The 51,724-nt window shown below is 63.3% G+C and carries 53 protein-coding genes and 2 tRNA genes; 24 read left to right on the top strand and 31 right to left on the bottom strand.

All coding sequences use genetic code 11. The features are described from left to right. Window positions 1-394: 394 nt before the first annotated feature. Together LB547_RS31230 and LB547_RS31225 are read right to left on the bottom strand one after the other, a co-directional pair. On the bottom strand, window positions 395-1,528 hold the full coding sequence (locus LB547_RS31230) for a metallophosphoesterase (protein ID WP_140561880.1): 1,134 nt from the start codon (window positions 1,526-1,528) through the stop codon (window positions 395-397). 110 nt (window positions 1,529-1,638) lie between these two features. After that, window positions 1,639-2,304 (bottom strand): TetR/AcrR family transcriptional regulator, encoded by a 666-nt coding sequence (locus LB547_RS31225; RefSeq protein ID WP_140521621.1) that lies wholly within the window; start codon window positions 2,302-2,304, stop codon window positions 1,639-1,641. 119 nt (window positions 2,305-2,423) lie between these two features. Here LB547_RS31225 and LB547_RS31220 point away from each other — a divergent pair, with 119 nt between their 5' ends. The 4 genes from LB547_RS31220 (at window position 2,424) to LB547_RS31205 (ending at window position 6,158) form a co-directional block, all read left to right on the top strand. After that, window positions 2,424-3,206 (top strand): NIPSNAP family protein, encoded by a 783-nt coding sequence (locus tag LB547_RS31220; protein WP_140764127.1) that lies wholly within the window; start codon window positions 2,424-2,426, stop codon window positions 3,204-3,206. A 377-nt stretch (window positions 3,207-3,583) separates the two neighbouring features. After that, complete coding sequence (fumC, locus tag LB547_RS31215; RefSeq protein WP_140764122.1) at window positions 3,584-4,981, top strand: class II fumarate hydratase; 1,398 nt, start codon at window positions 3,584-3,586, stop codon at window positions 4,979-4,981. Between the two features lie 179 nt (window positions 4,982-5,160). After that, on the top strand, window positions 5,161-5,583 hold the full coding sequence (locus tag LB547_RS31210; RefSeq protein ID WP_140561877.1) for a DoxX family protein: 423 nt from the start codon (window positions 5,161-5,163) through the stop codon (window positions 5,581-5,583). A 170-nt stretch (window positions 5,584-5,753) separates the two neighbouring features. Further along, window positions 5,754-6,158 carry a DoxX family protein gene (locus LB547_RS31205; protein WP_140494304.1) on the top strand — a complete coding sequence of 135 codons (405 nt, stop codon included), beginning with the start codon at window positions 5,754-5,756 and terminating at the stop codon, window positions 6,156-6,158. A 295-nt stretch (window positions 6,159-6,453) separates the two neighbouring features. Here LB547_RS31205 and ppx read toward each other — a convergent pair whose 3' ends face one another. Next, complete coding sequence (gene ppx / locus LB547_RS31200; RefSeq protein ID WP_140764117.1) at window positions 6,454-7,989, bottom strand: exopolyphosphatase; 1,536 nt, start codon at window positions 7,987-7,989, stop codon at window positions 6,454-6,456. Further along, a complete protein-coding gene (locus LB547_RS31195) occupies window positions 7,989-10,181 on the bottom strand; it encodes an RNA degradosome polyphosphate kinase (RefSeq protein WP_140494308.1) in 2,193 nt (730 codons plus the stop codon). The genes ppx and LB547_RS31195 overlap by 1 nt, the downstream gene beginning before the upstream one ends. A 200-nt stretch (window positions 10,182-10,381) precedes the next feature. Here LB547_RS31195 and LB547_RS31190 point away from each other — a divergent pair, with 200 nt between their 5' ends. Beyond that, window positions 10,382-10,627: a zinc-finger domain-containing protein gene (locus LB547_RS31190; protein ID WP_140494310.1), complete on the top strand. Its 246-nt coding sequence runs from the start codon at window positions 10,382-10,384 to the stop codon at window positions 10,625-10,627. An 18-nt stretch (window positions 10,628-10,645) separates the two neighbouring features. After that, complete coding sequence (locus tag LB547_RS31185; RefSeq protein ID WP_140764113.1) at window positions 10,646-11,869, top strand: FAD-dependent monooxygenase; 1,224 nt, start codon at window positions 10,646-10,648, stop codon at window positions 11,867-11,869. Between the two features lie 30 nt (window positions 11,870-11,899). Here the strand turns inward: LB547_RS31185 and LB547_RS31180 are convergent, their stop codons facing one another. From LB547_RS31180 to LB547_RS31160, 5 genes are all read right to left on the bottom strand, one after another. Further along, on the bottom strand, window positions 11,900-12,565 hold the full coding sequence (locus LB547_RS31180; protein ID WP_140584477.1) for a TIGR02117 family protein: 666 nt from the start codon (window positions 12,563-12,565) through the stop codon (window positions 11,900-11,902). Between the two features lie 115 nt (window positions 12,566-12,680). Next, the gene (locus LB547_RS31175; protein WP_181165173.1) at window positions 12,681-13,430 is read right to left on the bottom strand and encodes an amino acid ABC transporter ATP-binding protein; all 750 of its coding nucleotides are present in this window, start codon (window positions 13,428-13,430) and stop codon (window positions 12,681-12,683) included. Between the two features lie 69 nt (window positions 13,431-13,499). Then, on the bottom strand, window positions 13,500-14,657 hold the full coding sequence (locus LB547_RS31170) for an amino acid ABC transporter permease (protein ID WP_140565096.1): 1,158 nt from the start codon (window positions 14,655-14,657) through the stop codon (window positions 13,500-13,502). 4 nt (window positions 14,658-14,661) lie between these two features. Continuing rightward, window positions 14,662-15,849, bottom strand: coding sequence for an amino acid ABC transporter permease (locus LB547_RS31165; protein WP_140494318.1), 1,188 nt, complete (start codon window positions 15,847-15,849; stop codon window positions 14,662-14,664). 65 nt (window positions 15,850-15,914) lie between these two features. Beyond that, window positions 15,915-16,943, bottom strand: coding sequence for an amino acid ABC transporter substrate-binding protein (locus tag LB547_RS31160; RefSeq protein WP_140494320.1), 1,029 nt, complete (start codon window positions 16,941-16,943; stop codon window positions 15,915-15,917). 592 nt (window positions 16,944-17,535) lie between these two features. Here LB547_RS31160 and LB547_RS31155 point away from each other — a divergent pair. The 5 genes from LB547_RS31155 to LB547_RS31135 all read left to right on the top strand — a co-directional run bounded on the left by LB547_RS31155 (window position 17,536) and on the right by LB547_RS31135 (window position 21,737). Then, window positions 17,536-18,720, top strand: a complete 1,185-nt coding sequence (locus tag LB547_RS31155) for a cystathionine beta-lyase (RefSeq protein ID WP_140764110.1) — start codon at window positions 17,536-17,538, stop codon at window positions 18,718-18,720. A 212-nt stretch (window positions 18,721-18,932) separates the two neighbouring features. Further along, entirely contained in the window at window positions 18,933-20,021 is a 1,089-nt protein-coding gene (locus LB547_RS31150; RefSeq protein ID WP_140494324.1) for an HPP family protein, read from the top strand. A 90-nt stretch (window positions 20,022-20,111) separates the two neighbouring features. After that, entirely contained in the window at window positions 20,112-20,780 is a 669-nt protein-coding gene (locus tag LB547_RS31145; protein WP_140764105.1) for an RNA polymerase sigma factor, read from the top strand. A 115-nt stretch (window positions 20,781-20,895) separates the two neighbouring features. Further along, window positions 20,896-21,420 (top strand): DUF4142 domain-containing protein, encoded by a 525-nt coding sequence (locus LB547_RS31140; protein ID WP_140521607.1) that lies wholly within the window; start codon window positions 20,896-20,898, stop codon window positions 21,418-21,420. Further along, window positions 21,417-21,737 (top strand): cupredoxin family copper-binding protein, encoded by a 321-nt coding sequence (locus tag LB547_RS31135; RefSeq protein WP_140764102.1) that lies wholly within the window; start codon window positions 21,417-21,419, stop codon window positions 21,735-21,737. Before LB547_RS31140 ends, LB547_RS31135 begins: the two co-directional genes overlap by 4 nt. 103 nt (window positions 21,738-21,840) lie before the next feature. Here LB547_RS31135 and LB547_RS31130 read toward each other — a convergent pair whose 3' ends face one another. From LB547_RS31130 to LB547_RS31110, 5 genes are all read right to left on the bottom strand, one after another. Then, complete coding sequence (locus LB547_RS31130) at window positions 21,841-23,061, bottom strand: anion transporter (protein ID WP_140561862.1); 1,221 nt, start codon at window positions 23,059-23,061, stop codon at window positions 21,841-21,843. 153 nt (window positions 23,062-23,214) lie between these two features. Next, on the bottom strand, window positions 23,215-24,003 hold the full coding sequence (locus LB547_RS31125) for a GGDEF domain-containing protein (protein WP_140494334.1): 789 nt from the start codon (window positions 24,001-24,003) through the stop codon (window positions 23,215-23,217). Between the two features lie 185 nt (window positions 24,004-24,188). Then, a complete protein-coding gene (locus LB547_RS31120) occupies window positions 24,189-24,413 on the bottom strand; it encodes a hypothetical protein (RefSeq protein ID WP_140494336.1) in 225 nt (74 codons plus the stop codon). 289 nt (window positions 24,414-24,702) lie between these two features. Then, a tRNA-Arg gene (locus LB547_RS31115) sits at window positions 24,703-24,779 on the bottom strand. Window positions 24,780-24,837: 58 nt separating this feature from the next. Continuing rightward, window positions 24,838-25,143 carry an ETC complex I subunit gene (locus tag LB547_RS31110; protein ID WP_140494338.1) on the bottom strand — a complete coding sequence of 102 codons (306 nt, stop codon included), beginning with the start codon at window positions 25,141-25,143 and terminating at the stop codon, window positions 24,838-24,840. A 141-nt stretch (window positions 25,144-25,284) separates the two neighbouring features. On the opposite strand from LB547_RS31110, the gene LB547_RS31105 reads away from it, so the two are divergent. The 4 genes from LB547_RS31105 to LB547_RS31090 all read left to right on the top strand — a co-directional run bounded on the left by LB547_RS31105 (window position 25,285) and on the right by LB547_RS31090 (window position 28,360). After that, a tRNA-Pro gene (locus LB547_RS31105) sits at window positions 25,285-25,361 on the top strand. A 306-nt stretch (window positions 25,362-25,667) separates the two neighbouring features. After that, window positions 25,668-26,537 carry an ABC transporter ATP-binding protein gene (locus tag LB547_RS31100; RefSeq protein WP_140764100.1) on the top strand — a complete coding sequence of 290 codons (870 nt, stop codon included), beginning with the start codon at window positions 25,668-25,670 and terminating at the stop codon, window positions 26,535-26,537. Next, window positions 26,534-27,322, top strand: coding sequence for an ABC transporter permease (locus LB547_RS31095; protein ID WP_140494342.1), 789 nt, complete (start codon window positions 26,534-26,536; stop codon window positions 27,320-27,322). The genes LB547_RS31100 and LB547_RS31095 overlap by 4 nt, the downstream gene beginning before the upstream one ends. A gap of 27 nt (window positions 27,323-27,349) precedes the next feature. After that, window positions 27,350-28,360, top strand: a complete 1,011-nt coding sequence (locus tag LB547_RS31090) for an ABC transporter substrate-binding protein (RefSeq protein WP_140494344.1) — start codon at window positions 27,350-27,352, stop codon at window positions 28,358-28,360. A gap of 395 nt (window positions 28,361-28,755) precedes the next feature. Here the strand turns inward: LB547_RS31090 and hdaA are convergent, their stop codons facing one another. The 3 genes from hdaA to LB547_RS31075 are packed head-to-tail and all read right to left on the bottom strand — an operon-like array spanning window position 28,756 to window position 31,211. Further along, window positions 28,756-29,460, bottom strand: a complete 705-nt coding sequence (hdaA, locus tag LB547_RS31085) for a DnaA regulatory inactivator HdaA (protein ID WP_140515482.1) — start codon at window positions 29,458-29,460, stop codon at window positions 28,756-28,758. Window positions 29,461-29,494: 34 nt separating this feature from the next. After that, window positions 29,495-30,682 carry an AI-2E family transporter gene (locus LB547_RS31080; protein ID WP_140494346.1) on the bottom strand — a complete coding sequence of 396 codons (1,188 nt, stop codon included), beginning with the start codon at window positions 30,680-30,682 and terminating at the stop codon, window positions 29,495-29,497. Further along, window positions 30,654-31,211, bottom strand: a complete 558-nt coding sequence (locus LB547_RS31075; RefSeq protein ID WP_140495033.1) for a CDP-alcohol phosphatidyltransferase family protein — start codon at window positions 31,209-31,211, stop codon at window positions 30,654-30,656. The genes LB547_RS31080 and LB547_RS31075 overlap by 29 nt, the downstream gene beginning before the upstream one ends. Before the next feature lie 172 nt (window positions 31,212-31,383). On the opposite strand from LB547_RS31075, the gene purM reads away from it, so the two are divergent. From purM to LB547_RS31050, 5 genes are read left to right on the top strand one after another with little or no spacing between them, the layout of a single operon-like run. Continuing rightward, on the top strand, window positions 31,384-32,460 hold the full coding sequence (gene purM, locus LB547_RS31070) for a phosphoribosylformylglycinamidine cyclo-ligase (RefSeq protein WP_140494348.1): 1,077 nt from the start codon (window positions 31,384-31,386) through the stop codon (window positions 32,458-32,460). Then, the gene (gene purN, locus LB547_RS31065; RefSeq protein WP_140520619.1) at window positions 32,457-33,170 is read left to right on the top strand and encodes a phosphoribosylglycinamide formyltransferase; all 714 of its coding nucleotides are present in this window, start codon (window positions 32,457-32,459) and stop codon (window positions 33,168-33,170) included. The genes purM and purN overlap by 4 nt, the downstream gene beginning before the upstream one ends. A gap of 60 nt (window positions 33,171-33,230) precedes the next feature. Then, window positions 33,231-33,485, top strand: a complete 255-nt coding sequence (locus tag LB547_RS31060) for a type II toxin-antitoxin system HicA family toxin (RefSeq protein WP_140656256.1) — start codon at window positions 33,231-33,233, stop codon at window positions 33,483-33,485. Beyond that, window positions 33,482-33,823: a type II toxin-antitoxin system HicB family antitoxin gene (locus LB547_RS31055; protein ID WP_140624578.1), complete on the top strand. Its 342-nt coding sequence runs from the start codon at window positions 33,482-33,484 to the stop codon at window positions 33,821-33,823. Before LB547_RS31060 ends, LB547_RS31055 begins: the two co-directional genes overlap by 4 nt. A gap of 51 nt (window positions 33,824-33,874) precedes the next feature. Further along, window positions 33,875-34,384 carry a SixA phosphatase family protein gene (locus LB547_RS31050; RefSeq protein WP_140494356.1) on the top strand — a complete coding sequence of 170 codons (510 nt, stop codon included), beginning with the start codon at window positions 33,875-33,877 and terminating at the stop codon, window positions 34,382-34,384. Between the two features lie 47 nt (window positions 34,385-34,431). Here the strand turns inward: LB547_RS31050 and LB547_RS31045 are convergent, their stop codons facing one another. From LB547_RS31045 to LB547_RS31020, 6 genes are all read right to left on the bottom strand, one after another. Beyond that, a complete protein-coding gene (locus LB547_RS31045) occupies window positions 34,432-34,671 on the bottom strand; it encodes a DUF680 domain-containing protein (RefSeq protein WP_140670121.1) in 240 nt (79 codons plus the stop codon). Between the two features lie 190 nt (window positions 34,672-34,861). Next, a complete protein-coding gene (locus tag LB547_RS31040; RefSeq protein ID WP_140670123.1) occupies window positions 34,862-35,089 on the bottom strand; it encodes a DUF680 domain-containing protein in 228 nt (75 codons plus the stop codon). A gap of 44 nt (window positions 35,090-35,133) precedes the next feature. Next, window positions 35,134-35,337 carry a DUF680 domain-containing protein gene (locus LB547_RS31035; protein ID WP_140515477.1) on the bottom strand — a complete coding sequence of 68 codons (204 nt, stop codon included), beginning with the start codon at window positions 35,335-35,337 and terminating at the stop codon, window positions 35,134-35,136. Between the two features lie 505 nt (window positions 35,338-35,842). Further along, window positions 35,843-36,616 carry a 4-hydroxy-tetrahydrodipicolinate reductase gene (dapB, locus tag LB547_RS31030; protein WP_140764098.1) on the bottom strand — a complete coding sequence of 258 codons (774 nt, stop codon included), beginning with the start codon at window positions 36,614-36,616 and terminating at the stop codon, window positions 35,843-35,845. An 8-nt stretch (window positions 36,617-36,624) separates the two neighbouring features. Next, the gene (locus tag LB547_RS31025) at window positions 36,625-38,718 is read right to left on the bottom strand and encodes an ATP-dependent helicase (RefSeq protein ID WP_140558878.1); all 2,094 of its coding nucleotides are present in this window, start codon (window positions 38,716-38,718) and stop codon (window positions 36,625-36,627) included. Between the two features lie 69 nt (window positions 38,719-38,787). Continuing rightward, entirely contained in the window at window positions 38,788-38,961 is a 174-nt protein-coding gene (locus tag LB547_RS31020) for a hypothetical protein (RefSeq protein WP_181169231.1), read from the bottom strand. A 110-nt stretch (window positions 38,962-39,071) separates the two neighbouring features. Between LB547_RS31020 and LB547_RS31015 the strand changes: the two genes are divergently transcribed. Then, on the top strand, window positions 39,072-39,212 hold the full coding sequence (locus tag LB547_RS31015) for a hypothetical protein (protein ID WP_181170994.1): 141 nt from the start codon (window positions 39,072-39,074) through the stop codon (window positions 39,210-39,212). 213 nt (window positions 39,213-39,425) lie between these two features. Here LB547_RS31015 and LB547_RS31010 read toward each other — a convergent pair whose 3' ends face one another. The 3 genes from LB547_RS31010 to LB547_RS31000 are packed head-to-tail and all read right to left on the bottom strand — an operon-like array spanning window position 39,426 to window position 43,033. Continuing rightward, window positions 39,426-40,583 carry a M20 aminoacylase family protein gene (locus LB547_RS31010; RefSeq protein ID WP_140558877.1) on the bottom strand — a complete coding sequence of 386 codons (1,158 nt, stop codon included), beginning with the start codon at window positions 40,581-40,583 and terminating at the stop codon, window positions 39,426-39,428. An 18-nt stretch (window positions 40,584-40,601) separates the two neighbouring features. After that, complete coding sequence (locus LB547_RS31005) at window positions 40,602-41,828, bottom strand: Zn-dependent hydrolase (protein ID WP_140764096.1); 1,227 nt, start codon at window positions 41,826-41,828, stop codon at window positions 40,602-40,604. After that, window positions 41,825-43,033, bottom strand: coding sequence for a diaminopropionate ammonia-lyase (locus LB547_RS31000; RefSeq protein WP_140633818.1), 1,209 nt, complete (start codon window positions 43,031-43,033; stop codon window positions 41,825-41,827). The genes LB547_RS31005 and LB547_RS31000 overlap by 4 nt, the downstream gene beginning before the upstream one ends. Window positions 43,034-43,135: 102 nt before the next feature. Between LB547_RS31000 and LB547_RS30995 the strand changes: the two genes are divergently transcribed. Then, window positions 43,136-43,615, top strand: a complete 480-nt coding sequence (locus tag LB547_RS30995) for an Lrp/AsnC family transcriptional regulator (RefSeq protein WP_140764094.1) — start codon at window positions 43,136-43,138, stop codon at window positions 43,613-43,615. A 69-nt stretch (window positions 43,616-43,684) separates the two neighbouring features. Continuing rightward, window positions 43,685-44,827 carry a flavin-containing monooxygenase gene (locus tag LB547_RS30990; protein ID WP_140764092.1) on the top strand — a complete coding sequence of 381 codons (1,143 nt, stop codon included), beginning with the start codon at window positions 43,685-43,687 and terminating at the stop codon, window positions 44,825-44,827. A gap of 11 nt (window positions 44,828-44,838) precedes the next feature. Here LB547_RS30990 and LB547_RS30985 read toward each other — a convergent pair whose 3' ends face one another. The 4 genes from LB547_RS30985 to LB547_RS30970 form a co-directional block, all read right to left on the bottom strand. Further along, entirely contained in the window at window positions 44,839-46,947 is a 2,109-nt protein-coding gene (locus tag LB547_RS30985) for a molybdopterin-dependent oxidoreductase (protein ID WP_140764090.1), read from the bottom strand. Between the two features lie 157 nt (window positions 46,948-47,104). Continuing rightward, window positions 47,105-48,982 (bottom strand): ABC-F family ATP-binding cassette domain-containing protein, encoded by a 1,878-nt coding sequence (locus LB547_RS30980; RefSeq protein ID WP_140494379.1) that lies wholly within the window; start codon window positions 48,980-48,982, stop codon window positions 47,105-47,107. Window positions 48,983-49,118: 136 nt separating this feature from the next. Then, entirely contained in the window at window positions 49,119-49,568 is a 450-nt protein-coding gene (locus LB547_RS30975) for a MucR family transcriptional regulator (RefSeq protein WP_140494381.1), read from the bottom strand. 320 nt (window positions 49,569-49,888) lie between these two features. Next, entirely contained in the window at window positions 49,889-50,401 is a 513-nt protein-coding gene (locus LB547_RS30970; protein WP_140764088.1) for a DinB family protein, read from the bottom strand. Between the two features lie 65 nt (window positions 50,402-50,466). Between LB547_RS30970 and LB547_RS30965 the strand changes: the two genes are divergently transcribed. After that, the gene (locus LB547_RS30965; protein WP_140515470.1) at window positions 50,467-51,159 is read left to right on the top strand and encodes a glutathione S-transferase family protein; all 693 of its coding nucleotides are present in this window, start codon (window positions 50,467-50,469) and stop codon (window positions 51,157-51,159) included. 63 nt (window positions 51,160-51,222) lie between these two features. Here LB547_RS30965 and LB547_RS30960 read toward each other — a convergent pair whose 3' ends face one another. Beyond that, window positions 51,223-51,471: a DUF2934 domain-containing protein gene (locus LB547_RS30960; protein ID WP_224656001.1), complete on the bottom strand. Its 249-nt coding sequence runs from the start codon at window positions 51,469-51,471 to the stop codon at window positions 51,223-51,225. Window positions 51,472-51,724 lie beyond the last annotated feature (253 nt).

The following is a 51,724-nucleotide window of genomic DNA, read 5'->3' as shown; positions in this document are numbered from 1 at the left end:
GTGAACCGCTTCGACGCCAAAACAGAAGCGGACAGATCATGTGCTACCAAACCGGACAACTTGATTAGCTACCGACATTCTTGGCTCACCCGCCGCGACGGTTCACGCCAATCGGGCACTGAACAAAGCGGCCCTAAAAAAATCTGGACGCGCCGGGAGCCATTTCGGTCGAAGCACGTTTCATGGTTGTCGTCAGCAATTCACGAGAGCAATCGAAGGAAAAGCGAACGGCAAAGACGCCCCCCGCACGATAAAAGGTGCGAGGGGCGTTTTCTTTCGGCCCCTACATCGCGGCGGTCATCATCGGCGGCATCTCGTAGCGGAGGCCGAGGCCCGAGCGCACTGCCAGGTCGACGTCAGTCAGCGTCCGGGACGAAAAGGCCGCCGCGGGCTTTCATGTCTGGAACGGTTTGCTGAAGGCGTTGGTGAATGTGACCCCGCCGTGATCGTCGCTGGCTTCGCCCAGCACGACATCCATGCCATCATTGGTGACCCGCGCCAGTGCGAACCCGCCCATATAGGCCGCCTTTGGCTTGAAGAGATCAAGGCCGTCGCGCTGATAGATCATCGGCACCTCGTGCTGATGGCCATGGAAGATGGCAATCACGTTGTAGCCTTTCAGGGCCGCAAGCAGTGCCTGACGGTCCGCATCGCTCCACCAATGCGGCGGCCCCTTGCCGTCGTCGTCGAACGCCTTTTTGGCGGGATCCCATCGCCCAGTCGAAAAATTATCCCAGCCATAATGCTGAAACAGGATGACCGGGCGGCCGTCCGCCGCATAGGTCGCCAGATCCTGCTTCAGCCAGGGCAGGCTGCTGTCCGCGCCATGGCCGGTGTCGCCAGCGAAACGGTGGGTCTGGACGAGATGCAGCCCGCCCCAGTCCCACGCATAGCAGTCGGTCTCGACATCGTAGTCGGTGGCTGGAACCGGTGGCTTGAAGAACACGCCGGCACGGTGATTGACTTCGACATAGTCGCGCATTTCGCGCCGGTACCAGTCAACGTGATGCCGCGGGCCGTTTTGGTCGAGGTCATGATTGCCGAGCCCGACATAAACTGGAACATGCACGCGGTCAGGCCCCATGCCTTGCTGGTAACGCTGGCTGAATTGCAGCAATTGCGTGCCTTCACTCGGCTGGGTGATCTGACCACCGCCATCGTCGGTCATGTCGCCGCCGATGACGAGGCCGAGCGGCGTGCCGATTCGGCTGCCGGCGGAGCGTAGGCCCGTCGGGACGCCGCCGATCTCGACGGGCCATGTCTTGTCGCCAATGCCGTTCAGAGCCGCCACATTGCGCAGCAAGGCAGCGTCGGTCTTGCCTTCCTGCTGGCAATTGGGACTCAAGCCGCTGGCCATGCGGCAGGCATGGACATCGGCGATGAACAGGAAGGTGGCGTCGACAGGCTGAATGCGCTGCCCGGTCTGGCCGAGCGCCGGGCGTGGAAGCGCAAGGGCCGTGGCAAGACCGGCGGCCCGCGCCAGAAAACGGCGTCGTGATACCGATTTTGGTGAGAAGCGCTTCATCATGGGTTGAAGTTCAGCACGGACACCGGTCAGCAGTAAAGTTCAGCGCCCGGTCCACGGCTGCCCTCCCCCAGAACGGAACTGAGTTGTAGGGATCGTTCCCGTTCTCGGCATCAAAGGTTTCCCGGTGGCAGCAATATCCTGCGACGCCGCCTCGTTGCGGCCATGGGCGAAGCTTGGGCGACACTCTGCTCCAGCCCCGCCAGGCAATCGCGCAACATGCCGGCATCCTGCGCCGTCTTGGCCATCGACATCGCGCCGGAATAGGCCGCGACGGCCAGGGCGGCGAAACGCTGCGGGTCGGTGTCCTGCTCCCTGCCCGCCTGCTGATCAGCCCGGACCTTGTCGGCGATCGCCTGGCGCCAGCCGGCAAAAATGCCGGCAAGGGCGGCGCGCAATTCGGCATCGGCGAGCGACAGTTCATGTGCAAGGTTGTTGAGGGGACAGCCGCGCACGAAGCCTTGTTGCTCAAGTTCCGCCGCCACGGCTTCGAAGGCTGCACGCACGCCTTCGCGCGCCGAAGCGGCCGCCCGCAAAGGCGCCATCCATGTTTCTTCGACCGCCGCGGCCACACGCTCTTCGATCACCGCCAGCGCCAACGCTTTCTTGGTCCGGAAATGATGATGCAACGCGCCGCCGCTGACACCCGCCGCCGCCATCAGATCGCCGAGGCTGGACGCGTGATAGCCGCGTACCTGAAAGGACTCCTGCGCGGCATCGAGCACTCTGTTGCGCATGCCTTCGGGATCATTGGCGCGCTTCTGGGCATGCCCTGTCATCGGGAATCTCCACCGTGCCCCTCCAGGAGGGAAGAAAAAGAAGCTAGCAGATTGACAAAACAGGACAACCGGTCTGTTTTATAAAACAGGATGATCACCCTGTTTTTGGAGACGAGCTTATGAGCCTGCCCCTGAGTGCCACATCGGAGACAGCAGCGCTCGCCTCCCCGGTCGTCGAACTGCGGCAGTACACGCTGAAACCCGGCAAACGCGATACCCTTATCGACCTCTTTGACGGCAAGCTGATCGAAGGCCAGGAAGAGGCCGGGATGACCATCATCGGCCAATTCCGGGATCTCGATCGCCCCGACATGTTCGTCTGGCTGCGCGGCTTCGAGGACATGGAGGTGCGCAAAGGCGCCCTGAGCGCCTTCTATGACGGTCCGGTATGGGCAGCGCACCGCAATGCCGCCAACGCCACGATGATCGATTCCGACGATGTGCTGCTGCTCAAACCTGCGTGGCCCGGCGCTGGCTTCGATCTCTCCGGCGCATTACGCGCGGGCTTGGCTGCCGACGAAAAGCCAGGCAGAAGCACGCCGCTGTCAGGCATGGTCGTGATTCGGATTTATCATTTGCGGCCGGGCGCAGAGGCCGCGTTCGCCAGCCGCTTCGAGGCCGAAGTCGCGCCGATGACGGCGTCACCCGGTGCGCGGCTGCTCGCCGCTTTCGTCACGGAGCACGCGGAAAACAGCTTTCCACGCCTGCCGGTGCGAGCGAGTGAGAATGTTTTCATCAGTGTGATGGGTTTTGATGGCGAAGAAGCGCACGCCCAGCATGAAACCGCGCTTGCCGCCTCGCCTGCATGGCAGGCCTTCTCGCACGCCGTCCGACATGACCTGACCAGACCGACCGAAACCATGCGCCTGTCGGCGACATCGCGCTCGCGGCTTTGTTGCTGATTTCCCAGTCCGCGCGGAGGCGGCGTCTGATCAGAGGCGGGGCGGCGTCTTTGCGGTGGACGGCGGGTATACGGCGGAGTGAGTGGACAGCCGATCTCCCCCCTCGTGGGGGAGATGGCCGGCAGGCCAGAGGGGGGCGCTGTCCCGCCGATCTCTCATTCGATTGCACTTCCGCCCTTGTTCTAACCTGAACGCAGCTGAATGACGACAGATAGCGTTCCTTCGCGCTCCCGCCGCCCTGCCGGGCATCTCCCCACGAGCGGGGAGATTGGCTCCGTCTTCAACCGATTTGCATCTTCATCGCCCGCAATCTCCGCTTGATGCGTTTTGTGCAACGCGATACGCCGTTGCCCAAATCGACAGACCGGAGACTTGCCGTGAGCGCTGCCAAGACCAGAACCGAAACCGATACGTTCGGTGCCATCGAGGTCGCCGCCGACCGCTATTGGGGCGCGCAGGCGCAGCGTTCGCTCGGCAATTTCAAGATCGGTTGGGAAAAGCAGCCGGCATCCGTCGTGCGCGCGCTCGGCATCGTCAAGCGGGCGGCGGCGGAAGCCAATATGGAGCTGAAGCGGCTCGATCCGGCGATCGGCAAGGCGATCGTCGAAGCCTCTCAAGAAGTCATCGACGGCAAGCTCAACGACCATTTCCCGCTGGTGGTCTGGCAGACCGGCTCGGGTACGCAATCCAACATGAACGCCAACGAGGTGATCTCCAACCGGGCGATCGAGATGCTGGGCGGCGTCATGGGCTCCAAGAAGCCGGTGCACCCGAACGACCACGTCAATATGAGCCAGTCGTCGAACGACACCTACCCGACCGCCATGCACATCGCCTGCGCCGAGCGCATCGTGCATGACCTGTTGCCGGCGCTGAAGCACCTGCACAAGGCGCTCGCCGCCAAGAGCAGAGCGTTCAGCCATATCATCAAGATCGGCCGCACCCACACGCAGGACGCCACCCCGCTTACGCTGGGCCAGGAATTCTCGGGCTACGCCGCGCAGGTCGCTTCGTCGATCAAGCGCATCGAACTGACGTTGCCCGGCCTGCAGGAACTGGCGCAGGGCGGCACCGCCGTCGGCACCGGCCTCAACGCGCCCGTCGGCTTCGCCGAGCGGGTGGCCGACCGCATCGCCGCCATCACCGGCATCGCCTTCGTCACAGCGCCGAACAAGTTCGAGGCGCTCGCCGCCCATGATTCCATGGTATTCTCGCACGGTGCCATCAACGCCGCTGCCGCCGCGCTGTTCAAGATCGCCAACGACATCCGCTTCCTCGGTTCAGGGCCCCGCTCGGGACTTGGCGAGCTGTCGTTGCCGGAAAACGAGCCTGGTTCCTCGATCATGCCGGGCAAGGTCAATCCGACGCAGTGCGAAGCGATGACCCAGGTCTGCGTGCAGGTGTTCGGCAACAATGCAGCCCTCACCTTCGCCGGCAGCCAGGGCCATTTCGAGCTCAACGTCTATAACCCGCTGATGGCCTACAACTTCCTGCAGTCGGTGCAGTTGCTCGCCGATGCTTCGGTCTCCTTCACCGACAATTGCGTCGTCGGCATCGAGGCGCGCGAAGACAACATCAAGGCGGCCCTCGACCGCTCGCTGATGCTGGTGACGGCGCTTGCGCCCACCATCGGCTACGACAACGCCGCCAAGATCGCCAAGACCGCGCACAAGAACGGTACCACGCTGCGCGAGGAAGCGCTGGCCACCGGGCTGGTCAGCGAAGCCGATTACGATCGGATCGTGCGGCCGGAAGATATGACTCATCCTGGGTGAAGGCACTTTTTCGGCGGGAAAATATGCTCCCGCCACCGCATCGACCGGCACGAATTTCCGTTTTTCACCGGTTCACGGAAACGTATGTCCTGTGAACAATGTGTCGCCAGACAGGCGGCTTTGGTGAACAGTCAGCATGGTCTATCTGACGGGCGATCAACCCCATTCGGAGAGCCACCATGTCCACCAACACTTCCTTCGCCGGCACCGGCACCGCGTCCAACAGTTCTGTCACGATCCTGCTCGGCCGCATCCTGCTTGCGGTCATTTTCCTGCTTTCCGGTTTCGGCAAGCTCAGCGCCCTTTCCGGCACCGCGGCCTATTTCGGCGGCCTCGGCCTGCCCTTGCCGACCGTGACAGCCATCGTCGTCGGCCTCATCGAACTGCTCGGTGGTCTGGCCATTCTCGTCGGCTTCCAGACCCGGATTGCCGCCTGGGTGCTGGCGATCTTCACCGTCGCCACGGCCCTGGTCGCCCACACCGGCTGGGCCGACCAGATGCAGATGATCAACTTCATGAAGAACCTGGCGATCACCGGCGGCTTCCTCGTACTGGCTTCCTCCGGCGCCGGCGCCTATTCGATCGACGCCAAGCGCGGCTGAACTTCCCTCCCCCGTCTTGACAGCAGTGGCGCGGGATTTTCCGCGCCACTGTTTCGTTGTCAGTGCAGAAGCCTCAATTCAGCGCCCGGATTTGCCGGGGCATTGGTGGTAGGATCGATCGGTCCGGGTGGGTAAAGGCCCAAACCGGCCAACCGACAACGGAGGTGACCATGCCTCGCAACGCACTGCTTCTGGCTTCGCGGCTGCTGCTTGCCGCGCTGTTCGTACCGTCAGGCTTCCATGCGCTCGCCGACATTGCCGGCACATCGGGCTATTTCGCCGGCCTTGGCCTGCCGCTCCCGGGGCTCGCCGCGTGGGGCACGGGCCTGTTCGAGCTGATCGCCGGACTGCTGATACTCATCGGCTTCCAGACCCGGATCGTGGCTCTGCTTTTGGCCGCCTTCTGCATCGTTGCCGGCTTCATCGGCCATTACGGCCAGGGCGCCGATGATGCGACGCTTGCCTTCCTGCACCAGCAGATGCTGATGAAGGACATCGCGATATCGGGCGGCTTTCTGGCGCTCGCCATGGCCGGCGCCGGCGCCTGGTCGGTCGACGGGCGGGCTGCGGTTTGATATCGCCTAAATCCAAGGGCAAGCCCGGAACCAACCAGACATATGCCCCGGGTTGAACTCTCGATGCCCGAGCCAAGTCGACGCCCGAGCCAAGTCGCCCCCCCCTCCGTCGAGCTGCGCTCGACACCTCTTCCCCGATCGACGGGGTAGAGGAAGGGCTCGTTCGCCAATCTTGGCGCCCTTCCTCTCCCTCCGGAGGGGGGAGAGGTGGCTTGGCGAAGCCAAGACGGAGTGGGTGAAGCCGGTCTTCAAACGCGAATCCGCTGAACAAGTGCCGCGATGGAGTTGGCCGTACCTATTTCACCGAAACGCTCGGCCCGCCTTCGACCGCCAGTACCAGGCGGCGGCCGGTAATTCGCGCCAGTTGCGCCAGGCGCCCGGCGGGCCGCTCGCCATAGAGATCTGCCAGAGATGCCGGTAAGACCAGCGCCAGCACGCCATTGCCGCGCTGCTCCCATTTCAGCCTTGGCATGACGTCGGGCATCGAGGCGGTCAGCAGGTAGACGACGCGCATCGATGCCGCCAGCACCCGCGCCCGCTCCAGATAGCGCGGTGTCGCCAGCGCCTTGATCTCGGGCGCGATGGCTTCGTTGAAGATGCCGTCGTGCCGATAGGCATTGGCCATCGCTAGATAGGCGCGGCCAGGGTGGTCCACGCCGAAAAAGGAGGCGTGGGCGATGATGTTGAGCGATTGCTTGCCGCGATATTCGGGATGCGCGCGCCAACCGATGTCGGCCAGCAATGCCGCCGCGTGGCGGTAGCGCGCCTCGTCCTCGGTCTCGTCGATGCCGAAAGCGGCAAAGGTCTTGGCCGTCCAGTCGACGAGTTCATGCGCATGGGTGACCGAGCGCGAGCGCAGCCGGGCGAGTTCCTCCGATGCCGAGATCAGGGGATCGGCCTTCTGCTCGGCCTGGTCGAGCAGGGAATAGAGGAAGCCTTCGCGCACGCCGAGCGCCGAGACGATGATCTTCGACGGCTGCATCGCCGCCATGATTTCCTGCAGCACGATGGCGCCGTAAGGCAGGAGCGAGCGGCGATTCTTCGAAACACCCTCGATGCCTTTGATCTTCTCGATCTCGCCTTTCGCCACTTGCCGCAGGAAATTGGCGGCACTTTCGACGCCGATCTCGTAGTGGTGCATGACGCCAAGCGGATAGTTGGTCATCTCCATGTGCAGCCGGGCGAGATTTCGCCAGGTGCCGCCAACGGCATAGAAAGGCCTGCCTTTCCCGCCTTTCAGCAGCTTCGCCCGCCCCAGCTCGTCGCGCACGATTTTCGCCGCCTGCGTGAGGGAATTCTTGGCCATGTCCTGCAGGCGCAGGCCGCCCAGCGGCAACGTTATGCCGTCGCCGATCGCTTCGCCGTTGACGTCGACCAGTTCAAGGCTGCCGCCACCGAGGTCGCCCGCAATACCGTTGGCCGGATGAAAGCCGCAGATGACGCCGAGCGCGGAATAATGGGCTTCCTCGCGGCCGCTGATCACGCGGATCTCGGTCTTGAGCACGTCTTCGGCGCGGTGGATGAAATCGGGGCCGTTGACGGCCTCGCGGGCAGCCGCGGTCGCCAGCACGTACATGTGCTCGGCACCGGCCTGGTCGGAGAGCGCGCGGAAGCGGCGGAACTCCTCCATCGACCGTGTCACGCCCTCGGGGTCGAGCTTCCCCGTCGACACGATGCCGCGGCCGAGGCCCGCCAGCATCTTTTCGTTGAACAGCATGGTCGGCGAGCGCGCCAGCCCCTCATATACGACAAGGCGGATCGAATTCGAGCCGATGTCGATGATGGACAGCGGTCGGCGATCCTGCAGCCGGCCCTGGGAATCGGACAGCATCAGGCGGCGGCGTTCTTCTTGCGGCGCTTGAATTGCGCGATCCGCTTCGGCGCATGCGATTTCAGCGCATCACCCCGTCCCGACAGGCTCGGATTGGTCATGAAATATTCCTGTGCGTTGAACGGCTCCTCGCCCTCCTCGAGCACGACGCGCCGGGAGGTTCCATCAGCCAATACGTCGAAACTTTGCTGATTGTCCATGATGTTGCCGAGCATGATCTGGCCCAGCACCTGTTCATGCACAGTTGGGTTGGTGATCGGCACCATGGTCTCGACGCGGCGGTCGAGGTTGCGCGGCATGAGGTCGGCCGAGGAGATGTAGACCACCGCCTCGTCCGACGGCAGGCCGTGGCCATTGCCGAAGCAATAGATGCGGCTGTGCTCGAGGAAACGGCCGACGATCGACTTGACCCTGATGTTTTCCGACAGGCCCGGCACCTGCGGCCGCAGGCAGCATATGCCGCGCACGACGAGGTCGATCTCGACGCCCGCTCGGCTGGCGTCGTAGAGCGCGTCGATGATGATCGGATCGACAAGGGCGTTCATCTTCATCCAGATGCGTGCCGGCCGTCCCTCGAGCGCGTGGGCGACCTCATCGGAAATGTGCTGCAGGATACGGTTCCTCAGCGTGAAGGGCGAGATCGCCAGCCGCATTTCGGCGGTCGGCTCGGCATAGCCGGTGATGAAGTTGAAAAGCTGGGCGACATCGCGTGCGATCGTTGCATCGGTGGTGAAGAAGGACAGGTCGGTGTAGATGCGCGCGGTCACCGGATGGTAATTGCCGGTGCCCAGATGCACATAATTGCGCAGCTTGCCGTCCTCGCGCCGCACCACCAGCGACATCTTGGCGTGGGTCTTGAGCTCGAGGAAGCCGAACACGACCTGGACGCCGGCGCGCTCGAGGTCGCGCGCCCAGCGGATGTTGGCCTCCTCGTCGAAGCGAGCCTTGAGCTCGACCAGCGCGGTCACCGACTTGCCGGCCTCGGCGGCGTCGACCAGCGCACGCACGATCGGGCTGTCGTTGGAGGTTCGGTAAAGCGTCTGCTTGATCGCCACCACTTCCGGGTCGGCCATCGCCTGGCGCAGGAACTGCACCACGACGTCGAAGGATTCGTAGGGGTGGTGGACGATGATGTCCTTCTCGCGGATAGCGGCGAAGCAATCGCCGCCATGCTCGCGGATGCGCTCGGGGAAACGCGGATTGTAGGGCGTGAATTTGAGGTCGTCGCGGGCAACGGCGACGATCTCCGAAATCTGGCTGAGCGCCAGCGGGCCGGTCAGGACGCTGATGCGGCTCGACGAAACGCCGAGTTCGCCGGCGACGAATTCGCGCAGTTCGGCCGGCATGAGCATGTCGAACTCGATGCGAATGACGGAGCCGCGGCGGCGGCGCTTTAGCGCGGTCTCGAACAGGCGCACGAGATCTTCCGATTCCTCCTCGACCTCGATGTCGCTGTCGCGAATGATGCGGAACGTGCCGGAGCCCTTGACCTCGTAACCCGGGAACAACTTGCCGATGTAAAGGCCGACCGCCTCTTCCAGCGGGATGAAGCGGACATGGTGCTTGCGGTCCGGCAAACGGATGAAACGCTTCAGCGCCACCGGCAGGCGCAAGAGCGCGCTCATCTCCTCGCCGTTCTTGCGATGGCGAAGCTGCAGCGCCATCGAGAAGCCGAGATTGGGGATAAACGGGAACGGATGCGCCGGGTCGATCGACAATGGCGTGAGAACAGGAAACACCTGGTCCTGGAAGTGCTCCTCCAGCCAGGCCTTCTCGTCCTTGGTCAGCGCGTCGCGGGTGATGCTCTCGATGCCTTCCTTGTTGAGCAGCACGGTCAGCGCCGAAAGGCTTTTCTGCTGGTCTTCCTGCAACCGTTCGACCTCGCGCAGCAGCTGTTCGAGCTGCTGTTCGGGGGTACGCCCGTCCGGACTTCTCAACACGATGCCTTCGCGAACCTGGCCGGCCAGGCCGGCGACGCGCACCATGAAGAACTCATCGAGATTGGCCGCGGAGATCGACAGGAAACGTACCCTCTCCAGCAGCGGATGGTTTGTGTTCTGCGATTCCTCAAGCACGCGGCGGTTGAACTGCAACCAGGAGAACTCGCGATTGACGAAACGATCCGGATTGCCTTCCGGGCTTGCCGCTTCCGCATTGATGAACTCGCTCTGGACCGGCTTCAGTTCGTTCATGGTTCCTGCTCTTCCCACGTCTGGTTGCTTCGCCGCTTTCGGGCGGCGCCCAGGCTGTTGCGCCTGGCCGCGATGCTCCAGCCGGTTAACCGGCTTAACTTATCCTCTGACAGGCTTTTGCGACAGTTTCATTTCATCGAACTTGCAAACAGGCCGGTTATGATCCAAACGCTGAGCAGACTGCGCTAAAGGAGACGACGATGGCAGGCGGTTCCATTCCCCATTTCCAGAACGATGCGGGCCATCCGGCGATCGATATCGGAGTCAAGGAATTCATGTGCACCGGCGCCAACCCGCCTTTCGACCATCCGCATGTGTTTCTCGATATGGGCGACGACAATGAGAAGGTCTGCCCCTACTGCTCGACGCTCTACCGCTATTCGCCGAAGCTGACGGCGATGGAAACGCTGCCGGCCGGCTGCCTCTACATCGACCAGGCCGCCTGACTTCCAGCGGCCCGGCCAATGGCAGACGCACAGTCCCGGCAAGTCATCATCGCCGGGGCGGGTATTGCCGGGCTGACCGCGGCGTTGGCTTTCGCCGAGCGGGGCTATCCCGTACGGATCTTCGAACAGGCGCAGCGCCTAGAAGCGGCGGGCGCCGGCATCCAGCTTTCGCCCAACGCGACACGCATCCTGCGTGAGCTCGGCGTACTCGACGCACTTCTTCCCAATGCCGTCAGGCCGGAAGCCGTGGTGCTGAAGGATGCGGCAACCTTGGGCGAACTGGCGCGCGTACCTTTTGGACGAGCCGGCGAGGCGCGCTGGGGTGCGCCCTACCTCGTGGCGCATCGAGCGGACCTGCAAAACGCGCTGATGGCGCGCGTGGCTGCCATGCCCGATGTTCATCTCACTACTGGTGCGCGCCTTGGCAGCGTCACGATCAGCAGTTCAGGCATCACCGCGGCAGCCGATGTGGGTGGCAGGCTCGTCGCGGCGGAAGGTTTCCTTCTGGTCGGCGCCGATGGCGTCTGGTCGTCGATGCGCGGACTTGCCGACCAAGGAAGGAAAACCAGGCTTGCGAAAAGCCACTTCTCCGGCGAACTGGCCTGGCGGGCAACCGTCAGCGCAGACAGTCCTGCCGGGCAAGCTTTTGCAGAGATCGGTGCGCCGGACTGCGTCACCACCTTCCTGCATCCCGGCTTTCACATGGTCGCCTATCCCGTCAGCAAGGGCAGCGCCATCAATCTCGTCGCTTTCACCAGGGGCGAGCGTATCGCCGAAGGCTGGTCCGGCCATGCCGATCCCGCAATCCTGGCCGGCGCCATGCGCCGCACCGCGCCGGCGCTGGCAAGGCTTGCGGAGTTGGCCGGCCCGTGGGCGGCCTGGCCGATCCATACGGTCGATCAGAAGCAGCCATGGGTAAGGTCGGGCCGCATCGCGCTGGTCGGCGACGCGGCGCATGCCATGACGCCGTTCGCGGCACAGGGCGCCGCGATGGCCATCGAGGATGCCGCCACGCTTGCCGACGTCATGGCCGCCTCCCCTGCCGACCTGGCCGGAAGTCTTCAAATCTGGGAAGGCCTGCGCCGGCCGCGCGTCGTGAGAGTGGCACGTCGCGGCGCCCTCAACCGCCTTGCCTGGCATGCCTGGGGTCCGGTGGCGTTGGCGCGCAACCTTTTCCTGAAAATGCGGGCGCCGGAGAAGCTCGCCGCGGATTTGGACTGGCTTTATGGGTGGCGGGCCTAGAACTCGAACGAGGCGTTGGCGTTATCTGCGCTACCTACCATTATACAGCTTCAACGACCACCCAAGCGAGACCGGCAGCGGGTTCCACCAACCGGTCCGCAGGCCGGCGGTTCGCAAGGCGGCGGCCGTCCAGGTGTTGCAGCCGGCCAGCGCATTGAAATGGCCGTTCGCCTCATAGAAGCGGTCGAAATCGGAATAGGCGGCCCTGGCGATGACGATCGGCCCGCCTGGTCCTTGCTGAAAACTCGCATCGATGAAGTCGAGCAATGCCGCAAAGCGGTCTTCCGGGATGTCGAAGCCGGCGACATCGGGTCCGGAGATATCGCCGGCGACCTCGACATGCATCACTGAAGCGTCAAGCGTCAGGGCCTTGAATACGGGCATCGCCTTCAGCTGCGACCAGGTCGGCGTCTCCAGGTAGAAGGCGCGGCCGCCCCAGCCGAAGACGATGTAGCGCACCTCGGGCGCATCGGAAGGCTGGCCGGCAGCCGCGAGGAAGCGAAAACGCCGGCGCACGCCATCATCGACGGGAATGGCGATGTCGGTGTGGATCGGATTGCTCAGCACCAGAATGTGCCTGACGCCCTCGCCGGCCGCGGCAGCCGGCCAGAGTGGTCGTGGCACCAGCGTGCCGAGTGCCGCGACCAGCACCACCGCGGCCACCAGCACGGCCAGGAAACGAAGGCGTTTTCTCATCCGGGCATAGTTCTTGCGATTCCATCATGTCTCAATCGAAACGATCCGATCGGCCAAATGTGAAAAAGCCCGACCGTGGCGCGGCCGGGCTCCTTCCATTTCGACGAGGCAGCGCTCAGTGCAATATCTGCGACAGGAACAGCTTCGTGCGCTCGTGGCGCGGGTGATCGAAGAACTCGGCCGGCGTGTTCTGCTCGACGATCTGGCCCTGATCCATGAAGATCACCCGGTTGGCGACTTTCCGCGCGAAGCCCATTTCGTGGGTGACGCACAGCATGGTCATGCCTTCCTCGGCAAGGCTAACCATGGTCTCCAGCACTTCCTTGATCATTTCCGGGTCGAGTGCCGAGGTCGGCTCATCGAACAGCATGATGCGCGGGTTCATGCACAGCGAACGGGCGATCGCCACGCGCTGCTGCTGACCGCCGGAGAGCTGGCCCGGATATTTGTTGGCCTGCTCGGGGATCTTGACGCGCTTGAGGAAATGCATGGCCATCTCCTCGGCCTGTTTCTTCGGGGTCTTGCGGACCCAGATCGGCGCCAGCGTGCAGTTCTCCAGGATGGTCAGGTGGGGGAACAGGTTGAAGTGCTGGAACACCATGCCGACCTCTCGGCGCACCTCGTCGATCTTCTTGAGATCGTTGGTCAATTCCTTGCCGTCGACGAAGATCTTGCCCTTCTGGTGTTCTTCGAGCCGGTTGATGCAGCGGATCATGGTGGACTTGCCGGAGCCGGACGGGCCGCAGATGACGATGCGCTCGCCGCGCATCACCTTGAGGTTGATGTCCTTCAGCACATGGAACTCGCCATACCATTTGTGCATGGCGATGATGTCGATGGCGACATCGGTGGTCGAGATGTGCATCTTCGCGGCATTGACCTTGATCTCTTCCGCGCTGACGGCGTTTTCGGTGGCCATGAACCAATCCCCTTTTTATCGTTTGTAACCGGTGTCGAGCCGGCGTTCCGTATACATTGAATAGCGCGACATGCCGAAGCAGAACAGCCAAAACACGAAGGCGGCGAACACGAGACCGGATTTCGCGGTCTGCGGCGTCGCCCAGTTGGCGTCCGAGAAGTTCTGCTTGACGACGCCGAGCAGGTCGAACATCGAAATGATGAGGACCAGGCTGGTGTCCTTGAACATGCCGATGAACGTGTTGACGATGCCGGGAATGACCAGCTTCAGCGCCTGCGGCAGCACGATCAGTCCCATCTTCTGCCAATAGCCGAGGCCGAGCGAATCGGCGCCCTCGTATTGGCCCTTGGGGATCGCCTGCAGGCCGCCGCGCACCACTTCCGCCATATAGGCGGCGGCAAACAGCGACACGCCGATCAGAGCCCTCAGGTACTTGTCGAAGGTGACGCCGGCGGGCAGGAAAAGCGGCAGCATGACGCTGACGAAGAACAGCACTGTGATCAGCGGGATACCGCGCACAGCTTCAATGAAGATGATGCACAGCATCTTGACGATCGGCATCTTGGAGCGCCGGCCGAGCGCCAGCACGGTGCCCAGCGGCAGCGACACGGCGATGCCGACGAAGGAGAGGCTGAGCGTGATCAGCAGTCCGCCCCACCGCGACGTCTCGACATGCGGCAGGCCGAACACGCCGCCGACCAGAAGGAAGAAGGCGACGATCGGCAGCACGAGGAAAAGCAGGATGGCGTTCAGGCCCTTGCGCGGCACGCTGGGGACCAGCATCGGCACCAGCAGCGCCGCGAACAGGATGGCGACCAGGATCGGCCGCCAGCGCTCCTCGACCGGATAGGTGCCGAACATGAACTGGCCGAACTTGGCGTTGACGAAGGCCCAGCAGGCGCCGCTCCAGCCATCGGGCTGGATGCCGCCCTGCGCCACTGTCGCGCAGACGGTCCGGTCCGGCCCGGTCCACTGGGCATTGATGAAGGCCCAGTTGATGACCTGCGGCAGGACCCAGGCGACGATGATGATGCCGAGTATGGTGAGGATGGTGTCGCCGACCGAACCGACGAGGTTCTTGCGGACCCAGGCATACAGGCCACGCTCGCTGATCGGCGCCGCCTCCGCCAGGGCCATTTCGGTGCGCACCCAGGACATGTCGTGTTCCTGCATGGCCCTACCTTTCCACCAACGCCATTCTGGCATTGACCACGTTCATCACGGCCGAGGTCACCAGGCTGAGTATGAGATAGGCGATCATCATGATCAGCACGCCCTCGACCGCCTGGCCGGTCTGGTTGAGCACCGTGCCGGCGGTCGCCGTCAGGTCCGGATAGCCGATGGCGATGGCCAGCGAAGAGTTCTTGGTCAGGTTGAGATACTGGCTGGTCAACGGCGGGATGACGATGCGCATGGCCTGCGGCACCACGACCAGCCGCAGGATCGATCCCGAGCGCAGGCCAAGTGCGGCGGCGGCCTCGGTCTGGCCCTTGCTGACACCCCTGATGCCGGCCCGCACGATCTCGGCGATGAAGGCCGCCGTGTAGCAGGACAGCGCCAGATAGAGCGACAGGAACTCCGGCTTGACCTGGAAGCCGCCGGTCAGGTTGAAGGTCGATTGTTTCGGAAAATCGAAGCTCAGCGGAAAGCCGCTCAGCGCATAGGCGAGCAGCGGCAGGCCGACGATCAGCGCGACGGACGTCCAGAACACGGGAAACTGCTGACCCGTCGCCATCTGCCGCTGGCGCGCCTTGCGGGCGACGAACCAGGCCATGGCGATACCCACGATGAGCGCCACGAAGATCAGCCATGAGCCCTCGCCCCAGACGGCGCGCGGGAAATAGAAACCGCGCTGGTTGAGGAAGGAACCGAAAGGCAGGTTATAGCTCTCGCGCGGCGGCGGCAACACGGCCAGCACGCCCGAATACCAGAAGAAGATGACCAGCAGCGGCGGGATGTTGCGGAAGATCTCGACATAGACCGTGCAGATCTTGCGGATCAGCCAATTCTGCGACAGCCGGCCGATGCCGATGACGAAACCGATAATGGTCGCGGTGACGATGCCGGCCACGGCGACGATGATGGTGTTGATCAGGCCGACAATGATGGCGCGACCATAGGTCGAATCCGACGTGTAGGCGATCGGCGTGTCCGAGATGTCGAATCCGGCGCGGCCCCTGAGAAAGCCGAAACCGGAGGCGATGTGAAGACGCTGCAGATTGTCGATGACGTTCTGCACGATCCACCAGACAGAGCCGAACAGAACGACGACGACCAGTGTCTGGAAGAAGAGACTGCGGACTTTCGGGTCGTTGATAAAGGAGCCGCGACTTGTATCCTCGCGAAGGACTTCCTGCGATGCCATATCACCGTCCCCTGTGAAAGAGAAACCGGAAGGCAGATGGTTCTGCCTTCCGGATCACATTTCGATCAGCGGATCGGTGGAGCGTATTGCAGGCCGCCCTTGGTCCACAGCGCGTTGATGCCGCGGGCGATCTTCAGCGGGCTGCCCGAGCCGACATTGCGGTCGAACATTTCGCCGTAATTGCCGACCGCCTTGACGATGTTGACGACCCAGTCGTTGGAGACGCCGAGATCGGTGCCGATCTTGGTATCGGCTTCCTGGCCGAGCACGCGTTTGATCTCAGGGCTGGCCGAGTTCTTCATCTCGTCGACATTGGCCTTGGTGATGCCGAGTTCCTCGGCATCGAGCAGCGCGAAATAGGTCCACTTGACGATATGGTACCACTGGTCGTCGCCCTGGCGCACCGCCGGTCCGAGCGGCTCCTTGGAGATGATCTCCGGCAGCACGACGTGATCGGCCGGCGCACCCAGCGTCAGGCGGATGCCGTAAAGGCCCGACTGGTCTGTGGTGTAGACGTCGCAGCGGCCGGCGTCATAGGCTGCGTTGACCTCTTCGAGCTTCTCGAAAACGACCGGATTGTACTCCATCTTGTTCGCCTTGAAGTAGTCGGCGAGGTTGAGCTCGGTGGTGGTGCCGCTCTGCACGCAGACGGCGGCGCCGGACAGCTGAAGCGCCGAATTGACGCCCGGCAGCTTCTTGGCGTTGATCATGAAGCCCTGGCCGTCATAGTAGGTGGTGCCGATGAAGTTCAGGCCAAGTGCCGTGTCGCGGTTAATGGTCCAGGTGGTGTTGCGCGACAGGATGTCGATCTCGCCCGACTGCAGCGCGGTGAAGCGCTCCTTGGCGCTGAGCGGCGTGAACTTGACCTTGGAGCCGTCACCGAAGACGGCGGCCGCCACGGCGCGGCAGAAATCGGCATCGATGCCTTGCCAGTCACCCTTGTCGTCCGGCGCCGAGAAGCCGGCCAGGCCCGTCGACACGCCGCATTGGATGAAGCCCTTCTGCTTGACCGTGTCGAGCGTGGTGGCTGAAGCCGTTGAAGCCACGGCTCCAAGCGCGGCGGCTCCAAGGATGCCGATTGCAATGTGTTTCATGACCCACAGACCCTTTTCTGTTTTCAGGCAAACCTGATCTTTTTTTCCCGCGTGAACGCAGCTTTTCGTTCCGGCCCATTTCCGGAACTCCGCATCGCAGTCGACGCGCCGCCTCCCATTCACGAACAGCATCGAAGGCGATAATTCCTGTGAGGTCAAGGAAAATGACCGAATTCAGATGGGTTTGAAAATCGTTTGCCGCAATTGCCTGAATAGCAGACAAACGCGCCCGCAATTTAGTCAGAAGGGCGAATAAAGCCGGCGAAGCTCGCCCTACGCCAGGCTGCGCTCTGTCCGCAAAAGTCCATCCGCCGGGATTACTCTGCGTTACTGTGCTCTGCCGGCCGGTTGCGTGCCGATGTCTGCGCCCTCTGGCTGGATCTGGGTCATGGTGAGGTGCGCTTTGCGCTATCAGGCGACGCATGCCGCTGCCGGCGGCGGGCTTTCTGGCCGCCGGCATTGCCCCTTGCAGTCGGCCTGCGGCGGCTCGGCAATTGGCACATTCGAAGTCGGGGTCCTGGCGAAAGCCGGCTGTTGCGCGGTCCATGTCGCCGCACTATGGCTAGCGGCTTACCAAAAAAGGCGACGACGAATGGCAAAAGACGGCAACGAGCCGGTGACTGGCAAAATGGGCATCAACACGCGGCTTGCCCATTCGGGCAACAACCCGCACGACTATTTCGGCTTCGTCAATCCGCCTGTCGTGCACGCCTCCACGGTGCTGTTCCGCAATGCCGCCTCGATGGCTGGACGGGACCAGAAATACACCTACGGCACGCGCGGCACACCGACCACCGACGCCTTGGCCCAGGCCATAGACGCGCTGGAGGGGTCGGCCGGCACGATCGTGGTCCCGTCGGGCCTGGCGGCGGTGACGGTGCCGCTGCTTGCCTTCGTTTCGGCGGGCGACCACCTGCTGATCGTCGACAGCGTCTATCATCCGACGCGCAACTTCGCCGACACGATGCTGAAGCGGCTCGGCGTCGAGGTCGAGTATTATGCTCCCGGCATCGGCGCGGGCATCGCCGCCTTGATCAAGCCGAACACCAAGGTGGTGTTCACGGAATCGCCGGCCTCAAACACGTTCGAGGTGCAGGACATACCAGCCATCGCCAAGGCCGCGCACGCCGCCGGTGCCATCGTCATGATGGACAATACCTGGGCGACGCCGCTTTATTTCCGTCCGCTCGACCATGGCGTCGACATCTCGATCCATGCGGCGACGAAATATCCCGCTGGCCATTCGGACGTGCTGCTGGGTACGGTGTCGGCCACCGAGGCCTGCTGGAAACAGCTGTATGAAAGCTTCTGCACGCTTGGCTGCTGCGCCGGACCCGACGACGTCTACCAGGTGCTGCGCGGCTTGCGCACCATGGGGGTGCGCCTCGATCACCATCAGCGCAGCGCGCTCGCCATCGCGGCATGGCTGGAGGGCCAGAAGGGCGTGGCGCGCGTGCTCCACCCTGGCCTTCCCAGCCATCCCGACCACGCGCTGTGGAAACGTGACTTTTCCGGCTCCAGCGGCATCTTCTCCATCGTGCTTGCCGGCGGCGGCCAGAAACAGCAGCACGCGTTCCTCGACGCATTGCGGATCTTCGGTCTCGGCTACTCCTGGGGCGGTTACGAGAGCCTTGCCGTGCCGGTCTGGCTCGGCGACCGCGTCGTTGCCAAGGACCCCTATGAAGGGCCGTTGATTCGTCTCCAGATCGGCCTCGAGGATGTCGAGGACCTCATGACCGATATTCTTCGCGGGCTCACCGCCGCCGCAGCGGCCTGACGCGACCTCTCGGACCGATACCAGCAACGTCCGCAAGGCCTTGACGCGATTGAGCAAACGGGGGCTGCACGCGGCGCCCCGGTCCGGCCATGTCGGCAATATTATTCTCCCCATCCGCAGTTTTGCGGATTTGTTTGACTTCCAAATTGCCGGCTTCCGCTTCATTGCGGCAGCGGAAATCATTCCCCAGCCACCGCACCAAGAGCCTGCCCATGGCGTTCCGCCTCTTTGTTCCCATTCTTGCCGGCGCGACGCTGCGCGAACGCATCATCGCCTGCGTCGGTGCGATGATCGGCATTGCGCTGACTGGCGCGATCAGCGGACTCACACTGGGTAGCGGGCCACATGTGCCGCTGCTGGTGGCGCCAATGGGAGCATCGGCGGTGCTGTTGTTCGCGGTGCCCGCCAGCCCGCTGGCGCAGCCCTGGTCGATCATCGGCGGCAACACGATCTCGGCGCTTGTCGGCGTGATCGTGGTGCAATTCGTGCACCAGCCGGTGCTCGCCACCGGTATTGCGGTAGCGTTGGCGATCGCCGCAATGTCGTTCACGCGCTGCCTGCATCCACCCGGGGGTGCGGCGGCATTGACCGCGGTGTTCGGCGGCCCAGCCGTGATCAGCGCCGGTTTCCTGTTTCCTTTCGTGCCAGTGGCGGTCAATTCGATGCTGCTGGTGGCGCTTGGCTACGGCTTCCACAAGCTGGCCCGGCGCAACTACCCGCACGTGCCGGCCCCGGCGCCGGTAAACAGTCACGGCACCATCGATCCGCCGGCGCAATTGCGTGTCGGTTTTCGCTCCGAGGACATCGACGCCGCGCTTGGAGCGCTCGACGAGACCTTCGACATCGATCGGGGCGATCTCGACCGGCTGCTGCGGCAGGTCGAATTGCAGGCCATGGTGCGCGAGCATGCGACGTTGCGGTGCCAAGACATCATGTCGCGCGACGTCATCTCGGTGGACGAGCACACGCCAGCCGCCGCTGCGCGCCAATTGCTGCTTGACCACAACATACGAACCTTGCCGGTGGTGGATGCCGAGGCAAGGCTGGCCGGAACCGTGGGCTTGCGGGAACTGACACTGGCGGCCGGCACGGTCGGAACCGTGATCTCGCCGGCGGCAACCGCAACTGCCGGCTCGAACGCCATGGCGCTGCTGCCAGTGCTGACCGACGGGCGCAGTCACGCCGTCATCATCGTCGACGATAAAAACCACATCCTCGGGCTGATCACGCAAACTGATCTGCTGGCCGCGACGGCGCGGATGCAAAACACCGGCACGGAGCCGGCCAAAGTGCTAGCATAGGTAGCCAGGCGATCGGCCCGGCGTGATTTTTCGGGAACCTTTTTTCGAAACCTGCATCCAATCTTTCGTGCAAGGATCGATGGAGGACACATGCCCGCGCTGACGGCAACATCAACAGCGACGGACGAGCTTCGGCTCGTGGCCCGCGCACTCGCCCGCGACAGCGATGCCTTTCGCAAGATCATGAAGCTGAACAACCAGCGGCTCTACCGACTGGCGCGCGGCATGGTGCGCAACGACGGCGAGGCCGAGGACATCGTGCAGGAGGCCTTTGTCAGGGCCTTTACCAATCTCGGCACCTATCGCGGCGATGCTTCGCTTTCCACCTGGCTGTCGCGCATCGTCATCAACGAGGCGCTCGGGCGGCTTCGCAAAGGACGGCGAACCGTGGCCATGCCTGAAAACCCGGAAGCGCAGATCATCCGGTTTCCCCTCAACCCAAGCGACGATCCGGAGCGGACGATGGCGCAGCGGCAGATCCTCGGGCTTGTCGAGCGGGCGACCGACAGCCTGCCCGACGCCTATCGCGCGGTTTTCGTGGCCCGCGTCATCGAGGGGCTGAGCATCGAGGAGACCGCCGACCTGCTCGGCGTGCGGCCCGAGACCGTCAAGACGAGACTGCACCGCGCCCGCGTTTTGCTGCGCAAGGCGCTGGACGACGAGATCGGGCCGGTGCTGCTCGACGCCTTTCCCTTCGCCGGCCGGCGCTGCGAGCGGCTGACGCAGGCCGTGATGAAACGGCTCGGATTCGACGGGTGATCTTCAAGGCCAGATCTTTCGCCGATTTGTCGGGAACGTTTCTGCGCCATCCTCATCCAATGAATGTCAACCCAGATGAAGCCCGCTGCCCAGCCTGTCGGGCGAAGGAGATGCCATGCTTATCCGACATACCACAGCGTTTGCCGCCCTCTTGCTGCTTGGCGCTGCCCCATTCGCGCAAGCTGCCGACAAGCCGACCGACCCGCAGATCGCCCACATCGCCTACACAGCCGACATGATCGACATCGAGGCGGCCAAGCAGGCAATCAAGAAATCCAAGAACAAGGAAGTCGTCGATTTCGCCAAGGACATGGAGCGCGACCACGAAGCGGTGAACAAGCAGGCGCTCGACCTGCTCAAGAAGCTCAAGGTGAAGCCGGAAGACAATGCCACCAGCCAGGCGCTGACCAAGGCGGCGAAAGAGGAACATGCCAAGCTCGCCAAGCTGAAAGGGGCTGCCTTCGACAAGGCCTATATCGAAAACGAGGTGGCCTACCACAAGCAGGTCAATGGAGCGCTCGAAACCCTGCTCATTCCGTCAGCCAGCAATGCCGAGCTGAAGAGCCTGCTCGAAACCGGCCTCAAGATCTTCCAGGGGCATGAGCAGCATGCCGAACATGTCGCCGGCATGTTGAAATGAAAGCGGCCGCGCTGATCCGACCGCTCCTTGCCGGGCTGGCGCTGGCGCTTGCCGCCGGCCCGGCGCCGGCCGCGACGATCGAGGTGACGATCGAGAAGCTCGTCTTCTCGCCCGCAAGCGTCGAGGCCAGGGTCGGCGACACGATCGAGTGGGTGAACAAGGACGCATTCGCCCACACGGCCACGGTGAAGGGCAGCTGGGAGGTGATGATGCCGCCGAAGGCGAAGGGAAAACTGACCCTCAAGACGGCGGGAGCGGTTGATTATTTCTGCCGCTTCCATCCCAACATGAAAGGCCGATTGGTAGTGGCGCCCTGAAAATCTGGGCCGGTGGCGGGACTTGGCCGCAAATACCAAGCCCCGTCACTCCGGAGCACCCGTCACTCCGGAGCAATTCAGCACGGAACAGTCGCGCCAGGGATCAGAGCGCCAGCCATGCCGTGCCAGCCGCCAGCGTTAGCAGCGTCAATGGCAGGCCGACTTTGAAGAAAGCGCCGAACGACAGCGACGTGCCGGCGGCGCGCGCCTGTTCGGCAACGATCAGATTGGCGACCGAGCCCAGGAGCGTGAAATTGCCGGCCAGCGTCGAGCTCATGGCGACGACCAGCCAGGCGCGCTCGGGGTTTTCCAGGCCGGGGATGAAGGGCCGCAGCGCCAGCACGGCCGGCACGTTGCTCATTATGTTGGAGAGCACCGCGGTGAAGCCCGACAGGCGCCAGACGTCGTCCAGCCCGAGGTTCTTGGCCGATGCGACGATGTCCGGTGTCAGCAGCGTTCGTTCGGCGCCGGCAACCACGATGAACAGGCCGGCGAACATGAACAGCAATGGCCCGTCGATTTCGCGATAGATGCGCTCTGGTTTGATGGCGCGGGTGAGCAGGAGGATGGCGCCGCCGATGAGCGCCGCCTTGGCGACAGGCACACCGGCGAAGAAGGCAACGGCCAGTCCGATGCAAACCACCACCGCTTTCAGCACCTGGCGGCGATGCATGCGGCCGCGCGAGACCTGTGGCGTCAATTCGCCGTTGCGCGCGAATTCGGTGCGGTAGACGATGCGAACAATGGCGATGACCGCGACGAGACCGAACAGGGCAACCGGAGCCAGAGCCGCTGAAAAGGCCGGATAGGAGATGCCCGACAGCGCACCGATGACCATGTTTTGCGGATTGCCGGTGATGGTGGCGACACTGCCGCAATTTGACGCGGTGGCGGTCGCGATGAGGTAAGGAACCGGATTGCGTTTGATGGCGCGGGTGACGTGAACGACGATCGGCGCCATGACAAGACAGATGGCGTCATTGACCAGGAAGGCCGACAGCAGGCCGGTCAGCAGGGTCACCATAACCAAAAGCATGAACGGCGCATGCGCATGCTCGATCGCGATGGCACCGAGGCCGCGAAAGGCGCCCGAGACCTTCAGATGCGCCACTACGATCATCATGCCGAGCAAAAGCGTGATGGTGTCGAAATTGATGGCGCGGTAGGCATCCTCCAGGCTGATCGCCCCGATGGCTATCATCGCGGCCCCGCCGAGCAGTGCGATCCCCGCCCGATCGAGGCGCAGGCCTGGTATGCGGCCGACGGCGACGCCGGCATAGGTCAGGACCAGGATCAGCAGTGCCGCCGCGCCCATCAATGTCATGCGAAGAAGGCCCTGCCCGATGCATTCAGCCCCGGCCGGAGCTGTGGCCACCACCTTTAGCGGGCGGCGCGCAAAGCGAAAATACCTTCTGCGTGATGGCTGCAGAAATCCCCAGCGACGCGCCCTCGGCGCCGGTGGCTGGCCGGATCCGCCTCAATGAACCGTGATTGTCGCGGCTGGCGGCGTTTGCTGGGAAACCATCGGATCGAAACTGACCTGGTCGCGTCCATTTGACTTGGCGGCATAGAGCCGCCTGTCGGCTGCCGAGAATATCTCCTCATAGGTGGTCGGCCCGTTAAAGGCGGTACCGCCAATGCTCACGGAAAGCGGACAGGACCGGCCGCCCGGCGAAAATTCCACCTCGCGAATTCGCCGGCGGATGCTTTCGGCAACCAGCCAGGATTGCGAGGGATCGACGCCGGGAAGAAACACGCCGAATTCCTCGCCGCCGATGCGGCCGACGATGTCGGTGCCGCGGAGCTGATCCTTGATCGTCTGCGCGATCAGTTTGAGCGCCTGGTCGCCGCAGTCATGCCCAAGCCGGTCATTGATCGATTTGAAGTGATCGGCGTCGATGATCAGCAGCGCACCGGAATTGGCCGACGCCTGTTTGCGGACCTGTTCGAGATAGGCTTCGACCAGCATGGAGAAAGCGCCGCGGTTGAGCACCGCCGTCAGGCTGTCGGTGGCGGCAACGACGGTGAGATCGCGCTGGGCAATGGCCAACTGGCGTATCTTCCACATCAGGAAGAAGAGAAACGATCCACCCAGCACCAGGGGCAACAGAATGTCGGTCAGCTGAGCCCGCCACACAGCTTCGGGCGAAAGATACGGGAAATTGAACGAATCGACGAAAAACGCCACGCCAATGAAGAACGCCGTGCCGGCGGCGGTGACGGCGATCACCCTGCCCCAACTCGTCGGCGACAGGTCGAGCTTCATCTCTTCAACTCCGTTAGCCGCGTCTACTATGACGCGCCAACGCAAACAAAACGATAAGACTTTCCCTCCAATTCGACGGCAGAGGTTGCAGGGTTACGGCCGCCGGACCGGCGGCCGCCTCCGGCCTGCGTCTCGAAGATTTGTCCGGATGATCGATCCGGACCTACGACAGGAGGGTCCTGCCGTCAGCCGTTGGGCGCCGATTCGCCCAGCGTCTCTGCAACAAAGGATGCCGCGATCAGATCGTCGGCATCCAGGCCTAGAGAGCCTTCGCCCGCTCCCATGATGGCGGCAACCTTGTGGAAGGTCTTCAGCTCATGGTCGGAAATCCGGGCGGTTTGCATCTTGGCTTTGAGCTCGGCGATACGTCGCCCCAAGGCGGGCGACGTTCCAATTTCACGTTTCGACATGACGCGGTTTTCTCCTTCCCCAACCCATGTTTGTTTTGCCCGCCATTCGCAGCCCGAATGCTTACTTTTATGAGGGACCGCGAATACAAGGCCCCGAACGCGTGATCCTTGCGAAGGTTCCCGCGCGACAAGGTCACGAAATAATACGGAAAGGGCGCCACGGCGGCGGCGTGCCGCCGTCGTGCCGGCAAGCGCATTCGGGAAGACAAAAAGGGATGAAAAGTTCCGACCGGATTCCTGCCCGCGTTGAAATTTCTCACGTCCGGAGCAGCTAAGCCGTTGAAATTATTGGCGATCCCGACAGGATTCGAACCTGTGACCATCGGCTTAGAAGGCCGGTGCTCTATCCAGCTGAGCTACGGGACCGCTGGCCGGCTCGGAGCCGGTAAGATGTCTGCGCTGGCGCCCGCCCGGGCTTTGCCGGTCAATGCGTCCAGGGCGTCCTGCGGTCATAGCGGAAATTTTCCGCATAGGAAATCTGGCGGCGCTTGGGCTCTTTCGGCTCTTCGACGCGGTAGGCGAGCCCTTCCTTCTCGGCATAGGCCACGGCCTCTTCACGCGTGTCGAAGGTCAGCTTGATCTGGCTCCTCATGTCGCCGGAAGTGGTGTAGCCCATCAGCGGGTCGATTTTCTTGCGCATCTCGGGATCGAATTCCAGCACCCAATGGCCGGTCTTGGCCGTGCCGGACTGCATCGCGGTTTTGGCTGGACTGAAAATGCGCGCGGACATGACCACCTCATTGCTGTGCAAGGCAGCATGGCCGCCTCTTCGCCCGTCATTACTGCGCAATGCGGACGGCGGCAAGGTTTTTGCACTTGCAGGTTTTTGCACTTGCCATGCAACACTGAAATGAATAGGCAACAGACCGTTCGGAGTGTAGCGCAGCCTGGTAGCGCATCTGGTTTGGGACCAGAGGGTCGGGAGTTCGAATCTCTCCACTCCGACCACCTTTCACAGAAAAGGCAATCGAGGGCCGTTGGCGCCTGCGAATGGCAATGTGTCGGGTGCAGAATGGGGCTGTCGGCAATCTCCGCGCGGCCAGTTGTCTTTGCTGCTGCATGTCACGGTCGCAACAAAAAGCCGCGGACGGCAAAGTTGCCTGCTCCACCGCATCCACTATTGTGAGCCGGAACACAACACGGTGTGGGGCGACAGATGCCCATCGGACATCGACGGTCTCCGCTAAAGCCTCACGGAGGAACCATGAGCGACAGTTGGACACCCACCCGCCTCGGCGCAGGGCGGCATTCAGCATGACGACGGAAACCGCCACGGGCGGCACGGAGACAAAATTCAGACAGCCGCCAGCCGGACCCGGGATCGCGGTCGATCTCGATGGAGTGACCATAGATTTCGCATTGGCGGCTGGGCGTAGCTTCCAGGCGGTAGCCCGCGCCGATCTGAAAGTCGGCGACCAGGAATTCGTGGCGATCATTGGGCCGACGGGCTGCGGCAAGTCAACGCTGCTGAATGCCGGCGCAGGGCTTCTCGTGCCTTCGGCAGGCAGCGTCCGTGTGTTCGGCGCCCCGCTTCGCGGTCTCAACAGACAGGCTGGCTACCTCTTCCAGCAGGATGCATTGATGCCCTGGAAGACCGCTCTGGACAATGTGGCCATCGGGCTGGAAGTGGCAGGCGTGCCCTCTTCCGAAGCAAAGGAACGCGCGCGAGCATGGCTCGGACGCGTCGGCCTGGCTGCTTTCTGCGAGCGCTACCCTCACATGCTTTCAGGCGGCCAGAAAAAGCGCGTTGCTCTTGCGCAGGTCCTGATCCGCGATCCCAAGATCCTCCTCATGGACGAACCCTTCGGACCGCTCGACGCACAGACGCGGCTGATCATGGGCGGCCTTTTGCTCAAGCTGTGGTCGGACGACCGCAAGGCGGTGATGTTCGTCACCCACGACCTCGAAGAAGCGATCGCGCTGGCTGATCGCGTGGTGGTGATGTCAGCCGGTCCCTCGGCACGCATCATCGGCGACTTTCCAATCCCGCTGGCGCGTCCACGCGATATTTCGGAAATCAGGCTGGAACCGCGCTTCCAGGAATTGCATCGCGACATCTGGCACATGCTGAAGAAGGAAGTGCTCAAGGCTTACGGCGAGATTGAAGAAGGAGCGATCCGATGAAAAGGACGACGCTGCTTTTCGCACAGCTAACCGTGGCCGTCATCGTCATCGCGCTCTGGCAGGCAGCGTCGACGACGCACCTGATCGGCGATCCGAACAATATTTCCTTCTTCTTCTCGACCCCATTGGCGGTGGCAGGCCAGATATGGAGGTGGTTTGCCACCGGGACGATCTGGCATCATCTGTGGATCACGCTGTGGGAGTCCATGCTGGCCTTCGCCATCGGCTCGCTGGCAGCGATCGCGATCGGCTTCTGGTTTGCCCGCAAGCCGAGACTTGCGGCCGTCTTCGATCCCTATGTAAAGGCGGCCAATGCGCTTCCCCGCGTCGTGCTGGCGCCGATCTTCACGCTTTGGTTTGGCCTCGGCATCTGGTCCAAGGTTGCCTTGGGCGTGACGCTGGTTTTCTTCATCGTCTTCTTCAATGTCTACCAGGGCGTGAGGGAGGTGAACACGACGGTGCTGGCCAATGCCCGAATGCTCGGCATGAACGAACGGCAATTGCTGCGCCACGTCTATATGCCATCGGCATTGTCCTGGGTGTTTTCATCGCTCCATATCTCCGTCGGATTTGCCGTGGTCGGCGCCGTGGTCGGCGAATATCTCGGTGCGGCCGGCGGACTAGGCTATCTGATACAGCAGGCCGAGGGCGTGTTCGACGTGGCGGGCGTCTTTGCCGGAATGTTCGTCCTCGCCGCTTTTGTGCTCTTGATCGACTGGATCGTCACGCTGATCGAAAAAAGGCTGCTTGTCTGGCGGCCTGAATTCTCGAAACCAGGCCGATAGGGCCCAATCCAGCTCAAGGAGGAGATCATGAGGATCATTTCGAAACTGGCGGCCGCCGCCGTCGTATTGCTCGCGGTGGCCACAGACGCGGGGGCCGCCGAAAAGGTCACCATTTCGATCGGCGGAGCGTCATGCCTCTGCTATATGCCGACCGTGCTCGCCAAACAGATCGGCGCTTACGAAAAAGCCGGCATCGATGCAGACCTCGTCGATTTCAAGGGTGGTTCTCAATCGCTGACCGCAGTATTGGGTGGCAGCGCGGATGTGGTGTCCGGCTATTTCGATCACACGGTGAAATTGGCCGCCAAGAACCAGCGCCTGCAATCCTTCGTCGTTTACGACCAGTTCCCGGGACTGGTGCTGGCGGTGGCGCCGGACCAGACCGGCAAGATCAAGTCAGTGAAGGACCTTGCTGGCAAAAAGGTCGGCGTGACCGCTCCCGGTTCCTCGACCGACTTCTTCCTGAAGTTCCTTCTGCAGAAGAACGGCATCGACCCGACATCCGCCGCCGTGATCGGCGTTGGGCTGGGCGCTACCGCCGTCGCCGCCATGGAGCAAGGGCAGATCGACGCCGTGGTGACGCTCGATCCGGCCGTCACCGTGCTTCAGGCCAGGCATAAGGACCTGACCATCCTGGCGGACACGCGCACCCAGAAGGATACCGAGGCGGTATTCGGAGGCGACTATCCCGGCGGAGCGCTTTACACCCGGCCGGAATGGATGGCCGCGCATCCCCAAGCAACGCAGGGATTGACCAATGCCATGCTTGCCACGCTGGATTACATTCACTCCCACAGCGCCGAAGAGATCATGGCCCAGATCCCCGACAATCTTATCGGCAGCGACAAGGACGCCTATCTGGCCGCGTTGAAAAATGCGATCCCCATGTATTCGACCACCGGGCTCATGGATCCAAAAGGCGCGCAGGCCGTGCTCGACGTTTTCTCTCTCGGTTCGCCCGATGTGGCCAACGCCAAGATCGATATCACGCAGACGTACACGAACGACTATGTGAACAAGGCGAAGAAGGCCAACTGACGAGATCAACGTCAAGCAGCGGGCATATGGCTCGTTCGCCTTAGCCACGGAGTTCACCGAGCGCCGGCATTTCAGCGACTCGGTGGCCTCGTCGCCATTTTGGGTATCCGTCAATTGACGAATACCCGTTCTTCTCTCACCTAGCTTGGCATTGCGCGGGCAAGCCGAACGCGCAGCAATAGTGAGGGTGACTGAAGTCACATGAAGGTAAGCTCGCCGGGCGAGAACCCCAACCGCCCCACTCCCGGCGAGCCTACAACCTGATTTGGAACGCAATCAGGACCGGGGTCAGCCGGCAAGCTTGTATCGCAAGATCGGTGCCAGCTTTGTTTCCCGAAATGGGACGGTTAAAGGGACATGGAACCACCATTTGCTGGCCGGCCGACAATCGCGCCCTAAACCTCGAACTCGCCCTGCCCCTCGTCCATGGCGCTGACGGTTTCAGCCGCCAGCGCCCGGGTGATCGGCGTCTTGCGTTCGAGCGCGGCGCGGTCCAGCCGCTCCACCACGCGCATGGCCGTCGCCAGGGAGCGCTCGATGCGGCGCACCAGATATTGCACGACATGCGGCTCGACCTCGACCTGTCGGTCGGCGAACAGCTTGGTGATGACACCTGCCAGCAGGAGATCGTCGGGTTCGTGGATCTCGACGGTTGCCGCAGCCTTCAGCCGCGACGCCAGATCCGGCAGCGTGACGCCCCAGGCCGAGGGAAAGCGGCGCGCCGTCAAAAGCAAATGCGAGCCGCTGCCGCGTACCGCATTGATCAGATGAAACAGCCCCTGCTGGTCGACTGTGCCGGTATCCACGTCGTCGATCAGCGCCGGCCGGGCACCGAGATTTACAATGCTGTCGCCAACGCGGTGCGCGTCGACCTGAACGGCATCCGCCCGTGCCCGCCAGATCGAGGCCAGATGGGTCTTGCCGGAACCGGCCGGACCGGCGAGCACGACTACCGGCGAGGGCCAGTCCGGCCAGCGGTCGACCAGCGCCACTGCCTGGTTGTTGGTGCCGGAGACGACGAGTTCGTCTCGCGAATAGCCGGTGCCATGGCCGAGATCGAGCGGCAGCTGGCGCGGCGGGTCGGCCCTCTGGTCGCTCATGCCAGGCTCAGCCGCGCGACCCGGCCAGGCCGGATCATGGATTGATGCCTTTGCGACGATCGGCCGGCAATGGCGGCACGGCCTTGCCGTGACCCTTGTAGAGCGGCGATTCCAGATAACGCGCAATGGCAAAGCGCACCAGCACCGCGACCGCGGCCGATGCAGGCACCGCAATCAGCAGGCCGACGAAGCCAAACAGCGCGCCGAAGGCGAACAGTGCGAACATCAGCCACACCGGATGCAAGCCGACGCTTTTGCCGACCAGCCGCGGCTGCAAGATATTGCCCTCGATGAATTGGCCGATGAAGAACACCACCGCGACCGCTACGACCATGGTCCAGTCCGGCCAGAACTGGACGAAGGCAACGCCGACGGCCAGCACCAGCCCGGTCAGCGAGCCGACATAGGGGATGAAGGAGATCAGCCCGGCGAACAGGCCGATGAGGATGCCGAAATTGAGACCGGTTAGCGTCAGGCCAGTGGCATACATGGCGCCCAGCACCAGGCACAGCGTGCCCTGCCCGCGCACGAAGCCGGCCGTTGCCGTGTTGATGTCCCTGGCGATGGCGCGCACCGTGGCGACATTGTCCCGCGGCACCCAGCTGTCGATCACCGCCACCATGCGGTCCCAGTCGAGCAGCATGTAGAAGGCGACCACCGGCGTCACCACGAACAGGCTGATCACCGAGACCAGCGCCACGCCCGAACTCCATATCGAGGTGAACACGGTTGTCAGCAGACCGAAGCCGGATGTCAGCAGTGAGTTCAATCCGTCGCGCAGGCCATTGGCGTTGACGCCGAATTTCTGTTCCAGCCATTTTGGATCGAACGAGGTGATCAGGCTCTGCAGCCGCGTCAGGTACTCAGGCAACTTGCCGGCAAAATCGGCCATCTGCGTCGCCAGCACCGGGATGAGGATGACAAAGGCCAGCACCAGCACGACAAGGAAGGTGATGAGGATGACCACCGTTGCCATGAAGCGGCTGAGGCCGAGCCGCTGCAGCCGGTCGGCCACGGGATCGAGGAAATAGGCGAGCACCATGCCGGCCACGAAGGGCAAGAGGATGGCGCTGAAAACATAGAGGAAAAGCGCGAGCGCGGCGACGCCGGCAAGCCAAAAGAAGATCTGCCGGCGGAATCCGGCGGATGGATCATCACCGGCTGCCGCCGGCGCGCTCGCCGCAGCTTCTTTGTCAGGTGCCCGGGGTGGAGCCTTCGCCATAGCCGCTCATATGCCTCAGCCAAGCCACGAGATAGGCTGCGGCCGAAGCCACGGTCAAGACCCCGGACAGCATTATGAGGGCGGGACGAAGTGGATCGAGATGGATCGAAAAAGCAAGCTCACCCAGTACCAGCGCCGCCAGTACAATCTGGATGGCGGTGTTGACCTTGGAGACGAGGAGCGGCTTCATCTCGACGGGATGGGCCATCACGGTGGACAACAGCACCGCGCAAATGATCAGCGCGTCGCGCGACACCATGGTGACGACCAGCCACAGCGGCAATTGCCCGATGAAGCCCAGGACGACGAACACGGAAACCAGGAGCAGCTTGTCGGCCACCGGATCGAGATAGGCGCCGAGCTTGGAATGCTGGTTGAACCGGCGGGCGATGAAGCCGTCGACGCCGTCCGAGATGCCGGCAACGAGGAACCCGGCAAAGGCCCAATCCCAGCGCGCCTGGAGCATGGCCAGCACCACGGCAGGCACCAGGACAAGGCGCATGATTGTGATCAGGTTGGGGATGGTCAAGCGCATGTCCCGTCGCTTCTGTCTGAACGATAGATGATGGAGATGGGGGATGGACGCAAGAGAGAAGCTGCCGAGCTTCCCCTGGTGGGGAGCGGCAGTTTCAGCGCCGTTTTCCTTGCGGACCGAAACCGTTCATGCGAAGAGCCGCAAAGGAAACAGCGACAAGCCAGATATGAAGCGCGATACAGTCAAGCGTAAGAACGGGCTCACCTATGCCGAGGCTGGCGTCGACATCGATGCCGGCAATCTCATGGTCGAGAAGATCAAACCGCTGGTCAAGGCGACGCGCCGGCCGGGCGCCGATGGCGAGATCGGCGGTTTCGGCGGCCTGTTCGACCTCAAGGCCGCCGGCTTTACCGACCCGGTGCTGGTCGCCGCAAATGACGGCGTCGGCACCAAGCTGAAGATCGCCATCGACGCCGGCAAGCACGACACGATCGGCATCGACCTCGTCGCCATGTGCGTCAACGACATCGTCGTGCAGGGTGCCGAACCGCTGTTCTTCCTCGACTATTTCGCCACCGGCAAGCTCGATCCGGACCAGGGTGCGGCGATTGTCGGCGGCATCGCCGCGGGCTGCCGGCAGGCCGGCTGCGCGCTGATCGGCGGCGAGACGGCCGAAATGCCCGGCATGTATCACGGCAAGGACTATGACCTTGCCGGTTTTGCCGTGGGCGCGGCCGAGCGCGGCCAGCTTCTGCCCACCGACGACATCGTCGAGGGCGACGTGCTGCTGGGGCTGGGTTCGTCGGGCCTGCATTCGAACGGCTTTTCGCTGGTGCGCCGCATCGTTGCGACCAGCGGCCTGGCATGGACCGATCCGGCTCCCTTCAATGACGAGGCCACATTGGCCGAGGCGCTGCTCGAGCCGACCCGGATCTATGTGAAATCGATCCTGAAGGCGATCCGCAACACGCACGGCATCAAGGCGCTGGCCCATATCACCGGCGGCGGCTTCCCCGAAAACATTCCGCGCGTTCTGCCGAAGGAGTTCTCGGCCGAGCTCGATCTCGACGCCATCGACGTGCCGCCTGTGTTCTCATGGCTGGCCAAAACCGGCGGTGTGGCGCCCGAAGAGATGATGCGCACCTTCAACTGCGGCATCGGCATGATCCTGGCGGTGGCGTCCGGCCAGGCGGCGCAGGTCGCTGCCGTCTTGCAGGAAGCCGGCGAGACGGTGACGCCGATCGGCCGGATCGTGCCGCGCCGCGACGCCGGCGTCATCTATCGGGGTTCGATCGGTCTATGAGTGCGCAGAAGAAACGCACTGTCGTTCTGATCTCGGGGCGCGGTTCCAACATGACGGCGCTGATCGCCGCCGCCAGCGACCCGGCTTTCCCCGCCGAAATCGTCGGCGTCATCTCCGACAAGGCGGATGCCGCCGGGCTCGGCATGGCGAGGGCGCGCGGCATCGCCACCCAGGTGATTTCCCGGGCCGACCATGCCAGCAAGCAGGCGCACGACGCCGCGATCGATGCGGCGCTCACGGCCTTCAATGCCGAGATCGTGGCACTGGCCGGCTACATGCGCATTTTGACCACCGGCCTCGTCCAGAAATGGCAGGGTCGCATGATCAACATCCACCCCGCTCTGCTGCCGGCCTTCAAGGGGCTCGACACGCATGCGCGCGCGCTGGCGGCGGGCATGCGCATCCATGGCTGCACCGTGCATTTCGTCACGTCCGAGATGGATGACGGTCCGATCATCGCACAGGCGGCGGTGCCGGTAATGGTTGGCGACAATGCCGACACACTTGCCGCACGAGTGCTGAAGGTGGAACACCAGCTCTATCCGCTGGCGCTGGGGCTGGTCGCCGAGGGCAAGGCGCGGATGGAAAAGGGCCGCACCGTGTTTGCCCGCTTCGCCGACGATGCCGACAATGCAACCTCGATGATCATTGCACCGAGCCCGCTACGCGAGGAAATCGATTTCGAGCAATTGGCGCGGATCACGCCGTAGGCATTTTTGCAGTCATAATTTGATTGCAAACTTTGGCGCACCCGCCTATCTCATGCTTGCATGAACAGCAAGCATAGGCGCGTGCTCAAAGCGATATTCACCGATCCAGTTTCGGGCAGTATCGAATGGATTGCCGTCGAAGCCTTGCTGGTCGCCGTTGGTTGCCAGGTGATCGAAGGAAGCGGCTCACGCGTGCGTTTTGTCTTTAAGAGCGAAGTCGAGACGTTCCACCGGCCGCACCCTTCAAAGGAAGCAAAGCGATATCAAGTACGGGATGCTCGCCAATTCTTGTTGAGGATCGGAGTGAAGCCATGAATGCGATGACCTACAAGGGCTATTCGGCCCGCGTTGATTATGATGACGATGACGAGATTTTCTTCGGCCGTATTGCCGGTATTCGAGACGGCGTATCCTTCCATTCAGAAACTGTCGCGGGGCTAAAAGCCGCCTTCCATGAAGCCGTGGACGACTATGTCGAAACTTGCGCGAAAATCGGTAAGTCGCCGCAAAGATCTTATTCCGGCAATCTCATGTTGCGCGTTGACCCCTCGGTTCATTCAAAAGTTGCAATGGCAGCGGAACTCGCAGGCAAGAGCCTGAACCAGTGGGGAGAAGAAGTCTTGCGCGAGGCCGCCGAAAAGCAAATTGCCTGAACCAGCAGCTGTCCTGCCTCCATCTGCATCCGCCATTCGACCGGGAGTATCGTGAAACAGTTGTTTGTGCTGCGCCACGCCAAGTCGAGTTGGGACGATCCCAACCTCCCCGATTTCGACCGGCCGCTCGCCGAACGCGGATTGAAGGCGGCCCAATTGATAGGGCGCGAACTCGCGACGCGCGGGTGGCTGCCGGACCAGGCGCTGGTATCGCCGGCGCTGCGCACCCGCGAGACCTGGCGGCTGGTGGACGCGGAGTTGCCAGCGCATCCACGAGTCGCGTTCTCCGAGGCGCTTTATGAAGCCTCAGCGACGGATATTCTGAGCCAGATTCGTCAAGCCGATCCGTCGAACGACAGCTTGCTGGTGGTCGGCCACAATCCCGGTCTGCAATATCTGGCGAAACAGCTTGCCGGGCCAGGGTCAGAGGCCAAGGCGCGCAGGAGGCTCGAAGGAAAATTTCCAACGGCAGCCTTTGCGCGCCTCGTTTTCCAGGGCGACTGGTCCAACCTGTCGTCCGCGCGGCTGACGCATTGCCTGCGTCCGAAGGATCTGCGCTAGAAATCCGGGGTTAAGCTGGCAGCCAAGGCCGCTGCGTGTCCGGGACGTTAATTGCCCCAGATGCCTTGGCCGGGTTCGGGCCAGTCGGTCGTGGGCTTCGTCTTGGCATCGCCTGTCTCGTGGCTGGCCATGCCCGTATCCTTGAGCGCGCCGGTGACAAGGTGGTCCACGCCCGCCATCGGGGCGACGGGCTGGTTGGCATTGTCGGAGCCATAATGGTCGCTGCCGGCAAAGGCGCTGCCGGTCGCAACGAGGATGGCGGCGGTGGCGAGGGCGATCTTGTTCATTTCAATCTCCTGGATTCATCCGTTAGGCGGCGTCTTGGGAGGACGGTTCCGCTAAGGACAAGACCCCAGGCACTCCTGTTTTATTCCTGGGCTCGGATTGTTTTCTGCCGAGCTTGGAGGATTGGTCATGCGCAAAAAACAAGAGCGGCGGGCCAGGCCCACCGCTCTTTGTGGTCGAAGACTTACAGAATCAACGGCCCCAGATGCCCTGGCCAGACTGAGCCGGCACGTTGGCATTCGCGTCGCCCTGCGCCTTTATGGACTTGGTGATCGAGCCGGTATGCGTGGTGTCGATGTTGGAGGTCGACTGGTTGGCAACCGGCTGGTTGACATTATTGGAACCATAATTGTCGCTGCCGGCAAAGGCGGTGCCCGTGGCAATGAGAATGGCGGCGGCGGTAAGAGCGATCTTGGTCATTTCTTTACTCCTGAGTTCAAGTTGGTTGATGTCGGCAGTCGCGATTAGCGGCCGAAAAGGTTGCGGTCGGCGCCCTGCGAAGCCGGGGCCTGGACGGTTCCGTTCGTCTTCGAGGTCGAAGCGGTGACGGAATGGTCAACAGCGGCGGCGGGCTGATTGGCGTTGGCCGAACCATAATTGTCGCTGCCGGCGAAAGCGGTGCCCGTGGCAACGAGGATGGCAGCGGCGGTAAGAGCGATCTTGGTCATTTTGGTTACTCCAGTATGTTTGTTCTGTCCGTCTAGTGGCGTGCCCTTGGGAGGATTTCGCGTCGCTCGGACCACCCCGAGATGGGTCTGCGGTGTTGTCGTTTCCAGTCACGAAAATGTGCCAAAAAAGCTGTGGGACGGCCCTTGAAATTGAAACGACATCGCTGGCTGCCACAATTTTATCTTGTTGAACCAACGGTTTATTGAGAAAACTCCATTGAGCCCACCCGTTTGCGCAGAGCGTACGTTCACCGTTTGATGTACGGTCCGTCAACATAAATCGAACCGAACGGTTCGGTCTTATCTACGTAAGGCCCGCGCAAGTGGCCGCATCCGGGCGTTTGCTTTGCGGCTGGGTCGACATTGTCGCTTGCAAACGGGCTGAAGGACGCGCCAAGAGGCGCGCCGCATTCTCCACGCGGAGGCTTCGCCTCCGGTCGCGGCAGGCGCAAGCTTTCAGTCATTTTGCCGACTGGAGAAATGGAAAGCGGCGGGTTCTGGCCCGTCAGGAAGCGCCAAAGCCAAGGACGTCGCGCATACCGTATTGACCGGGCGGTCGCCCGGCCACCCAGAGGGCTGCGGCGATGGCGCCACGGGCGAACATGACGCGGTCCTCGGCCGCATGCGACAGGGTGACGATCTCGCCCCCGGTGCAGAAGCTGACGCTGTGCTCGCCGACGATGCTGCCGCCGCGCAGCATCGCGAAGCCGATCTCGCCGGCAGGCCGCGCACCGGTGACACCGTCGCGAACAAGCCTCGCCATCGCATTGAGTTCGACGCCGCGTCCGTCGGCAATGGCTTGGCCGAGCATCAGGGCGGTGCCCGATGGCGCATCGATCTTGTGGCGGTGATGCGCCTCTAAAATCTCTGCATCCCAGTCCGCGGGACCGAGCGCTATCGCCGCCTGCTCGACCAATCCGACCAGCATGTTCAGCCCAAGCGAAAAGCTCCCGGAGCGTACGATGACAACGGTTTTCGCGGCATCGGCGATGGCTGCCAATTCAGCGTCATCGAAACCGGTCGAGCCAATGACCATGGCAGGCCCGCGACGGCCGGCGCAGGCTCTCGCCAGATCGGCCGATGCCGCCGGCGTGGTGAAATCGACGACCACATCGGCCAGGCCGAGCGCCTCGTCGCGGCTGACCAGGCCATCGCCGGCAATGCCCGGTCGATGAAAGCGGGCAGTAAGCGCCAGCCGCGAGTCGGCCTGCACGGCGTCCGCCATCTGGCGCCCCATGCGGCCGAGCGCACCGGCAATTGCGATCCTGACTGGCGCCATCGCCGCGGCTATTTCCACATGCCGCGCATGCGCGCGCCAATGTCGACGCGTATCTCCGGCCGGGGCGCCCTGCCCGGCGCTGCTTGCGCTGCCGGCCATACCGTCTGTTCGAATGCCGCAAGGAGGGAGGCCGGGATGAAGCGCGTGCGCGAGGCATAGACATGGCGGTCGCCGCGCGCCGCCTGGCCATGCGCAAAGAAGCGCTGCGGCATGACCAGGTTGAGGCTGTCCTTGGCCCTTGTCATCGCCACGTAAAGCAGCCGGCGCTCCTCCTCGATATCTTCCCTGGTACCAACGCCGAGATCGGCCGGAATGCAGCCATCGACGGTGTTGAGCACAAACACGTTCTTCCACTCCTGGCCCTTGGCCGAGTGGATGGTCGACAGGATCAAATAATCCTCGTCGCGGTGCGGCGGCCCGGCCTGGTCGCTGGTCGCGTCCGGCGGATCGAGCGTCAGCTCGGTCAGGAACCGTTCGCGCGAAGCGTAGCCGGATCCGATCTGCTCGAGCTGCAGAAGGTCGGCCCGGCGCGTGGTTGCGTCCTCGTGGATGCGCTCGAGATGCGGCTCGTACCAGAGCCTGACCTGTTCGAGATCGGCCGGCCATTTGGCGCCGGCACGCAGGCCGGAGTAGAGCGAGACGAAGCCCGGCCAGTCATCCGCCGCGCGCTGCGGCGGCCGCCAGCCGGCAAGGCCCATCGCCTCGTCCAGCGCCGATGTCATCGTCTCCACGACCTGCGCCGCGGCCGAGGGGCCGATGCCCGGCAAAAGCTGCAGCACGCGAAATCCGGCGACGCGGTCGCGCGGGTTTTCGGCAAAGCGCAGCACCGCCAGCACATCCTTGACATGAGCGGCATCGAGGAATTTCAGCCCACCGAACTTGACGAAGGGAATGTTGCGCCGCGTCAGCTCGATTTCCAGCGGCCCGCTGTGGTGCGAGGCGCGAAACAGCACCGCCTGCGATTTCAGCGCCGTGCCGGCCTCGCGCTCGGCCAGGATGGCCTCGCAGACGAAATTGGCCTGTTCGACCTCGTCGCGTACAGTCACCAGCCTCGGCTTGGCGGCGGATTTGCGTTCCGACCACAGATTTTTGGTGAAGCGTTCCGAGGCCTCGCCGATCACCGCATTGGCGGCGGCCAAAATGGTTTCGGTCGAGCGGTAGTTGCGCTCCAGCATCACCACATCGGCGGCCTGCGCGAATTGGTTTGGGAAGTCCAGGATATTGCGCACCTCGGCGGCGCGGAACGAATAGATCGATTGCGCATCGTCGCCGACCACCGTCAGCCCGGCGCCATCGGGTTTGAGCGCCATGAGGATCGAGGCCTGCAGCCGGTTGGTATCCTGGTATTCGTCGACCAGCACATGGTCGAAGCGCCCGCCCAGATGCATCGCTATCTCCGGTTCGGCCGTCATCTGCGCCCAGTAGAGCAGCAGGTCATCGTAATCGAGCACGTTCTGCGCCTGCTTGGCCTCGACATAGCCGGCGAACAGCTGCTTCAGCTGTTCGCCCCATCCGGCGCACCACGGAAAGGCGGAGCCCAGCACCTCGCCGAGCGGCGCCTGCGCGTTGACGGCGCGCGAATAGATGGCAAGGCAGGTGCCCTTGGTGGGAAAGCGCGCTTCCGCCTTCGAGAAGCCGAGTTCGTGCCGCACCAGGTTCATCAGGTCGGCCGAATCCTCGCGATCGTGGATGGTGAACGCCGGATCGAGGCCGATCTCCTGCGCGTAATCGCGCAGTAGCCGTGCACCGATGCCATGGAAGGTGCCGGCCCAGGTCAGCGCGTCAGTGACGATCGAGGCGTCACGGCCGAGCACCTCGCCAGCGATGCGCTCGACGCGCCTGGCCATTTCGGAGGCGGCGCGACGTGAAAACGTCATCAGCAGGATGCGGCGCGGATCAGCGCCCTTGACGATGAGATGGGCGACGCGATGCGCCAACGTGTTGGTCTTGCCCGAGCCGGCGCCGGCAATGACCAGCAGCGGTCCGGCGATCCTGCCGTCGCCATGCTCGACAGCCTGGCGCTGGGCGTCGTTCAGCCTTGCGAGATAAGCAGGCTGGTCGGTCGGTTCCCGAAATGTCGAATCATGAGCGGCAAGGTTCATCGCCCATCAAGCATCGTTTCCGCTTTGTTCGCAACAAGGAAGCGGCGCGGCGAGCTCAGCGTCGACAGGTCAGCGTTCCGGATCGACACCCATCGCCGCAGACTGCCTGCGCAATGCCTCCCGATCATTCTTCGGGACTGGCAGCAACAGGGGATCGACGGTGTCGGGTACGTCCTCGATCAGCTTGCGCGCGAGGCGGTAAGTGACGAAGGCGATGGTGCAGGCCAAGAGCAGACGGATCATCCAGCAGTCCTCCTTTGCCTGATCCAACCGGAGACATGAGCTTTTGTTCCTCGGCTTGATCGTCGCAACCAAACGGAGGTCGTCTCGTTGTCAGACGAGAGGAGGTAGCGATGAAGAAGCTCTCCCTAGGCCTTCTGCTGATCGTTCTGGCCGTGTCGGCCTGCGACAACAACGTCCCGCCAACCAAGGCTCCGGCAGCGGAAAACCCGCACACCGACGGCAATCCTGTAGCCGATAAGACCGGCAAATGAGTTGACATGCGTGCAGCAACGCCGCGGACCACGGCGGGACAGCACAAAGCACAGCCTGGAGAGGACGGCCGGCGCCGCTTGGGAGGTGCCTGATAGCGCCGGCCAGGCGGATATCAGGTCCGCCGCAATGTGGATGTTAGCTGAGTCTTGCCGTAGCGTCATGGGGATTCCACCCCTTTGGCTTCCCGCCAAATTCCGGAACGACCGCGCCGTTCATGCTCCCAATCGCCGTCTGACGACCGCGGCATGGAAATTCGTGCCGAACAGCAGGCCGTCATCGTTGAAGTCGTAGCTCGGATTGTGCAGCGGCGCCGTGTCGCCATTGCCGAGGAAGACAAAGCAACCGGGCACGTGAGCGAGGAAACGGGCAAAATCCTCAGAGCCGGTCATCGGCTCGCGGGCGACGGCGACGCCTTCGGGCAGGAACACGTTTCCGGCGGCTGCAAAGGCCTCGTCGACCAATTCGGCGTCGTTGTGCAGCGGCACGAATTCCCTGCTGTAGGCGACCTCGGCGGTGACGTTGTAGGCGGCGGCGGTGCCGGCGGCGATGGTGCGCATCTGCTTCTCGATCTCGGCGCTGACCTCGGGGCGAAAGCTGCGGGCGTCTCCCAGGATACGGGCAAGGCCGGGCAGCGCGTTGCGGGTGCCGTCGGTGATCAGCTCGGTTACCGAGACCACCGATATGTCGGCCGGGCTCAGCCGGCGCGAGACGATGGTTTGCAGATTGGTGACCAGCGCGCAAGCGGCGACCAGTGTCTCCCGGCCGTCCTGCGGCCCGGCAGCGTGGCCGCCGAGGCCTCTCAGAACAATCTCGAAGATATCCTCGGCCGACATCATCGGGCCGGGGCGGGTTTCGAAATGGCCAATCGGCAATCCGGGCAGATTGTGCAGGCCGAAAATCTCATCGAAGGGAAAGCGGCGCATCAACCCATCGTCGAGCATGGCCAGCGCGCCCCTGCCCCACTCCTCGGCCGGCTGAAAGATGAAGCGCACCGTGCCGTTGAACCCGCCCTCCCCGGCCAGCAGCTTCGCCGCGCCGAGCAGCATGGTGGTGTGGCCGTCATGGCCGCAGGCGTGCATGATTCCGGGATTTTGCGAGCCATAGGCCACAGCCGATTGCTCGGTGATGCGCAGGGCATCCATATCGGCCCTGAGCGCGATCGCCCTGTTGCCGCTGCCGCGCTTCAGCGTGCCGACGACGCCGGTGCCGCCGACGCCCTCGGTCACATCGTCGAGGCCGAATTCGCGCAGTTTGGCAGCGACGAAGGCCGCGGTGCGCTTTTCCTCGAACCCGAATTCCGGATGGGCATGCAGATCGCGCCGCCAGCCGGTCATCTCCTGCTTCAAGGCATCGAGATCGATTTTGGCCATTTCTCCGCCCCTCTCAAACTAGGTTGCAAGTCGGGTGACGACATCGAGCAGAATGTTGGCGCCGGCGACGAGCTCGGTATCCTCGGTGTATTCGCGCGGATTATGGCTGATGCCGCCGGCGCTCGGCACGAAGATCATCGCGGCAGGTGCGATACGCGCCATCATCTGCGCATCATGGCCGGCGCCGGACGTCATGCGCTTCGAAACCAGCCCGCGATTGATGGCAGCGGCCTCGATCAGCTCCACGATGCGGCTGTCGAAGATCACCGGCTCGAAGCGCGCCAGCCGCTCGACCGAGATCGTCACGCCTTCGGCGGCGGCGAGTTCTTCGAGGTGAGCGGCGAGTGCTGCTTCCTCCGCCTGCAACCGGTGCTCGAAAGGATCGCGCAGGTCGATGGTGAAGACCGCTCGCGAGGGAATGACGTTGATGGCGTTGGGCTCGAAACGCATCGTGCCGACGGTGGCGACGGTCGGCGTGTTCGAAGCCTTGGCGCGATCGTGCAGGAAGGCGACGACACGGGCGGCCGCATGGCCGGCGTCGCTGCGCATCGACATCGGCGTGGTGCCGGCATGGTTGGCGACCCCGTCGATGGTGATGCGCTGCCAGGAGATGCCTTGCAGGTTTTCCACCGCGCCGATCGGCACGCCTTCGCGCTCCAGCACCGGGCCCTGCTCGATATGCAGTTCGAGATAGGTATGCGGCTTGAGGAAGCCCGGCTGCTCGTCGCCGGCATAGCCGATGCGCGCCAGTTCCTGCCCGAGCACGCTGCCGTCCGTCCCCACGGCCGCCAGCGCCTCGTCGATCGCAACACCGCCGGCATGAACCAGCGAGCCCATCATGTCGGGGGAATAGCGCACGCCTTCCTCATTGGTGAAGGCGGCGACGGCCAACGGGCGCGACAGGACAAAGCCTGACGCCTTCAGTGTCTCGATTGCCTCCAGCCCGGCCAGCACGCCGTAACAGCCGTCATAAATGCCGGCATCCATGACCGTATCGATATGCGAGCCTATCAGGATCGGCGCCTGCCCGGCATTCCCAGGCGTCCGCCAGATGCCGAAGATATTGCCCATGCGGTCGATGGCGACTTCGAGCCCCGCCTCGCGCAACCAGCCGACGAAGCGGTCGCGGCCCTGCCGGTCGGCGTCCGAGGCGGCAAGCCGCACCAGCCGGCCCTCGCCGTCGCGGCCGATGGCGCCGAGGTCCCGAATACGGTCAAGCAGCCGCTGCGCGTCGACCGAGATCATGGCGTTGCTCCAGAAAGTACTTTGCCCGCAAGTACATCCGCGGCGGCCACGCCGACGAGTTCGGCATAACGCTTGGGATCGGTTGCACCTTCGGTGTTGACGACCAGCACCCGCGAGAGCCTGTCGAGGCCGAGTTCGCCCCTGTTGTCGGCCAGCGCCCGGACCAATCCGGCCAGGCCGACCCCGCCGCTTTCGCCGGCAACGATGGCCGGATCGCCGCCGGCCGGCCGCGCAAGCCTCCGCATCACGGCGACCGCATCCTCCTCGTCGACGGTCATGAACGCATCGGCGGCACGCGCCAGCACGCGCCAGGCGACAGGCGACGCCTCGTAGCATTCGAGCATTGCCATGACAGTCGCTTCGCCATGCGCGATCTTGACAGGATGGCCAGCCCTGGCGGCGCCCAGGATGCAAGCGGCACGTGCGGGCTCGACCACCGTGAAGACCGGCCTGGCATCGCCGAGCACGATGGCGAGATGGCCAGCCAGGGCGGCGGCAATGCCGCCGACCCCAGCCTGGACGAAGACATGGGTCGGCGGTTCGCCGAGCTGGCGCAGCGCCTCGCGCATGATCGCGGTGTAGCCTTGCATGACGAGGCCTGGAATGCGCTCATAGCCCGGCCACGACGTATCGGACACGACGGTCCAGCCCTTGTCCGTCGCGACGCGTGCGGCTTGCCTGACCGAATCATCGTAGTTGCCGTCGACGCGGATCATCTCGGCGCCGTAGCGGGCGATAGCCGTGATGCGCTCGTCGCTGACGCCGGCATGGACGAAGATCGCCGCCCTCGCGCCGACAAGCCGCGCGCCCTGTGCCACCGAGCGGCCGTGATTGCCGTCGGTCGCGCAAGCCATCGTCATGGTGGCGGCGACCGCCCTGACATCGGGCTGATCGAGATCGGCGATGCCGAGCGGCCTGCCAAGCCGGCGGCCGGCTTCCTCCAGCACCAGATGAACGACGGCATAAGCGCCCCCAAGCGCCTTGAAGCTACCGAGGCCGAGGCGAAAACCCTCATCCTTGAGGTGGATGGCGCCAATGCCCAGTTCGGAGGCCAGCGCCGGCAGCGCATGCAGCGGCGTCTCCTGATGATTGTCGCGATGGGACAGGAAACGCTCGGCCGCGTCGGCCCCCGCAACCCCGAGCGTTTCGGCGTCGACCGGATCGAGTGGGCTGCCGTGCAAGGCATTGCGGTTGAGCAGGAACATCAAGGCCTCCTTGGCTGATGACGAGACTATATTGCAAGGCAGGCGCAAAAAGCGCTGTATTCAAGGCCCCGAAATGCAAGTTTGTTTCCTCAGGACATGCCATTGCCCGCGTTGCCAGCCTCGCTCGACAGTTTCGACCTCGCCATTCTCGCCGTGCTGCAGAAGGACAACACGACGCCGCAGCGACTGATCGGCGAGGCCGTGAACCTGTCGGCGCCGGCGGTGCAGCGCCGTATCAAGCGCATGCAACAGACTGGCGTCATCGCGGCCAATGTCGCGGTCATCGAACCGGCGGCGGTCGGCCAGCCCATCACCATCTTCGTCGAGGTCGAACTCGAAAGCGAACGCACCGAACTGATCGACGCGGCCAAGCGGCAATTCCTGGCGGCGCCGGAAGTCCAGCAATGCTACTATGTGACGGGCGAGGCCGACTTCATCCTGGCCATCACGGTGGCCGACATGAGCGCCTATGAGGCGCTGACGCGGCGCCTGTTCTTCGACAGCAACAATGTCCGCAAATTCCGCACCTTCGTGGCCATGGACCGCGTCAAGGTCGGCCTGACGGTGCCGCTGCCGGGATGAGCGATCAGGTTGCATGTCTGGCATGCTTTCGCCATTCTCCGCATCGCGAATTGGCGGCGGGAGGCGCGCTTGCACGACACCACCCTGGTTGCGATCATCGGTGCCGGGCCGGCGGGCCTGGCCGTTGCCGCGTGCCTGCGGCAGGCCGGGGTCGACTTCATCTTGCTTGAAAAAGAGCAGCAGCCCGCTCCCGCCTGGCGGCGCCACTACCAGCGCGTCCACCTGCACACGACCAAGCGCTATTCATCCCTGCCCTTCGTGCCCTTCCCTAGGCATTATCCGCGCTATGTGCCACGTGATCTGTTCGTCGAATATCTCGATGCCTATGCGCAACGCTTCGATCTGCGGCCCCGCTTTGGAGAAGCGGTGCGGGCGATCGGCCGACAGGGCAGAAGCTGGGGCGTCGAAGCGACATCAGGCACCCTGCGCGCTTCCCATGTGGTGATTGCGTCGGGATACAATGCCGAGCCGCTGATGCCGGCATTCGCCGGCGCCGGCAGTTTCAAGGGCAAAAGTCTGCACAGCGCGGATTACCGCAACAACACGCCCTTTGCCGGCCAGTCGGTGCTGGTCGTCGGCATGGGCAACACCGGCGCCGAGATCGCGCTCGACCTGGCGGAAGGCGGCGCGCATCCGACGATCTCCGTGCGCGGCGGCGTCCATATCGTGCCGCGCGAACTGCTCGGCGTGCCCATCCAGGTCGTCAGCATGGCGACGCGCCTGGGGCCGCGACGCGTCAACGACGCCGTCTTTCCTATCATCCTCGATCTGGTGTTGGGCAGGCTGGAGAAATATGGGCTCAAACGGCCCAAGCAGGGATTGCTGGAGCAGATATCCCTGGCATCGCGCATCCCGGTGATCGATGTCGGCACCATCGGCAAGATCCGCGAAGGCGCGATCAAGGTCGCGCCCGACATTGCCGAGATATCAGAAGGCGGCGCCCGTTTCGTCGACGGTCGGCACAGCGACTTCGACGCGATCATCTTCGCCACCGGCTACCGCCCAGCCTATGCCAAATTCCTCCAACCCGGCGTCGAGCCTGGCGCCAGCGGCGTCAATGCGCGCGCTTCGGAACTCGGTCTTTATCTCGTCGGCTTCCACAATTCGGTCACCGGCCTGCTGCGCGAAATCGGAATCGAAGCCCGGGCGATCGCCGACGACATTCGTCTCCGGCAGAACAGAAAAAGGACGGCCGAAACCCTGCCGGTATGAGCTGAGGCCGCTCAGCTTGCCTTGCGCAGCCACACCTTGTTGTCGTGGAATGCCGCGCCGCCATAGGGTGCGGGCGCATCGGCACCAGTCAGCACGTTGATGCCCTCGCCGCGCTCATGCGCGCTGTTCGGCCAGATGCCTTCGGCAATCACCACGCCGCGCTTGATGCCGTCGAACAGCTTTGCATGCAACACCACTTCGCCGCGCGCATTGCCGAGTTCGACACGGTCGCCCTCTGCCAAACCGTGTGCGGCGGCATCGTCGGGATGCAAGAGCAATTCCGGCCGGCCCTCCTTGGCCTTCGACACCGGCGTTTCGGAAAAGGTCGAGTTGAGGAAGTTGCGTGCCGGCGACGTAGCCAGCCGGAACGGATGCGCCTCGTCGGCAACCTCGATCAGGTCGACATGATCAGGAAATTGCGGCAACTGCTCCACCGGGCCGAACAGGCCCATGCTTTTCGGCGGCCTATTGGGGGCGGCTTGTCCGGTCCAATCGGCGCGGAAGCGGAATTTGCCGTCCGCATGGCCGAAGCCCTTGGTGAAATGCGCGGTTTCGAAATCCGGCTGCAGGTCGACCCATTTCTGCTCCTTCAGGCTGGCAAAGCTGCCCAACCCGCGCTTGCCCAGGATGATGTCGATATGCTGCTGTTCGGTGAGGCCGAAGCCCGGCCTGTCGGCGACTCCGAGGCGCTCAGCCAATTGCTCGATGACGAAATGGTTGGTGCGCGGCCCTTCCGGCGGCTCGATCAGCCTCGGGCCGAGCGTGATGTGCTGGTTGCCGCCGCCCTTGTAGATGTCGTCATGCTCGACGAACATCGTTGCCGGCAGCACGACGTCGGCGAGCTTGGCCGTGTCGGTCATGAACTGCTCGTGCACGCAGGTGAACAGATCCTCACGCAAGAAACCCTGCTTCACCAGTCGCTGCTCGGGCGCGACATTGGCCGGGTTGGTGTTCTGGATGAGCAGCGCCGTCACCGGCGGCCCGCCATAGAGCGCATCCGGCGCTCCCGTCAGCACCGGGCCGATGCGCGAATGATCGAGATAGCGGATCGAGGGATCGCGCATGCGCGTGCCCTCCAGCACCTCCTGGTTGAGCTTGAAGATGCCGGAATTGGAATGGAAGGCGCCGCCGCCCTCATATTGCCAGGCGCCGGTGACGGCGGCGATGCAGGAGGCGGCATGCATGTTGACCGCGCCGTTGCGCTGGCGGGCAAAGCCGTAGCCGAGGCGGAAATAGGTTTTCCTGGTCGTGCCGACGAGACGGGCAAAACTCTCTATCTCGGCCACAGTCAATCCGGTGATCGCGGCCGCCCATTCGGGTGAGCGTGTGCGCAGATGCGCTTCCAGACCTTTCGGGTCATCGGTGTATTTCTCGAGATAGGCGCGGTCAGCCAAGCCTTCCCTGAACAGCACATGCATAACCGCGCAAGCCAGCGCGCCATCGGTGCCAGGCTTCAGGACAAGGCCCATATCGGCCTGCTTCATCGTGGCGTTCTCATAGACGTCGATGACCACGATCCTGGCACCGCGCTCCTTGCGCGCCTTGATGGCGTGGGTCATGACGTTGACTTGGGTCACCACGGCATTGGTGCCCCAGATCACCACGCAATCGGACTTGGCCATTTCGCGCGGGTCGGGACCGCGCAGCGCGCCCGCCCCCATCATCCAGCCGGTCCAGGCCAGGTTGGTGCAGATCGAGCCGAAGAAGCCCGAATATCTCTTCGCATGCCGCAGCCGCTCGATGCCGTCGCGCTGCACCAGCCCCATCGTGCCGGCATAGAAATAGGGCCAGACCGTCTCCGAGCTGTATTTTTCCTCGGCCGCGATGAACTTTTCGGCGACGAGGTCCAGCGCCGCCTCCCAACTTATTTCCTGCCAGGCGCCCTCGCCCTTGGCGCCTTTGCGCACCAGCGGCTTCAGCAAGCGGTCGGGATGGTGGACGCGGTCGGCGTAACGAGCAACCTTGGCGCAGACGACGCCGGCCGTATAGTTGTTGGACTTGGCACCATGGACGCGGCCGATGCGGTTGCCGTCAAGCAACTCGACCTCGAGCGCGCAGGTCGACGGGCAATCATGCGGACAGGCCGAATGGCCGATGCGAAGGCTGGCGTGCTGGTTCATGGCACTTGTTTAGCCGTTTTCGAACAAGGCGTGTAGGGCCAGATCTGACCGTCCCCTTGAAGGAGAGGGTCGGCGCGTAGCGCCGGGGTGGGTTGTGGCGCAGACCCCCACCCCGCTCCGCTTCGCGGATCGACCCTCCCCACAAGGGGGAGGGTAACTACTCCGCCGTGCCTTCCTCATACTCGGCCGACATGGTCAGCCATTTTTCCTCGTGGCCGGCGAGCGTCTGGGCGAGTTGCGATCGCTCCTTGGCCAGCCTTGTCGCCGTCGAGGGATCCTTTTCGTAGATTGCTGGGTTGGCCAGTTCGTCCTCGATGCCGTCGATGCGCTTGCGGATGCGGTCCATCAGCGCTTCGGTGGCGCGAATTTCCTTGGCCAGCGGCTCAAAGGCGGCGCGGCGCTGGGCCGCCTCGCGGCGGCGGTCGGCCTTCGAGGCTTTTTCCGCCTCGCGCCGCTCGCGCCGGTCGCCGGACACGCCTGTGACCAGCGTCTTGTAATCTTCGAGGTCGCCGTCATAGGGGTTGACGGCGCCATCCTTGACCAGCCACAGCCGGTCCGCCGTCGCTTCCAGGAGATGGCGGTCGTGCGAGATCAAGATCACGGCGCCGGGGAACTCGTTCAGCGCATGGATCAAGGATTCGCGGCTGTCGATGTCGAGATGATTGGTCGGCTCGTCAAGGATGAACAGGTTCGGCCCCTCGAAGGCCGACAAACCCATCAACAGCCGCGCCTTCTCGCCGCCGGACAGGTCTTTCGCCGCCGTGTTCATCTTTTCGGTTGTGAGCCCAAACTGGGCGACACGGCCGCGCACTTTCGATTCCGGCGCTTCGGGCATCAGCCTGCGAACATGCTCGTAGGCGTTTTCCTCAGGCCTGAGATCGTCGAGCTGGTGCTGTGCGAAGATCGCCACCTTCAGCCCGGGCGCCACGGTCATGGTGCCGGTCTCCTGCTTCAGGCGGCCGGAGAGAAGCTTGGCGAAGGTCGACTTGCCGTTGCCATTGGCGCCAAGCAGCGCGATGCGGTCGTCGGCATCGATGCGCAAGGTCATCTTCTTCAGGATCGGCTCACCGGGGGTATAGCCGACATTGACATTGTTCAGCGCGACGATCGGCGAGGCCACCGTCTTCACCGGCTCCGGGAAAGAGAATGGCCGCACCGTGTCGTTCACGATGGCCGTGATCGGCTTCATCTTTTCAAGCGCCTTGATGCGGGACTGAGCCTGTCTTGCCTTGGATGCCTTTGCGCGAAAACGCTCGACGAAGGATTCCATATGCTTGCGGGCGGCTTCCTGCTTGATGCGGCCCTTTTCCTGCTGTTCTTTCTGCTCGGTGTACTGGCGTTCGAACTGGTCGTAGCCGCCGCGCCAGAAGGTCAGCTTCTTCTGGTCGAGATGGACGATCGAGTTGACGGCGCGGTTAAGCAGGTCGCGATCGTGCGAGATCAGCAGCACCGTGTGCGGATATTTGGAAACATAGTTTTCGAGCCACAGCGTGCCTTCGAGATCGAGATAGTTGGTCGGCTCGTCGAGCAGCAGAAGATCGGGTTCGGAAAACAGCACGGCAGCGAGTGCCACGCGCATGCGCCAGCCGCCGGAAAACGAGGAGGCCGGGCGGCGCTGCGCGGCGTCGTCGAAGCCGAGACCGGCCAGGATGGTGGCGGCGCGCGACTCGGCCGAATGCGCGTCGATATCGGCCAGCCGCATATGGATGTCGGCAATACGGTGCGGATCGGTCGCCGTCTTTTCCTCCTCGAGCAGCGCCGTGCGCTCGAGGTCGGCCTTGAGCACGATCTCGATCAGCGGCTCCTCGGTTCCGGGCGCTTCTTGCGCCACCTGGCCGATCCGCGTGTTCTTCGGCAGGCTGATCGAGCCCGTCTCGGAAGGGAAATCGCCTGTTATGGCCTTGAACAGCGTGGTCTTGCCGGTACCGTTGCGGCCGACAAGTCCGGCCTTGGTGCCGGCCGGCAAGGTCAGCGAGGCATGGTCGAGAAGCAAGCGCCCCGCCATGCGCAGCGAGAGGTCGTTGATGATAAGCATGGCCGCGCTTTTGCACGGGAGACCGGCGCTTCGCAAGACCTTGCGGGCCGGTTGGCCACGCAAGGCATGAAAACGGCGCGCGCAATGGCGCCGTCAACATCGCAGCTCAGAGGCTTCCGGCTGCGGTCGGCCGCGCTCAGGCGCTGGCTTTGCCGCGCTTTGTCGCCTTGGCCACGGGGGCCGGCGCTGCCGGCTTGCGGCCAAGTCCCGTCGACTTCGCCAGCGCTGACCGTGTCGCTGAGTAGTTCGGAGCGACCATCGGATAGTCGGGCGGCAGGCCCCATTTGGTGCGATACTCATCCGGGCTCAGCCCATAGTCCGTCCTGAGGTGCCGCTTGAGCGACTTGAACTTCTTGCCGTCTTCCAGGCAGACGATGTAGTCGGGAAAAACCGACTTCTTCGGGTTCACCGCAGGAACCAGGCTTGGACTTTCCGCGACAACGGCACCTCCGAGCTTTCGCACCGAGGCACTGACGCTGGCAATCAGGTCAGGCAGGCCGGAAACCGGCAGCGGGTTGTTGCCGACATAGGCCGAGACAATGTCAGCGGTCAGCTCGATAACGGTCTTATCCTCGATATTTGACAAATCTTTCACCCTATTTGCGACAAAATCATCTACCCCAGAGAAGAATTTCGTCGATGCATTTATTTAACCGCGTCCCCCAAACGGACCAGCAAATCTCAAAACGAATCAAGACTTGCAGTCAAATATTTTTTAGGGAAATCGGCTCCGTGCAAACTAGAAAAGCTAATTTTTCGGGTCGGCAGACTTAGGCGGCCCGGTTGGAAGGCCAATATCTGTAAAACACGCGTCGTCGGTCATAACGCGCTCCAACGTCTTTCGGCCCTCAGTTCGCAGTTTCCGTGAAACGGTGAAAACTGCTCTATCGCAGCCGGCGGCCGAAATCAGGCGTATGCGCGCCCTTCCTCGGTGCGCTGGAAATGCGCCAGATCGAGCTGCACGGAAGGGCGGCCCAGAACCGTCAGGATCATATGGGCCTGGCCGCGGTGGTGGGTCTGGTGGTTGAAGACGTGGTCGAGCGCCGGAGCCAGCCGTTGCGAGACGGTGCGCATGTCCGATACCGTCATGTATGTAAAGCGGCCCGACAGCGCCTTGTCGCTCAAACCGCCAACCCAGTCGACGATCCGCCGGTCCTCCGCCTCGCGCGCCATGCGCAGGCCCGGCAACGCCTGGTACAGTATGGCGTCCAGCGCCGTCGGCGCATCGCCCTCGCCGGTAAAGCGCTTCATCCAGATGCGATCGGCGGCCAGGAGATGGTTGAGCGTGCCCTTCATCGAGCCGAAGAAAGCGCCGACGTCGCGATTGAATTCCTCTTCGTCGAGATCGGCGGCGGCATCGTAGATGCGGCCATTGGCCCATTGATTATAGGCCGCAAACATCACGAAGTGCCGTTTCATCTTTTCTCCCGCCGGCCTGTGTCGAGGCGTTGCGGGATACCTAAACCGCAAGGAAGCCGCCGCCAATGACCATTCTGCTTTATGATCTCGTCGGACGCGACGCCACCCGCCCCTTCAGCCCGCATTGCTGGAAGGCGACGATGGCGCTGGCGCATAAGGGGCTGGAGATCAGCGCGGTGCCGACGCGTTTTCTCGAAGTGCCCCGCGTCGAGGGCGGCGCATCGAAACTCGTGCCGGTGATCCGCGACGGCGAGACGGTCGTCGCGGATTCCTTCGCCATCGCGCTTTATCTCGACGAAACCTATCCGGACCGGCCGTCGCTGTTTGGCGGTGAAGGCGGCAAGGCCATGGCGCGCTTCATCGAGCGCTGGTCGCAACTGACCATCCATCCCTATGTGACCACCGCCGCGATCATGGACCTTTATGCCATGCAGGATACGGAGAACGCCGCCTATTTCCGCCAGAGCCGGGAGCAGCGCCTGGGCAAGAGCCTGGAGGAGGTGATGGCCGCGCGGGACGCCGGGCTTGGCAATTTCAGGGCTTCGCTGGAGCCGCTGCGCTCGATGCTCGCCTATCAGCCATTCATCGGCGGAGATTCGCCCCTGTTTGCCGACTATATCGTGTTCGGCGCGCTGCAATGGGCACGCATCGCCTCGCCCTACCCATTGCTCGACGACCACGATGTCGTGGCGCAGTGGTTCGCCCGCTGCCTCGACCTGCATGGCGGGCTGGGTCGAACGGTTGCGGCGGCCGCGTGAACCGTAGCGCCTGATCTTGCGGCAGGGCTAACGACGAGCCATCGGCTCCGATATGGCCAGGTCTTATTTGGCCGCCTTTTTTGGCTTGCCGGGCTTGGCCGCGGTCTTGGCCTCATTGGGCGCGGTTTTTGCCTTGCCGGCGACGGCTGCCTTTCTTGCTGGCTTCTTCACCGCGGATGACCCTGCGTCCTCCTGGTCGATGTCGGCCGTCGCCTGTTGCCAATGGCGCTCATGCTGTCCGGCCGGTTGCCCTTCTTCCTGCCAGATGTGATGTGCGCGGCTGCGAATGCGCTCCTGGCGATCGTCTGTCATGGTCATGGTCTCCATCCGGGCCGCCCTCAGCGCGGCGCCGATACGCGACTATAGCAAGCAAAGCCTTATATTGCAGCCGTCCGATCTCGGGCTGGCGGCGGCATCGCCGATAATCGGCCCGGCACGCAAACGCGCATGGCGTCGACTTCCCCTGCCGACACCTCTGTCGACTTCCTCTGTCGGTAGCTAATCAAGTTGTCCGGTTTGGTAGCACATGATCTGTCCGCTTCTGTTTTGGCGTCGAAGCGGTTCA

It is taken from the genome of Mesorhizobium sp. B264B1B (genome assembly GCF_020165765.1).
GTDB lineage: Bacteria > Pseudomonadota > Alphaproteobacteria > Rhizobiales > Rhizobiaceae > Mesorhizobium.
Note: the sequence above shows the minus strand (reverse complement) of the source record. Positions and strands in the feature narration are given on the sequence as shown.

Coding starts and splice junctions, on each gene's coding strand:
- LB547_RS30970 (WP_140764088.1), bottom strand. CDS start 50,401: ATGAAACGGCACTTCGTGATGTTTGCGGCCTATAATCAATGGGCCAAT.
- LB547_RS30960 (WP_224656001.1), bottom strand. CDS start 51,471: ATGACAGACGATCGCCAGGAGCGCATTCGCAGCCGCGCACATCACATC.
- LB547_RS31150 (WP_140494324.1), top strand. CDS start 18,933: ATGGCGTTCCGCCTCTTTGTTCCCATTCTTGCCGGCGCGACGCTGCGC.
- LB547_RS31005 (WP_140764096.1), bottom strand. CDS start 41,828: ATGATCTCGGTCGACGCGCAGCGGCTGCTTGACCGTATTCGGGACCTC.
- LB547_RS31220 (WP_140764127.1), top strand. CDS start 2,424: ATGAGCCTGCCCCTGAGTGCCACATCGGAGACAGCAGCGCTCGCCTCC.
- LB547_RS30965 (WP_140515470.1), top strand. CDS start 50,467: ATGACCATTCTGCTTTATGATCTCGTCGGACGCGACGCCACCCGCCCC.
- LB547_RS30980 (WP_140494379.1), bottom strand. CDS start 48,982: ATGCTTATCATCAACGACCTCTCGCTGCGCATGGCGGGGCGCTTGCTT.
- LB547_RS31100 (WP_140764100.1), top strand. CDS start 25,668: ATGACGACGGAAACCGCCACGGGCGGCACGGAGACAAAATTCAGACAG.
- LB547_RS31145 (WP_140764105.1), top strand. CDS start 20,112: ATGCCCGCGCTGACGGCAACATCAACAGCGACGGACGAGCTTCGGCTC.
- LB547_RS31130 (WP_140561862.1), bottom strand. CDS start 23,061: ATGACATTGATGGGCGCGGCGGCACTGCTGATCCTGGTCCTGACCTAT.
- LB547_RS31160 (WP_140494320.1), bottom strand. CDS start 16,943: ATGAAACACATTGCAATCGGCATCCTTGGAGCCGCCGCGCTTGGAGCC.
- LB547_RS31090 (WP_140494344.1), top strand. CDS start 27,350: ATGAGGATCATTTCGAAACTGGCGGCCGCCGCCGTCGTATTGCTCGCG.
- LB547_RS31080 (WP_140494346.1), bottom strand. CDS start 30,682: ATGGCGAAGGCTCCACCCCGGGCACCTGACAAAGAAGCTGCGGCGAGC.
- LB547_RS31140 (WP_140521607.1), top strand. CDS start 20,896: ATGCTTATCCGACATACCACAGCGTTTGCCGCCCTCTTGCTGCTTGGC.
- hdaA (WP_140515482.1), bottom strand. CDS start 29,460: ATGAGCGACCAGAGGGCCGACCCGCCGCGCCAGCTGCCGCTCGATCTC.
- LB547_RS31000 (WP_140633818.1), bottom strand. CDS start 43,033: ATGTTCCTGCTCAACCGCAATGCCTTGCACGGCAGCCCACTCGATCCG.
- LB547_RS31060 (WP_140656256.1), top strand. CDS start 33,231: ATGAACAGCAAGCATAGGCGCGTGCTCAAAGCGATATTCACCGATCCA.
- LB547_RS31125 (WP_140494334.1), bottom strand. CDS start 24,003: ATGAAGCTCGACCTGTCGCCGACGAGTTGGGGCAGGGTGATCGCCGTC.
- LB547_RS31155 (WP_140764110.1), top strand. CDS start 17,536: ATGGCAAAAGACGGCAACGAGCCGGTGACTGGCAAAATGGGCATCAAC.
- LB547_RS31170 (WP_140565096.1), bottom strand. CDS start 14,657: ATGCAGGAACACGACATGTCCTGGGTGCGCACCGAAATGGCCCTGGCG.
- LB547_RS31020 (WP_181169231.1), bottom strand. CDS start 38,961: ATGATCCGTCTGCTCTTGGCCTGCACCATCGCCTTCGTCACTTACCGC.
- LB547_RS31135 (WP_140764102.1), top strand. CDS start 21,417: ATGAAAGCGGCCGCGCTGATCCGACCGCTCCTTGCCGGGCTGGCGCTG.
- LB547_RS31055 (WP_140624578.1), top strand. CDS start 33,482: ATGAATGCGATGACCTACAAGGGCTATTCGGCCCGCGTTGATTATGAT.
- LB547_RS31185 (WP_140764113.1), top strand. CDS start 10,646: ATGGCAGACGCACAGTCCCGGCAAGTCATCATCGCCGGGGCGGGTATT.
- LB547_RS31175 (WP_181165173.1), bottom strand. CDS start 13,430: ATGCACATCTCGACCACCGATGTCGCCATCGACATCATCGCCATGCAC.
- LB547_RS31120 (WP_140494336.1), bottom strand. CDS start 24,413: ATGTCGAAACGTGAAATTGGAACGTCGCCCGCCTTGGGGCGACGTATC.
- LB547_RS31025 (WP_140558878.1), bottom strand. CDS start 38,718: ATGAACCTTGCCGCTCATGATTCGACATTTCGGGAACCGACCGACCAG.
- LB547_RS31205 (WP_140494304.1), top strand. CDS start 5,754: ATGCCTCGCAACGCACTGCTTCTGGCTTCGCGGCTGCTGCTTGCCGCG.
- dapB (WP_140764098.1), bottom strand. CDS start 36,616: ATGGCGCCAGTCAGGATCGCAATTGCCGGTGCGCTCGGCCGCATGGGG.
- purM (WP_140494348.1), top strand. CDS start 31,384: ATGAAGCGCGATACAGTCAAGCGTAAGAACGGGCTCACCTATGCCGAG.
- LB547_RS30985 (WP_140764090.1), bottom strand. CDS start 46,947: ATGAACCAGCACGCCAGCCTTCGCATCGGCCATTCGGCCTGTCCGCAT.
- LB547_RS31180 (WP_140584477.1), bottom strand. CDS start 12,565: ATGAGAAAACGCCTTCGTTTCCTGGCCGTGCTGGTGGCCGCGGTGGTG.
- LB547_RS31210 (WP_140561877.1), top strand. CDS start 5,161: ATGTCCACCAACACTTCCTTCGCCGGCACCGGCACCGCGTCCAACAGT.
- LB547_RS31230 (WP_140561880.1), bottom strand. CDS start 1,528: ATGATGAAGCGCTTCTCACCAAAATCGGTATCACGACGCCGTTTTCTG.
- LB547_RS31110 (WP_140494338.1), bottom strand. CDS start 25,143: ATGTCCGCGCGCATTTTCAGTCCAGCCAAAACCGCGATGCAGTCCGGC.
- LB547_RS31195 (WP_140494308.1), bottom strand. CDS start 10,181: ATGAACGAACTGAAGCCGGTCCAGAGCGAGTTCATCAATGCGGAAGCG.
- LB547_RS31225 (WP_140521621.1), bottom strand. CDS start 2,304: ATGACAGGGCATGCCCAGAAGCGCGCCAATGATCCCGAAGGCATGCGC.
- LB547_RS31035 (WP_140515477.1), bottom strand. CDS start 35,337: ATGACCAAGATCGCTCTTACCGCCGCTGCCATCCTCGTTGCCACGGGC.
- LB547_RS31190 (WP_140494310.1), top strand. CDS start 10,382: ATGGCAGGCGGTTCCATTCCCCATTTCCAGAACGATGCGGGCCATCCG.
- ppx (WP_140764117.1), bottom strand. CDS start 7,989: ATGCTGTCCGATTCCCAGGGCCGGCTGCAGGATCGCCGACCGCTGTCC.
- LB547_RS31040 (WP_140670123.1), bottom strand. CDS start 35,089: ATGACCAAGATCGCTCTTACCGCCGCCGCCATTCTCATTGCCACGGGC.
- LB547_RS31010 (WP_140558877.1), bottom strand. CDS start 40,583: ATGGCCAAAATCGATCTCGATGCCTTGAAGCAGGAGATGACCGGCTGG.
- LB547_RS31165 (WP_140494318.1), bottom strand. CDS start 15,849: ATGGCATCGCAGGAAGTCCTTCGCGAGGATACAAGTCGCGGCTCCTTT.
- LB547_RS31095 (WP_140494342.1), top strand. CDS start 26,534: ATGAAAAGGACGACGCTGCTTTTCGCACAGCTAACCGTGGCCGTCATC.
- LB547_RS31015 (WP_181170994.1), top strand. CDS start 39,072: ATGAAGAAGCTCTCCCTAGGCCTTCTGCTGATCGTTCTGGCCGTGTCG.
- LB547_RS31045 (WP_140670121.1), bottom strand. CDS start 34,671: ATGAACAAGATCGCCCTCGCCACCGCCGCCATCCTCGTTGCGACCGGC.
- purN (WP_140520619.1), top strand. CDS start 32,457: ATGAGTGCGCAGAAGAAACGCACTGTCGTTCTGATCTCGGGGCGCGGT.